The following is a 57,671-nucleotide window of genomic DNA, read 5'->3' as shown; positions in this document are numbered from 1 at the left end:
TTAGGCACGCCGTCGAGCTTGACGTCGTAGCCGCTGAGAATCGCCAGCTTGTCGCGGTAGGGTTCCAGCGGCGCCAGGTGCGCCGGCATCGCGTAGTCGCGGCCGGTCTCGCGCGGCACCCACAGCTCCGGGATGAAGCCGCAGCCCCAGATCCAGGTGCCGAAGCGCACCGGGATACGCTGCCCGGTGGCGGCGAAGGCGCGGCCGCTGTCGCCGAGCATGCTGTCGAGGATGGGCAGGCCCACGCCAATGGCGGCGCCGCGCAGGCTGCCGTGTAACGCGCTGCGCAGGAAACTGCGCCGGGAGGTTTTGTTCACGATTCGTTGCCTCCGTGTTGGGCCACGCTGGCCGTCGTGCCCGCTTCGGCGGACGGTGCGATGGCGAAGAAGTTGTCGCTGAGGGCGATGGTGCGCATCAGCGCCGGCACCCGGTAACCGCTGGCGGCAAACCGCTCGACCAGGTAGTCCATGTAGGCGCGCTCGTCCCAAACCGTGTCGCGGCCGACCGCGTAGCGGTAGAGGGTTTCCGCCAGGCACACGGGGGTCTCCCGGTGGTTGCGCAGCGCCTGCGCGAATTCGCCGGGGTCGCTGAACGGCACGCCGTCGAGCTCGCCGCTGGCGTCGATGGCCGCGCCGTTCTCGCGCTCGCGGTAGGTGCCCAGGCCGTCGAAGTTCTCCAGCCCCAGGCCCGGCGGGTCCATGATCTTGTGGCAGCCGGCGCAGGCCGGTTCGGTGCGGTGGGCCACCAGCCGGTCGCGGGCGGTGGGCATGGCCGCGTTGGCGTCGTCCTGCACCAGGCTGAAGTTAACGTTGGCCGGCGGGTCCGGCACGTCCTGGCAGAGGAAGATCTCGCGGATGGATTCTCCGCGGAGGGTGGGCGAGGAGCGCCCGGGGTGCGCGTGCAGGGCGAGGAAGGAGATATGGCTCTGGATGCCGGCACGGCCGCCCTCGGCCGGGAACTCGCCGAGCTCCCAACCGTGGCGCGTGGCCACCGGCAGGCGGTAGACCACGCCAAGCGGCCGGGTGAGCGCGGTCTCGCGCAGGGTGAACAGGTCGCGGTAATCGCCGTCGCGTTCGATCAACACGCGGGTGATATCGCGCAGGGTCTGCTCGCGGGCGTCGGCGATCACCTCGGAATCGAAGGCCGGGTAGATCTCCAGGTCCTTGACCACGTCGTCGAGTTCATCGAACTCCAGCATGTCGGCGAAGAAGGCGCGCACCGCACGCGCGAAGGCCGGCGACGCAATCAGCCGGTCCACCTGTCGCGCCAGCCCCTCGCGCGTCTCCAGTTCGCCGGCGCCGGCGGCGCGCAGCAGCTCGGCGTCCGGTGTCGAGTCGGTGAGGAAGTAACTGAGCCGCTCGGCGCGGGACCAGGCATCCAGTTGCCGCAGCCCCGGATGTTGCGGGTCCGGCCGGGTGCGCTCGATGCGCAGCAGGAATTCCGGCGCGGTGAGCATGCCGATCAGCGCGTATTTCAGCCCGGCGTAGAAGCCGCCCATCTGCGCGCTGCCCTCGCCGGCCGCTGTGACGAAGCGTTCGACCTGGGCCGGCGTGAGCGGCCGGCGCAGCAGCAGCGGGCCGTAGCGCTCGACGAAATGCGTGGCGCAGGCGGCATCGAACTCCTGCGCGGAGCGCGGTTCACAGGGCACCGTGGCCGCGCGCCGATCCTCCGCGAGTACCGCGTCGGCCACACCGATGGCTGCCGCCGCGTACTGCTCCACGCTGAACGGCGAGATGCCCGCCTCGCTGGTGCCCACCGCCACCAGCCCGTGGGAGCGGATGCCGCGCTCGAAACGCGCCAGCACCGGCGTCTCGGGGCCGAACACGTCGGCCAGCGTCGCCCGGTACTGGGATTCGGTGAGGCGGCGCACCAGCGGCGGGCCACCCACGGGTGGCGGTTCACCACGCACGCTATCGCCTTCGCCGCAGCCGCCCAGCGGCAGCGCCAGGCCCAGCGGCAACAGCAACAGCGCGAGGGCGCCGCCGCGCAACCGACGCGCTGTGCATCCTGTGTCACGGTGCATGGCTGCCTCCTTTGCCCGCGGCCAGTTCGGCGTTCGTACTGCGCGTTTCGATATCCACGAGGAAGGCCGGAATGGCCTCGAAGCGGTACTGGGTGGAGATGGCGGTGTAGTGACCGGTGACCGGGTCCGGCTCTGCGTCGGCATGGCGCTGTAGTGCCTGGTACACGCCGTGACAGGTATGGCCGAGCACGAAGGCCGCGCCATTGGCGGTGCCCGCGCGCCGCGCCTCGGGCGCGAGTTCGCCGTCGCCGCCGCGGCCGTTGCGGTAACCGAACTGGTAGTCGTACAGCTCCTCCACCGGCGTGAAACCCGCGAGGTAGCCGCTCAGCGTGCCGTCCTCCGCGAGCGTCGCCTGCAGCCGCGCCGCGTCCAGCGGCCGCTCCAGGCGCAGGCTGTTGACCACGGTATGGAAACGCACGTCCACCGGCTCGGTGGTGAGCACGCCGTCGCGGATGCGTCCGCTGGCGGTGGCGCGAAAGCGCGGGTCCTGGTCCATGGCGTAAGTGGCGTAGGCGAGTGCCTTGCGGTTGGCGTTGACGTCGATGGGGTCGGCGCTGGCGTACAGGCCCACGGTCACCGCGTCATCGTTGCGGATATCGTCCACGCCCGACAGGTCGATGAGAATCGCCCAGGCGCCGGAGAGCATCTCGATAGTGAACTCGTTGGACAGGCCGGAGGACTGGAAGGAGCGCGCGCAGCCGACCACCCGGTAGAACTGGTTGTCCACGCCGGCCGCGCCGTCGGGCGCAATGAAATCGCCGGTGGAAACCGCGCCGTCGAGATCGATGCCGGGCACCGGGATATCGTCGCGCTCCACCGTGCGAAAGTGGGTATCGGGCGCGGCGATCTCCGGGTACATGCACAGGTTGCGCCCGTCCGGCGCGGTGCCGAGTTGCCCCGCCGCTGCCTTCAGGCGATCGCCATAGGCGGTTTCGGATTCCCCATCCCGACGCTGGCCTGCAGGTGTACGCGCGTAGATTTCGGCCAGGTTCAGCGACATCCCGTCAGGGCAGGCGCCGGTGATTTCCGCATCCTCGGCCAGGGCATACTCGAGGTCGGCAACCACGAAGCCGGCGACGCCGTTTCGGACGAAGGGCGGTTCGGCGAACGCACCGAAGGCACCGCAGGCCAGCAGCAAAGCGCCAACCGCACGCACCCACTGCCCCGTCGACCTGTTCTTTTGGTGCATCACGACAGTGTCACCTCCATCTGTTGGGCGCCGGCCATCAGCGCTGCTGCCTCACCTGTTCCGGCGTCACGGCGCCGGCGCGGTTGCCGAAGCTCGCCCGCACGTAGCTCGCCACCAGGGCGATGTCCGTATCCGACAGGCGCTTGCCGAACATCTTCATGTTGCTGCGATCCACCGCGAAGGGTCGCTCGGGCAGGTGCGGCCCGTACAGGATCACGTTGATCAGCGAGGCAGGGTCCGGCGCCTGCACGACGGGGTTGCCCGCCAGCGGCACGCCCAGGCCGGCATCACCCAGCCCGGTGGGCAGGTGGCAGGAGCCGCAGTGCACGGTGTAGACGATCTCGCCTTCAGCCAGGTCACCTGCCGCAGCGGGCTCGCCAGCGGGCTGCGCGTTGGCCGGCAGGGACTTCAGGTAGGTCGCCATCGCCTGCAGGTCGCTGTCACCAAGGTGCCGCGTGGAGTGCATGACCACCTCGCGCATCGGCCCGTGCACCACGGCGCGCTCGCTGGCGCCGGTCTTCAGGTAGTCGACGATGTCCTGCTCGCTCCACGCGGCGAGGCCGGTGGCATGGGAGGTCAGGTTCACCGCGGACCACGGCCGCAGGCCGCCGAGCTTCACCTGGTCCAATTGCGTACCGCCGGTCATGGCCAGGTCGTCGAGTTCGGCGCCCAGGCGATTGCGCGGCGTATGGCAGGCGCCGCAGTGGCCCAGCACTTCGACCAGGTAGGCGCCGCGGTTCCACTCCCCAGACTGCGCAGTATCCGCGCTGAAGCCCTGCGGGCGATGGAACAGGCGCTTCCAGGGGCCGAGCAGGGGGCGCAGGTTGTAGGGGAACGCCAGCTGGTTGTCCGGCACCAGCGCCGCGACCGGCTCGAGGCTCTGTAAATAGAGGTACAGCGAGGCGATGTCCGCATCCGTCATCTGTGCGAAGTCGGTATAGGGAAAGGCGGGATACAGGTGCGAGCCGTTCGGGCGCACGCCGTGTCGCATGGCGCGATGGAAATCGGCGAAGTCCCAGGCGCCGATACCACTGGCCTGGTCCATGGTGATATTGGTGGAGTAGAGCACGCCGAAGGGCGTGTTGAACGCGACACCACCGGCATAGGGCGCGCCCTCGGCACGGGTGTGACAGGTGCCGCAGTTGGCGGCCCGCGCCAGGTACGCCCCCTGCTCGACGGAGGCATCCAGGGCGGCGATATCCGCCGGCGGGACTCCTGGGTCGAGGGGCAGCGCGACCAGCGCGGCGGCGCCGAGGGCCAACCCCAGGGCCAGGATCGCCAACACCCTGCCCGCATGTCGCAGCCTAGCCATGCGCCGCCAGCTCCTGCCTGCGCCCGGCGAGTGAACACCGCCTGCAGGGCACCGCGCGGGATTGCACCTGGGCGGGAAGGTGATTCGGGAGCGCGAGCACTTGTCTCTACCGCCGCCGGTCAGCGTTCGACGACGATGGCCGAGACAATCGGCTCACCCGCCCCGGCCACGAAATCCAGCACCAGCTGTCCGCCTTCGACGGTGACCGGGAACGACGCTGTCGCCGCGGCGAACACACCGCCGGCGGCGTCCGCCGGGCTGTAGTCGCGCAGCACCGCGGCGCCGTTGGCCAGCACGTCGAAGCGGCGGCTGGCCGCCTGGTCCGCGCTGGGCTCCAGCATGTGCAGGGTTACCGTCCATTGCCCGTCGGGCAGCGGCAGTTCGTAGCGGAACGGGCCCTCCCGGTAGGCCTGGTACAAGGCCTGCAGCGCTGTGCCGGCGACCACTTGCGGCTGGCGGTCGAAGATGAGGAAGGGCACCACCGGCGAGGACCGCCCGCCGACAAAGAAGTTGTCCGAGCCGAAACGCCGGCCGTCCTCGGCCACCGCGCCCTCCAGCGTGCCCGCCAGGATGCGCAGCCCGGCCCCGGCATCCGGCGCGTTCCAAGTCGCGGTATCGGAGAGTACCTGGCCGTCGATCGTCGCACTCACATCCACGCGGTTGGCCCCCGCATCGAGATGTACGCCGCGCCACAGGCACACGCCTTCAGCACAGGCGGCCTCCCCCAGTGCGCGGCCGTTCACCTCGAGGCTGGCTAGCCTTGCATTGCTGTAGGCGCGCACATCCACCACCGGGTAGGGGCGGTCCGTGTAGCTCGCGCTGGTGAGGTGCAGCACGGGCTCATCCGACCACACCGCCTTGTAGAAGTAGAAGGCATCCTTGCGCTGCTTGTGGTCGCGGTGTACCAGGCCCTTGTCGTTGATATTGACGGTGTCCCCTTCCGCGCGCTTCACCGACTCGCTGCCGGCGGCGAAGTCGAACATGTTCCAGATCCAGGTACCGAACAGGTAATCCCGCGAGCGCAGTTCTCGCCAGTTCTCCTCGTGGTACCAGCTCTGGTACTCCATCGGGTGCGGGCGGCCCTGCGGGTTAGGTGCCGCAGCGGCGGGGTTGTCGGTGTGCTGGGTGAAGGCACCACCGGCGCCGTACTCGCTGACCCCGACAGGCTGCTGCGGGTAGCGGGCGTGCATGGTGTCCAGGGCAGTACCCATGTCCTCCGGCGTGCCGTAGTACCAGCCGAAGTAGCGGTTGAAGGCGGTGATGTCGGTAGCCCCGACCAGATCCTGCATGCCGGGCACGCTGATTGCCGCGCCATCGCAACAATCCGCGTAGGCGGTCACCCGGCCGCTGGGGTCCTCGCTCTTCGCCAGCGCACTGAGGGATTCCAGCAGCGCGCGCGGCCGGGAAAGCTCGCCCTTGCCACGGTTGCGCCGCACCTGCACAAGGTTGCCGACATCCACCTCGTTGCCCATTGCCCAGATGGCGATGGACGGGTGGTTGTAGTTCTGGCGGATCAGTTCGACCAATTGCGCCTTCGCGTTTTCCTCCAGCTCAGTCGCCGGCAGCGCCGCGTGGCGCACCGAGGTCTCGTGAGTCCAGGGCAGTTCCGCCCACACCACCATGCCGCTGCGGTCGGCGGCTTCCGTCCACGCCTGGGCGTGCTGGTAGTGCGCCTGGCGCACGCTGTTCACGCCCATCTCCGCCATGGTGGCCATGTCCTCGGCGTGGTCCGCCGCGGACAGCGCCCAGCCCTTACCCTCGCGGTCCTGGTGGCGCGAGGCGCCGCGCAGGCGCAGCGGTTTGTCATTGAGGATAAAGCCGCGGTCCGGGTCGAAGGCAAAGGTCCGCACTCCCAGTGGCTGCTCTACGCGGTCGATCACCCGGCTGCCCTCGCGCAACTCGACCGCGACTCGGTACAGATAGGGGTCGGCGCGGCCATCCCACAGCCGCGGCTGTGCAATCGCCAGCATGCGCTGCACTTCCGTGGTGGCGGCCGCCGCGAGGTCTACGGGTGCAGTGTCTGTGGCCACCGCGGCGCCGCCGGCATCGTGAACGGTGGTCACCAGGGTCAGGTCGCGTGCGGACTCGCCGAAGTTGCGCAGGCGGGCCAGCACCGCGACCGAGGCGCGTTCGCGGCTCACCTGCGGCGTGTGGATGTAGATGCCGGGACCGCCGTGGTCGAGCAGGTCGATCTGCGCGCTGGCGGCGCTGACCAGCGAGACTTCGCGGTAGAGACCGCCGAACAGGAAGTAGTCGCCCCCCAGGGGCAGGACATGCTCGGTACTGCTGCCCGGCGCCGGCGCGCTGTTGTCCGCCTTCACCACCAGCAGGTTGTCCCCCGGGCGCAGGGCTTCGGTGACATCGAGGCGAAAGCGCGCGAACGCGCCGCGGTGCCCGCCCACGCGCACGCCGTTCAGCCAGACCTCGGCAATGGTCGCCACCGCATCGAACTGCAGGAAATGACGCTGCCCGGAGGCCGGCTGCGGCGCCGCAAAGTGCAGCCGGTACCAGCCGACACCCCGCCGGCCGTCGTTGCCAGGCGCCTCCTGCAGGCCATAGGTGCCCACACGGTTCCAGGTGTGCGGCACGCTGACCTGGCGCCACGCACTGTCATCAAAGACTTCCCGGGTCACCTCCTCCGGCGCGTCGCCGAAACGAAAGCGCCAGCCCTGGCGCAGATGCAAAGCAGTGCGTGGCCCATCAAACATGCTGGCGGCAGTCGCACCGCCCGGGTCACCGTGAGAGGCACAGGACGCCAGGACCGAGAACACGGCACACAGGGCGCAGGTGAGGAGCAGGGGTTTCAAGCGTGGGGTTTCCTTGTGGCCGGTCTAATAATTGGTCTTACCACTATCTGGTCTGGCCAAATAATGAGTAAATCCTGGGATGACGTCAAGTTAGCTGTCCATGCATGCGGCGGCGCCATGGCGGGACCTCCGAATACCGTGCTCCGCACCGCGCCCGGTGTTCTCCCATACTCTCAAAAACCTATAAATACAGGGCTTTCGCTATTTTCACGAGCTACCCGGCCAATCCGCCGCGGATCTACCTGTGACACGCGCTATATTGACAGCGCAAAGCAGTTGGGGATAGTCTGGCCTAGTGGCATGACCAATATCGAAAAAGAGCGGTTCTGGCCCGTTCTTGTGCCCGGCCCCGGAGCCCGGCCGCCTTCGATACTGCCAGCGGCCCCGAGCGGGTTGCATTGAAACCATAACAAACAGGCCGCTGACACAAAGGCGGTTGCCGGGAGTCGGTCTCGCGGAACGTTTCCGGACCACAGGAACCACGAAGCACCATCGCCCCGATTTTCACACTCGATAACAATAGGGTTTGAGCAATGACCAATCGCAAAACACTGTACAAGTCCGTACACCGCTATATCCAGGGGCTGGCGCTGGGCGCCGCGTCCGTAGCAATGACCTCCGGCGCGGCGCTCGCCCAGGCACCGGCCGGCGCCACAGATGACGGTTCAACCCTGGAACTCGAGGAGATCCTGGTCACCGGCACCCTGATCCGCGGTGTCGAGGCGGCCGGCTCGAAGATCATCGGCCTCGATGCCCAGGCCATCCTGGAAACCGGCGCGGTGACCACCAACGAATTACTGGCCACCATTCCCCAGGTCTCCAACTTCTTTAACCGGCGCCCGGAGCAGGACCCGCGCGGTGCCGGCGGCCTGCAGGTCAACCGCCCCAACCTGCGCAACCTGCCGGGTATCAATGCTGCGACCGGCGCCACCACCTTGCTGCTCATGGACGGCCACCGCATCACGCCGGTGGGCACCGACCAGGCCTCGCCGGACCCGGATGTCATCCCCACCGCTGTCATGCAGCGCGTGGAAGTGGTCACCGACGGCGGTTCCTCGCTGTACGGTGCCGATGCGGTGGGGGGCGTGATCAATTTCACCACCCTCGACGAGTTCGACGGTGTAAAGGTTGACCTGGGTTACGACATGGGCGACGACTACGATGGCTGGCAGGCTTCGGTGGTCGCCGGCACGTCCTGGACAGACGGCTCGGGCTATGTCGCCCTGGCTACCACGGACCGCGATTCCGTGCTGACCGAGGACCGCGACTGGGCAGCACAGGGCACCTGGAACGAGGATGGCAGCGTGCTCACCCCGGATGGCACCGAGTGCCTGCAACCGGTGGGCGCGGTGACCACCTGGTTCTGGTTCGGCGCCGGCTGGACCGACAACCCACTGGCCCCGGGCGCTGGCGTCACCCCGGTCGGCGAACCCTGCGACGTCAAGGGCAAGGCCGCCCTGCTGCCCGAGCAACAGCGCGACAACTTCTATGCGGGTATTACCCAGTCCCTGTCCGACAGCCTGACCCTGAAGGTCAAGGCGTACTACATGGATCGCTCCACCAACTATTCCCGCTACCCGACCGGAGACACCGTCGCGGAGCCGACGCCGACCGAACTGGGTCTGACCGGCGACAACATCGGCGACCTGGTGAGCACCTCGCAGGTCGGCTTTTCCTTCGGCACGCACCCGGACTACCGCAGTCGCGACCTGGAAATCGGCATCGAGACCTGGGGCATCACGCCGGAGCTGACCATCGACCTGCCCAACAGCTGGCAGATCAATACCCTGCTGCACTACGGCCAGTCCGACAACCGCGTGTCCGACCCGCAGACCGACCGCACCAAGCTGGTCGACTACGTTGCCAACGGCGACCTGGACCCGCTGAACGTGGCCGCGGCAGACACTGCGGTAGTCCAGGACATTCTCAACTGGCAGGTGCTGGACGAGGTCGAGCAGGAACTGCTGGACATCCGCGCCATCGCCGACGGCGACGTGTTCGAACTGCCCGCCGGCATGCTCAAGGCCGCGGTCGGCGTGGAATACGCCCGCGACGAGGCGAGCAAGCGCAGCGGCGAAACCACCTTCGGCGGCGCCGGCGCGCTGAACGAGGTCTCGGGTAACCGCGACGTGACCTCCGCCTTCGCCGAACTCTCCGTGCCCATCCTCGATTCGCTGGACCTGTCGCTGTCGATTCGCTACGACGACTACAGTGACTTCGGCGACACCACCAACCCGGGCATGGGCATCACCTACGAGCCCTTCGAGTGGATCACCCTGTTCGGCAAGTGGGGCGAGTCCTTCAACGCGCCGACCGTACTCGATAGCATCGTCACCGGCAACGGCCGCTATATCTTCAACGCCGCCGCCGGTGTGCCGGACCCGCTGGGCGAGCGCACCAACCCCTCGCGCGATGACGTGCTGGTACTGGAAGGCGCCAGCGGCACGCTGGAACCGCAGACCGCGGAGACCTGGGGCGTGGGCTTCGAACTGCGCCCGCTCGAGGGCCTGTCGGTGGAGACCTATTACTACGAGATCGAGTTCCGGCAGTTGCTCGGCGCGGTCAACCCGCAGCGTTCCGAGGCGGTATTGCTGAACCCGGACAAGTTCATCTTCGAGCCCACCCAGGCCGAGTGGGACGCCATTCTCGCCAGTATCGAAAACGGCAACCAGTACGCCGACATCGACGCCACCGAGGTCGGCGTGGTGGTCGACCGGCGTATCGCCAACACCGAGGAAGCGCTGCTCAAGGGCATAGACTTTGCGGTGCGCTACACCCACGACACCTCCTTCGGCGTCATGTCCTACGGGCTGTCCGGCAACTACCAGACCGACTTCGTGCTGACCCAGAGCGGTACCGAGGTCGACCAGTTGAATTACAACCCGGACCTGTTCGTGTCCGCGGATATTGGCTGGGCGCGGGATGCCCTGCAGGCGCGGCTGAACTTCCGCTACACCGACGAGTACGACGCGGACCCGACCCTCGCGGTAAACCAGAGCAAGGTCGACGACTTCCTCGTCACCAACCTGTTCGTGGGCTACCAGTTCCAGGCCGACTCCGGGTTCATGGACGGCCTGTCCCTGTCGCTGAACGTGGACAACCTGTTCGACGAGGACCCCTCGGCGTACCGGCAGCAGAGCAACCTCAGCTATTCCGAGTGGTCATGGACCCTCGGCCGCGTGTTCAAGTTCGGTATTTCCAAGCACTTCTAGACACCCGGCGCTCACGGGCGCCACACATAGGCTGTGGTGAGTGCATTGGGCAGCGTTGCTGCCCTTTTTTTTGCGTGCGATTCCTGGTGCGGCCGATGTCGACGCGAGCGCGTCCGACGGCGATGGATGACGGCGGGAGGGTCTTCATCCAGTGGGAGGGGAAGGCGGTGGGCGCCGGAGCGGGGTCGACGCGGGAGCGTCGCTACTCAGGTGTCTTTTTCTGCTTCGAGCAGCGCGATGTCAGTGTCTATCGCATTCGCGATATGCGCGCGCATGGCTTCGCGGGCGCGCAACGGGTCGCGGGCGCGCATCGCGTTGAAGATGCGGCGATGGTCGTCCAGCGAGGGGTGGACCCCCTTCTCGCGTACACGCTGGTGAAACAGGGTGCTGATCTGGGAGTTGTTGCGCAGGTCCCACAGCCACTCCACCACCGAGGCCAGGGCGCTGTTGCCCGAGGCAGCGGCGATGACGCAGTGGAAGCTGTGGTCGGCGCGCTCGGTTACCGAACCCTCGGCGTCCTCGCGCTCCATCTCGCGCAGCGCGGCCTCCAGTTCGTCGACCTGCTCGTCGCTGATGCGCGCGGCCGCCAGGGCGGCGATCTCAGCCTCGACCACCATGCGGCTCTCCAGCACCTCGAAAGGGCCCGGCCCCTCGTCGACCAGCCCCTTGTCCGGCTGGCCCTTGTCGATCACGTAGATGCCGGAGCCGGTGCGGATCTCCACCAGGCCGGCGATTTCCAGGGCGATCATCGCCTCGCGGATGGTGGGACGGCTGACCTTGAAGCTGGTCGCCAGGTTGCGTTCCGAGGGCAGGCGATCCCCAGGCTGGATCTCGCCGGAGCGAATCAATTTCTCGATCTGGCTGGCGACTTCCAGGTACAGGCGGCGGACTTTAACGGCTTCGATTTGCATAGCGAGGGGCGGGAGGCAGCGTCGAGATTGTCAATAAGTCAGGTGGTCAGGCCAACGAGAATTGCAGGATACGCCGGCACTGTCAATCGCCCGCCGCAGCCATGGCCTGCTGGAAATAGTCCCGCGGCACGACGCCACCGCGACGCTGGATCACCGCAGCAGCCGCACGATTGCCCTGTTGTACGGCAGACTCAGCCCTGGCACCGCGATAGCGAGCGGCGAGATAGCCGGCGTTGAACGCGTCGCCCGCGCCGGTGGTATCGACAATGCCGGCAACCGCGGGCACGGGGACCTGCTGCAGACGGTCATCGGCAAACAGCAGGACGGGCTCGCCGCCGCGCTTGATGACGATCTCGCCCGCCGCGCCCTCGCTATGGCGCTGGATGACAGCCCCGGCGTCGCCGTCGCCCCACAATAGTTGCTCGTCTTCCAGGGTGAGTAGCGCGATATCCGTCGCCGTATGCAGGAACTCGCCGATGGCGTGCCTCGCAGCCCCGGCGTCCGGCCACAGGCGCGGGCGGTAGTTGCTGTCGAAGGCGACGCTGCCGCCGTCGCGCCGGTAGTCTGCGAGGAAGGCCAGCAGGCGGGTGCGGGCGTCGGCGCGCAGGATGGCCAGCGTAATGCCCGACAGGTAGAGCATGGAATACGATCGCAGCTGCCGCTCCAGCCGCTCCCGCTGCGCGTCGTGTGCCCAGAGTTCGCGCGCCGGGGATTCGCTGCGCCAGTAGTGGAAACTGCGCTCGCCATCGGCGTCGTTGGTGATGGCGTACAGGCCGGGCTGGCGTCCTGGATACCGCTCCACCAGGGTCTGCTCGATGCCCTCGCCCAACAGCAGGTCGAGGATTCGCGCGCTGAACGGGTCATCGCCGAGCGCGGTCGCGTAGGCGGTGGGCACACCGAACCTGGCGAGTGTTATTGCGGTATTGAAACTGTCGCCGGCGAAGCCGAGCCGGTAGTTATCGGCTATCTCCGTCGGCGCGAGTTCGACCATCACCTCGCCGAGCGCTGCGATTCCCTGGCGTGTCACTCGCTCTACCCTGGATGGGTGGCGCGCGCCACCCTACCAGTTGAACATGGTGCCGTCCTGCAGGCGGTTGACCGGCAGGTAGGCGGGTTTGTAGGGGTATTTTGCCGCCAGTGCCTCGTCGATATCCACGCCGTGGCCGGGCACCTCGCCCGGGTACAGGTAGCCGTCGTCGAAGGTATAGACGTGGGGGAACACCGCATCGGTCTCCGGCGTGTGCCGCATGTATTCCTGAATACCGAAGTTGGGCACCCAGGTATCGAAGTGCAGGGCCGCGCCCATGCACACCGGGGACAGGTCGGTCGCGCCGTGGCAGCCGGTGCGCACGTGGTACAGGTCCGCCAGGTTCGCAATGCGCCGCAGGTGGGTGATACCGCCGGCGTGCACAACGGTGGCGCGAATGTAGTCGATCAGTTGCTCGGTGATCAGCTGCTGGCAGTCGAAGATCGAGCTGAACACCTCGCCCACCGCCAGCGGCGTGGTGGTGTGCTGGCGAATCAGGCGGAAGCTCTCCTGGTTCTCGGCGGTGACCGTGTCTTCCAGCCAGAATAGACGGAAGGGCTCAAGGTCCTTGCCCAGGCGCGCCGCCTCGATCGGGGTCAGGCGGTGATGGGAGTCGTGCAGCAGGTGGTGATCGAAGCCGTACTTGTCGCGCAGGGTCTGGAACAGCTTCGGCACGTGGTTGAGGTACTTCTCGGTGGACCACACGTTCTCGGTGGGCAGTTCCGCATCGGCGGGCTCGTAGTACATCTTTTCACTGGCCACGCCGTAGGTGGACGGCAGTCCCGGCACCCCGGTCTGTGCGCGGATGGCCTTGTAGCCCATGTCGATATAGCGGCCCACCTCGTCGACGGTCTCGGCGATATCGCCGCCATTGGCATGGCCGTAGACCATCACCCCGTCGCGGGACTTGCCGCCGAGCAACTGGTAAAGCGGCTGATTGGCGATCTTCGCCTTGATGTCCCACAGGGCGACATCCACCGCGGCGATCGCAGTCATGGTCACCGGGCCCCGGCGCCAGTACGCACCGCGGTACAGGTACTGCCAGATGTCCTCGACCTGCTGCGGGTCGCGGCCGATCAGGCAGGGCACGATGTGGTCCTCGAGGTATGAAACCACCGCCATCTCGCGGCCGTTCAGGGTGGCGTCGCCGATCCCGTACACGCCCTCGTCGGTGACCACCTTGAGGGTCACGAAATTGCGCCCCGGGCAGGTGACGATCACTTTCGCGTCAATAATCTTCATCGATATATCGTTCTTGTAGTTCGGGTCCGGGGACAGCGTAGCAGGACGGTATTACACTTGATCTTTGGCCAGGCGGCCATAATTGGCCTTACCACCTGTCCAGATACTACCACCATCCACCCCGGATTCAAACGAATGAAAAGAGGGGTCAGAGCCCTTTTTGGTCATGAAAGATGTCTGCGGAGAGCCGGCACATTATTCTGGTGAACGCTGGGAAATCATTTTCGCTCGAAAAGGGCTCTGACCCCGGAACGAAAAAGCCCCGGCGGGTGCCGGGGCTTTGGGATTTGGTAGGACTACCCAGATTCGAACTGGGGACCTCTACCATGTCAAGGTAGCGCTCTAACCAACTGAGCTATAGTCCTGAAGAGGGGCGGGATTATAGATGGATGAGGGTCATTGCTCAATACTTTCGTCAAGAGGTGGGCTTGACGGTTGATTTTGGCCCGAATTGCTCTTTCCGAGAGGTGTAGCTTGGATAACGCATTCTCAGGTGATGAACTTGATTTCGCATTTTTACTTTTTTAAATTCAAACACTTGGCTGATCATTGTCGCCGACCTGGATCCGCACACTAACATGCCAGCCGCAGCGCAAAACATTGATCATGCCTTGAACTCCCGAAACTGCGCGCGCCCACAATTGCCGGTATAGCTGCTCATGTAACTGCAGTTGATTCTACTCCGAGGTGATGCTTGGCTTGAATTTCGTGCTCTTGCTTCCTCCGCTGACGGTGGGTGGCCTGCCCCCAAATTTCGTCTATGCCTGGTTTGGGTGTCACGATGAATCTGGAGGCAGATTACGACAACACGTATACGGTTCCGCCGCAAATCCAAATTGGAGGTGGTGCGCCTCGTCAAAGAGCAAGGCATTTCCGTTGCCGAGGCAGACTGGGACGTCGATTTGCATAAAGACTTTCTGTGCTAATGGCTTCGGGCTCTCGCTGTAAATCGCACTCATACGTTTCCCGGCCCGGGTCAATTGGTTCTCCCCCGACACGACGGATACCCAGACTAACAATGGATAGTCACGACTTGAACAAGGTATCCCATGTCCTGGAGAAAACGATACTCGCCTGAGTGTAAACAAGAAGCTATACGCTTGGTGCAGCAGTCCGATACTCCCGTATCCGAAATTGCCCGAAACCCGGGTATCGATGGCAACATGCTCCGCCAGTGGGTGAAGCAAGCTTCGGAGCCACGCAAGCGGGTGTATTCCGGCCACGGCTATCCTAGAGATGAGGAAATCGCACGTGTCCAGCGAGGATCTCGGCAGGTGAAGAAGGAGCGTGATTTTTTGCGCGAAGGGGCTGATACCAAGTGGGGAACCGATACTGCCTATTTGCGAACTGGCGAAGGCTGGCCAGGTCTGGCTGTGGTCATCGACCTCTTCGGTGCCCAGCTAGTGGGATGGTCAATGAGCCACCACATGGTTCGAAAACTGCTAATTCAGGCTGTCCTCATGGCGTGGTGGTGGCGAAAGTCGAAGGCACCAGTGGTACTCCACTCGGATCGCAAGTTCCCAGTTTACCAGCCATGAGTACCAGCAATTCCTGACTGGCCACAAAATCACAAGTAGCAAGAGTGCTATTGGCAGCTATTACGACAATGCCGCCGCAGAGAGCTTCTTCAGTGTGTTGAAACGGGAACAGGTGAACCATCGCCGGCAAGTCACTCGGGCTGAAGCTCATGCCGACATCCTTGAATAAATCGAGCTGAAGTATAATCCGAGAAAGCGGCGGAAATTAGAGCAACTGAGCCAAACTGCTCTTGACTGAATGTCGGGCACGTCGGGGGATAACCACTTCCGCCGACGGCTGACTCGACCGATGAGTACGCCAAAGGCTTGACCACCCTGCACCGCTAGATATCCGATTTCGGCAGCATGGACGCCTCCGCCGCCAGCGCCCAACCTGCGAAATGGGTTGTCTGGACGCAATACACTGGCCACCCGCCCGGACCGTGCTGGTCAATGCCCCGGCGTTGACCAGCAAGACCATGCCCTTCTTCTCAAAACACACTTGGCTGGAGTTGCACTTCATCCAACCCCGCTAGCTGACTCAGAATGAGAACGCCCATAGTTGCCACGGCTAGTTCCGGGCCTACTCCTTGCAACCGCGCGAGTTCGCGAGCTTGCAGGATGCGACGGGTGGAATTGCAACATGCGTAACCACTGCAACTCCACTAGACCGATCCATCCTCCAGGAGAGAAGGTGCCCGCGGTGTTCGCCCGAGGGGCGGCGCGATATGCTCGAGCCCCGCATTCAGCCACGCTCGAAGAAATTGGCACGGCCAACCGATTCATCCATCAGGAGGCGTCACAACCTGTGATATGTGATAATCCTTGTTTAATGGAACAACTTGGGAATTGAGCGCGGGCGGGTGAAAACGCTCACTGAAAATTTCTTTGCTTGCTGTTCATAGCTGGTGCAGCCCTCAGCGCGATTACACTAAAATGCACACCCTGTCGGCTCGCTGTGCCCTTCAAATTCGGCTCTGTGCAGCTGATTTTAATGTGTAAGCTGTTGCGTATAGCAGGCCTCGAGAATTATTGACCGGAGAACTGACTCCGTGGGCTCCTTAGTCGGATTTTGGTATGAGTGGAAAAAAGCTAATTGTACATCCTGGAACACATAAAACTGGAACTTCTTCAATTCAGGATTATCTCTTCCACACAAGGGACGAAGCTGAACATACGTATTTGAACTCGGGAATTCCGAATTCGTCGATGTGGATAAATCAGGCCTTTGAGCCCGGCAAGAGCCCCCAAGTGAGAGATCACGCGAGAAACAAACTGCAAGAGGCTATTGAGAAAAGCAATACAGACATTGACATTATTTCCGCCGAATCCATATCGAAGCTGAACCGTGAAAACACGCTAGAGCTGTACAATTTTTTTAAACCGTACTACAGCAAGATAGTGGTTCATATATTCTTTCGCCCGATGAAATCAAGGATGGAAAGTGCGTTTCAAGAGCGACAAAAGCAGTCTTTTCGCCCACTCAACGAAAAATACAACTTTTCCTACGCGATTCGACTGAACATCCTGGATGATGTTTTTGAAAGTCAAAATGTCTTTGCACACAAGTACGATAAGAGTCTTTTCCCCAACGGAGATGTAGTGCGATATTTTATGGACAAAGCTGAACTGCCCTGGAGAGATGCCGATGTGCCTTCAAGCAACTTCAGCCTGTCCAAAGAGGCGATTCAACTACTGTATATTTACCGAAAGTTCCACCGGGATTTCAAACCGGAAGATAAAACGCTTCTCTCAGAGTTGCGCCAGCTTAAAGGGGAAAAGCTTCATTTTCACAGCGAACTTTATAGAGAGTTACTTATTTCAGGAGAGCATGCGGTCCAGAGGTTTGAAGATAGGGCTGGCTTTTCCATAGAAGAAGACATCACCGCTTACGACACAAACGCCCTTCGAAATGAGGAGGACATATTGAGAGTGAGCCCAAGCACGATTGATTGGCTTATGGAAAAACTCGCTCTGTCGCAAAGCGAGCACAACATTCAATGCGATGACCTTCAGTCAATAGCAGATGCTGTTGGACGGTTAAAAGGAGAACCTTCACCTACACAACTTGGCTCATTCTTCAAGAAGATTGTTGGGAAGTTAAAGATATAGAAAGCATATAATGTCCAGAATCAACCCGGTGCCTTCAATCGAGGAAGCCATCACCGCCGCCACCGGGCGCCCATTCAAGCCTACAAGCTCACGAAGAATAGGCGGTGGCGATATCAACGAGGCGATATGCCTGGAGGGCGATGGCCAACGCGTTTTCGTCAAGCGCAACCTGGCGGACCGCCTGCCCATGTTCGCGGCGGAGGTGGACGGACTCAACGCGCTGGGCGACACCGGCTGCATCCGCGTACCGCGCGCCATCGCCCACGGCGTCGATACCGACGGCGCCTGGCTGGCGCTGGAGTTCATCGAGATGCGCGGCAGCCCATCGGCGGCCGGCGCACGTTTCGGCGAACAACTGGCGGCACTGCATGCCATACCCGGTGCACACTTCGGCTGGCCGCGCGACAATTTCATCGGTACCACGCCGCAGCCGAACTTACTCGCGGATGAATGGATAAGCTTCCTGCGCGAACAGCGTTTGGGCTTCCAACTCCGCCTGGCGGCAAACAACGGCGCCCCGCACACTTTGATCCACCGCGGCGAGCAACTTCTGGAAGTGCTGCCTCAATTCTTCACCACCTATCACCCATTCCCGTCGTTGCTGCACGGTGACCTCTGGGGCGGCAACTGGGGCGTGGACGAGACCGGCATGCCGGTGCTATTCGACCCGGCGGTGTACCGCGGCGATCGTGAGGCGGATATCGCAATGAGCGAATTGTTCGGCGGCTTCGGCGCGGATTTCTACGCCGCCTACCGCGCGGCACTGCCCCTGGACCCGGGTTACGGCACGCGCCGCACGCTGTACAACCTCTACCACCTGCTCAACCACTTCAACCTGTTCGGCGGCGGCTACGCGAGCCAGGCCCTGCACGGCATCGACTCCCTGCTGGCCGAGCTGCGCTGAAGCTGATCAATTCAGCATGTCGGTGGGGAACCAGCCCCGGCACTCCTGCAAAACGTCAGCCGCCTCGCGCAGATGGTCCTGGAAACGCAGCATGTTCACCTGCAGCTGGCAGGCGGTCTTCTGCCACGGCACTGCCTCGCGCACACGCCGCGTGTACACCAGGGCGAGTTCCACCCGGTTCTCCCGCGCGGCGTTCATCGCCACCGTGAGGTCCCGCGCGGGCGAGCCTGGCGAGGCCTTGAGTTTTTCAGGTATCGGCACGCCGTTGCGCACCACGAGGAAGGACACTGCGTCCTGGTAGACCAGCCGCCAGCGCTTGCTGGCCAGCAGGCGCTCGAGCATCCGCGGCCCGTTGCGCGAGGCCGCGGGCCACAGTATGTATTGCGCCCCGGTGCCTTCGATAACGTCGATCCAGCCCGGCATGCCGCGCAGGACGCCGACATACAGGTTGTACTCGTCGGCGGAGTAAAGGGTGTCGGCGCGGCCATCGATATACACCTTCATCGCGCCGTCGGTGCGCAGGTGCAGGTAGCCGCCCCAGTTGTACAGCGCGAACACCTTGCCGTGCAGGTCGTTGGCCTGCATGAAGCTGACCATGTCCTCGGGGTAGGTGTACTCGGCGGTGAGGTAGTGGAACGCCGGCGCCGCCTGTAACGGGTAGTACCACAGGCGCGCCACACCGACACTGATGAATACCATCGCCACCAGGTACTGCAGCGCGCGGTGGCGCAGCACATCGAACACCAGCCCGGCAAGCGGCGCCAGGAGCAATGCCAGGGAGATGCCGAAAATCGGAATGAAGCGGCGGCTCGTCAATGCCATGGCGAGGGTCAGGCCGGTAAGCACCAGCCCTTCCCAGGGCACGTCGCCCAGGCGCTTTCTCACCGCGGGCACGGCATAGACCAGCGCCAACAGCGGCGCCCACATGAAATAGAAAAACAGCGGCGAGCGGATGCCGCCGGGTTTGAAGGGCGGCAGCCATTCGCCCAGCCCGCGGTACGGCGAGCTACTGTCGAAGGCGTAAACCAGCGGGTAGAGAAACGTCTCGAAGCCGGAGGGATTGATGGCCGCCGCGGCGAGACACAGCAGCCCCGTAAGAAACGCCGTGCGTAGACGCAGCAGGCTGAAATTGCGCCAGGGAAACAGCAGCACGCCCAGCGCCATCAGGCCGAAGAAAAACCCGCCGTGCAGGTTCACCCAGACCAGGAAGATCAGTGCCAGTAGCCAGCGCCTGGGTGTCTTGCCCAACAGCAGGCAGAGCAGCAGGCAGTAAAACAACAGGCTGTAAAGATGCGGGCGAATATCGATAAACGGCGCGGCGATAGCCGCCGCGAGCGCGGCGCAGACCAGCGCGGCGAAACCATTGCCGGTCTGGCGCTGCAATGTCCACTGCAACAGGCAGAAGGTGACGATCACCACCAGCCACTTCCAGTACACCAGGCTGGCCTGGCCGAAAGCCGACGCCCAGGACCAGAAGATGATATCGGCGAACCACTCGTGGTTCAGCCAGTCGTGGCCGAGGGCGGAGTAGGACCAGTCGTCCACCATCCAGGGCGTCCCGGTCTGGAACAACTCGCGCCCGGCGGCGAGGTGCCACCACAGGTCCGAGCCAGCCATCTCGGTATAGCCGAAGGACAGGTAGATAAGAATGCCGGCGAGGAACAGCAGAACCTGCAGCGGGTCGAGTCGCATCATCGCCGGCCGGGCAACGGGGGTGTCGGTAGTCATCAGGATTCGTCGCTGTGCTGGTCGGCAGAGGGGTGATAGCCCTTGATGAAGTACAGGGCCCGCTGCTTGCTCTCGTTGTAAGTGCGCGCGAGGTATTCGCCAATGATGCCAAGGCAGATCAACTGCACACCGCCCAGGAACAGGATAACGATGATCAGCGACGGGTAGCCGGGTACCGGGTTGCCGAAGAACAACGTGCGCAACAACATGTAGACACCATATATGAAGGCCACGGTGGACGTTACCAGCCCCAGGTACGTGGCCATCTTCAGGGGTGCTGCAGAGAAAGAGGTAATGCCTTCGAGGGCAAAATTCCAAAGGCGCCAGACATTCCAGCGCGACACACCGGCGACGCGCGCCTCGCGGTCGTAGGGGATGGCCTTTTGCGGGAAACCGATCCAGGCGAACAACCCCTTCATGTAGCGGTGCCGCTCCGGCAGCGATTTCAGGGCTTCCACCGCGCGCCGACTGAGCAACCGGAAATCGCCGACATCGCGGGGTATCTCGACGTCGCTCAACACGCCGAGCACACGGTAGAACGCGCGCGCGGAATTGCGCTTGAAGGGGGAGTCGCCGCGCCGGTCGCGGCGCTGGCCGTAGACCACGTCGTAGCCGGCCTGCCAGGCGTCGATGAATTGCGGGATCAGTTCCGGCGGGTCCTGCAGGTCGGCGTCCATGACGATCACCGCTTCACCGCCGGCGTGATCCAGCCCGGCGCTCAGCGCCACCTCCTTGCCGAAGTTGCGCGACAGCTCGATCACGCCGACGCGTGAATCCGTGCTGCGCAGGTCGTGCAGCAGGGCGAGGCTGTCGTCCTCGCTGCCATCGTCCACGTAGAGTATCGAGAACTCGCCGGCACAGGCATCCAGCACCCCGCACAGGCGCTCGTGGAACTGCGCGAGTACGTCGCTCTCGTTGTAGATAGGCACGACGACTGTAATGGTGTGCGACAAACCGCCCCCTCAGGCCCGGAAAACCCAGGCGTTGGCCAGTGTGAAGTTCCAGGCGACAACCACCACCAGCGCGGCAGCCTGGGCGAGCAGGTAGTGCCAGTGCAGGCCGTGCACGCCCAGATACATGACCAGTGCGTTGAGCACGAAACCGACGGCGACCATCGCCGCATAGCGACGCAGCGCTCGCCCGTGTGGGGCGGCTTCGACGCCATCGGCGAAAGTCCAGTAATAGTGCATCGCGTAATTAAAACTGACCGCCACGACAAAGCCAACACTGCTGGCCGCGGTGCTGCCCTGCCCCAGCCAAGCGACACCGAGGTAGAGGGTGCCGTAGTGCAATGCGGCGGTCACTACGCCGACCACGCCGAAGCGCAGGCCACGTGCCATCAGCCCGGCATTACTTGCGCACACGGAACACCTTGAGGTCGCCGACAAAGAGCTGGAAGTTGCCGTAGAGCGCACGATGCAGCAGCATCTCGGGCATGAAGTGCGACAGGTCGAAAGACGCCTCCGGCCGCAGCCAGGGCGACTCGCCGGCCAACACCTGGCGATAGAACAGCGTGTATTCCGGGCGGGTTTTCACCAGGCGGTCAAGGTTACCGACCAAGGGGCCGTTCAACTCGTTGGCGAACGCGGTGTCGTACCAGTTCTCGCTCATGATCACGTAATCCGCCTGGCGCAACGCGCTGGCGTCGCCCCGGGCGTACTCGGGACGCAACAGGGCAACCTGCGCCCCCGGCGGCGGGTTGACATAAAACGTGTAGAACACCCCCACGCCGGGATGTGCGGCAAACCAGGGACGCAGTTCCCTGCGCGGGTCGTCGTGGTAGTCGCCGACCATGTCCCAGGCCAGGGCCGCACTCCACGCCAGGACCGCGCCAAGCAGCAGCGGACGGTAGCGCCAGGGCCACGCCCAGGCGCCGGCGGCGATCAACAGCGCCGCGGCGGGTATCAATGGCAGGTAGTGCCGGTAGTAGGTGACCGGGGCGAGGAACGCCATGAACACCGCAAACGCCGCCAGCGGCAGCAGCGCCAGCCACGGCCGCCAGCGCGCATCCCCGGCGCGCGCGGCCCGCCACAGGCGCAGCACACCCACGGGTAGCAGCATGCAGGCGGGAATGCCGAGGCCGAGCAACAACACCGCGGGCACATTGACCAGGTTGCGCAACCACTTGTTGGCGCCGATGTCCGCGTAACCGGTGCCGAAGTTCGTGGCCTGCACACCTGCGGTGTACTTATAGATGAGGTCCACCTGGGTCAGCGCCCACAGCGCCAGTGGTGCCAACAGCCACAGCAACAACAGCGGGCGGCGCACACCTGTCCAGGGAATCACCAGCGCGTAACAGGCCAGCGGCAGCACCAGTAGTTGTTGCGGGAAGTCCGCGTTGGTCAGCGCCGCCAGCCAGGTCGCCAGGGCGATCGGCAACAGTGCGACGCGCCACGCCGACCAGCCCGCACTGAGGTAGCGCCAGGCACCGGCCGGCAGCCACGCGGCATAGGCGAACAGGGCGAAGACCCAGAACTTGGTCCACACGGCGGCGACCAGCAGCGGCACACTCAGCCATAATCCCAACGACCTGCCGCTGCGCAGCGACCAGGCGAGCGCGGCGATGAACGCATAGATGAAAAACGTGGAGGCCGCATCCACGGTGCCCGACTGCGACTGGCTGATGTGAAAGCCGGACACCGCCACCAGTGCCCCGGCGAACAGCGCCGCACCCGGGCTACCGGGTAGCAATTGCGCGGCGAGGACAACCACGGCGACCACCGTCAATGCACCGAGCAGCGCCGAGTAACTGCGCGCCACCAGCAGGTGTTCGGGACTGTGACAGTAGGCTTTGACACGGCGCTCGTCCCCGCGCACGTCGACCGGCGGCGGGTGCCCGAGTGCAGAGGCGATGGCGATGGTCTGGAAGCCGAGAAACGGGCTGTAGTTGAAGCCCTCGAGCGCGGCGCGGCAGGAACCAGCCTCGTCAAAATTCACCAGGGTGAAACTGCCGGGGCTATCCCAATCCCAGCCCAGGGTCTGTGCACTGTACCAGCGCGGCAGCAACGCCAGCAGGAATAGCACGGCCGCGGCGAGCAGGTGCCACGCGCTAAAAGACTGCTGTTCCCCCCGGTGCATGGCTTGCTTCCCGCCCCTCAGTGGCGCACAGTATCAGGGCAGGACGCGGAGAAATAAACCCCGCGCACCTCCCGTATCAACAGCCGGAGAACACGACATGCCTCGCGCCATTCGAATCCTGTCCGCCATCGGCCTGTCACTGGCCATCGGCCAGGCGGCATTCGCCGACACCCCGGCAGCGGACCCAACGCTGGAGGCGGTGGTGGCAGCGCGCGGGGAGGCCGATCGCGTACGCGATGCCGCCCGCCACCCGGTCGAGACACTGCGCTTTTTCCAGGTCGAGCCGGGCATGACAGTGGCCGAGGTATTGCCCGGCGGCGGCTGGTACACGCGGGTACTCGCCCCCTACCTCGGTGCGCAGGGCACCATCTACGGCGTGAATTACAACGACCGCATGTGGCCGCTGTTCGGCTTCAGCGATGACTGGGTCAAGGCGCGCATCGCCTCCACCGCCGGCTTCCCGGACACGGTCAAAAGCATCACCGACAACGGTATCAAAGCGCGCGGTTTCACGTTCAGCACGCTGCCCCCCAAGGCGGCCGGCAGCGTCGACCGCGTACTGATGTTCCGCGCGCTGCACAACCTGAACCGTTTCGAACCGGTGGCGGGTACTCGCAGCCAGGCGCTGGCCTCGGTGCGCGCCATGTTGAAGCCCGAGGGCATGGTCGGCGTGGTCCAGCACCGCCTGCCGGAATCCGCTCCCGCCGAGGGCAGCGATGGCAGTCGCGGTTACCTGAAGCAGTCGGAGGTCATCGCCATGTTCGAGGCCGCCGGCTTCGAACTGGTCGCGAGCAGCGAGATCAACGCCAACCCGAAAGACATTCCCGGGCCGGACGACAAGGTCTGGCGCCTGCCCCCCTCCCTCGACGGCAGCACCCTGAACCCCGAGCGCCGCGCGGCGATGGAAGCCATCGGCGAATCCGACCGCATGACGCTGCTGTTCCGCAAGGCCGACACCCCCTGACCGCGCCGCTCAATCGCGGGTTACGATAGTTATAATCCGCGGTTATCAAGTGACATAAAAAAAGATCATGGCGTAATTTCTTGCCCTGAAATCTCTCCTCCCTATACTGGAGTTGTTGGCAGCAAGTTGTGCTCTGTGCATGGGATGGATCACGACATTGGAACGCTGCCCGCACTCGGGGAAGCCAGTGGGCATTAGTCAGAGATGACCACGGCCAGAGGGACGTGATCCGGTAGCGGACCGGGAAGAGAACAACCTGGGCAGAACAATAAGGCTTTACCCCGACCAGCCGTCACAGCTGTACAGTGACGGCTTTTTTTTTGCCCGCAGCCGGCGAAATTGCCAGATTTTCGCACCGATGAGGTATGCTTGCGAAAACTCCTGGGAATCGGCATGGCCACGCTCGACGAACTTCTGCACTCCATCGAGAATTCACCTGAAGGACCGCAGGTCCTTGCAATTTTCGACTTCGACGGCACCCTCATTTCCGGTTACTCCGCCGTAGACCTCGTCCGCGAGCAGTTCCGCCGTGGCGATCTCTCGCCGGCACAGTTGTTCGAGCTGATCACCGCCATGGCCAGCTTCAGCCTGGGCAGCATGGGCTTCTCGGCGATGATGAACGTGGGCGCACAATTCCTGCAGGACATCGAGGAGACCACCTACCAGGGCGTCAGCCGCAAGCTCTACCGCGAGCATATCGCGCGCCGCGTCTACCCGGAGTCGCGGGCGCTGGTGCAGGCGCACCTGGCGCGCGGCCACACCGTCGCGGTGATCTCCTCGGCGACCCCCTACCAGGTACTGCCCGCGGCGCGCGACCTGGGTATCGAACACGTGCTGTGTACCGACCTCGAGGTCGAGGACGGGCGCTTCACCGGCTCGGTGGTGCGACCGACCTGCTTCGGCCAGGGCAAGGTGCGCGCCGCCGAGGGCCTGGCCAAGCGCTTCAAGGCGCGTCTGTCCGACGCGTTCTTTTATTCCGACAGCACCGACGACCTCGACCTGCTCGAAGTGGTCGGCAAGCCGGTGGCGCTGAACCCCAGCGACCGGCTGGCGCGCGTCGCCCAGGAGCAGCAATGGCCGGAGGCCCACTTCGGCAGCCGCGGACGTCCCAGTGTCAGCCAGATGGCGCGCTCCGTCGCCGCCACCAGTTCCATGGTCGGCAGTTTCATCGCAGGCCTGCCGATCTACGCGCTCACCGGCTCGCGCCGCGAGTCCATCAACTTTTCCGTGGCCACCTTCGGCGAACTGGCCAGCGCGCTGATCGGCATGCGCCTGCGCGTGAAGGGCGAGGAGCACCTGTGGTCCTCGCGGCCCTGCGTGTTCATCTTCAACCACCAGAGCAAGGCCGATGTCATCATCCTGGCGCGCCTGCTGCGCCGGGATTTCGCCAGTGTCGGCAAGCAGGAGATCAAGACCGAGTCGCCGCTGCTGGGCAAGGTGATGGAGTACACCGGCACCATCTTCATCGACCGCAGCGATGCGCGCTCGGCGATCAAGTCGGTCAACTCGCTGGTCGAGGTGATGCACGCGGAGAACAAGTCCGTGGTGATGGCGCCGGAGGGTACGCGCACCGTGTCGCCGACGCTGGCAACGTTCAAGAAAGGCGCCTTCCACATCGCCATGCAGGCGAAGGTGCCGATCGTGCCCATCGTCATCCGCAACGCCGGCGACGTCGCTCCGCGCGGCGAGTTCGTCTACCGCCCGGCCACTGTCGACGTGGAGATCCTGCCGCCGGTGGAAACCGCCGACTGGCGCCGCGCCGACCTCGACGAGCACATCCGCGAGGTGCGCAACATGTACCTGCGCTGCCTGGGCCAGCCGGAGGAAGCGGCGCCGGCAAGTGACAGCACAGCCGAAGCAGCGAAAGACCAGGCAGCCGTGAAGCCGGCCGCGAAGACAGCGGCGAAGAAGGCCGCGGCAAAAGCGGCACCGGCAAAAAAGGCGGCCCCGAAACGCAAGAGCGCGACGAAGAAAGCGCCGGCAAAAGCCGCGGGCAAAGCCAAAGCTAAGGCAAAAGCCAAAGCAAAGTCCAGGGCCAAAACCCCGGCCACCGACAGGCCGGCCAGCCAGGAAGCCGCTCGCAGCGCGCCCAAGGCACGCAGTACAGCCGGCCGCCCCAGCACGCGACCCAAGGCGCGCCCCAAGCGCAAGGCGGCTGAGAGCTAAGCGCCTTGCCACTGCAATCGATCTACTCGCACCTGGACCCCTGGCCGCTGGCGGCCGGGACGCGGCAGACGCTGTTCATCCTCGACGCGCGCAACGTCCTCGAAGAGGAAATCCTGCGCGGCTGGCTGGCCTACCACGACACCGGCAACGCACCCTCGCTACAGGTGACCCTGGACCTGCGCGACGAGCGCACCGGCTTTCATAGCGGCCACCTGGCGCTGGCCCTGGACCTGCCACCGAAGAGCCTGGTGGTGCCGCTGCGCGTCAACTGGCAGGCGCAGGAGGAGTCCACCAGCGGCTTTGGCCTGTTCCTGCAGCTGTTCCTCGGCGACCCCCGGCGGCCCAACGCGCGCCGCGCGCGGCGCATACTCGACCGCCACCCGGAACGCATCCGCCTGGTTGTCGGCCAGCCGGACAGCGTGGCCAACCTGCAGCAGCGATTCGCCTCGCACCGCGCCAGCGCCGGCACGGAAAGTACCAGCGCGTTCGCCGGGTTCGTCGCTCGCCAGGCCGCTGTGGTGCTGGATATCGCCGAGCGCAAGCTCAAGGGCAGCCGCTACAAGATCCCGCGCCACGTCGCCGCCACGCTGATGAGCAGCGGCGACTTCAACCGCGCGGTGGAAGCGCTCTCTGAACAGACCGGCACGCCGAAGCAGGCGCTGATGGAAGAGGCCGCCACCTACATGGACGAGATGGTGTCCCAACCCACCTCACTGTGGCTGGACGTCTACGCGCGCTTCAATTCCTTCTGCCTCAAGCTCGGCTACAGCGATATCGTGTTCGACCGCCAGGCCATGGAGGAACTGCGCCAGGTAGTGCGCAGCTACCCCTCCATGCTGCTGTGGACACACAAGACCTACCTCGACGGCATGGTCGTGCCCAAGGTGCTGTTCGACAACGACTTCCCCATGCCGCACATGTTCGGCGGCGCCAACCTCAACTTCCCGGGCTTCGGCCACCTGGTGCACCACTCCGGCGGCATCTTCATCAAGCGCAGCTTCCAAGACAACGAGCTGTACAAGGTCACCCTGCGCCACTACATCGGCTACCTGATGGAGAAGCGCTTCCCGCTCAACTGGGCCTTCGAGGGCACGCGCTCGCGCCTGGGCAAGCTGATGCCGCCGCGCTTCGGCCTGCTCAAATACGTACTCGAGGCCTGCCACCAGACCCAGGCCGAGAACATCCACATCGTGCCCATCTCGATCAGCTACGACATCATCCGCGACGTCGAGGAGTACGCGAAGGAGCAGACCGGCGAGGGCAAGGGCGCAGAATCCCTGAAGTGGTTTATCGGTTACGTGCGCAGCCTCAACCGGCCCATGGGCAAGGTGTACATGAACATCGGCCGGCCGGTGGTGCTGCAGCGCGCGCCCGAGCCGGGCGACCGCCTGGCGCTGTCCAAGATCGCCTTCGACGTCGCCGTACAGGCCAACAAGGTCACCCCGATCACCTTCCCCTCGCTGGTCACCATGAGCCTGCTGGGCGCGGCGCCACGCGCGCTCACCGAGGCGGAGGTGATCGAGGACCTCACCTTGCTGCTGCAGTGGGCGGAGGAGCGCAAGCTGCGCATCTCGAAGGATTTCGACCGCTGCTTCGCCGACCAGATGGAAGGCCTGCTGGGCATCATGATCGACGAGAACATGGTCACCCGCTACGACGAAGGGCCCGAGGTGATCTACGGCATCGGCCTCGAGCAGCACCCGGTGGCCAGCTACTACCGCAACACGGTCATCCACTTCTTCGTCAACAAGGCGCTCATCGAGCTGGCGCTGCTGAAGTCCATCGAGACCGCCGGGCGCGACCCGCTCGAGGTATTCTGGGAAGAGGTCGACCACCTGCGCGACCTGTTCAAGTTCGAGTTCTTCTACGCACCCACCGAGCAGTTCCACCAGGAAATCCGCGACGAGATGGCGCGCTACGATGCCGACTGGCAGACTATCCTGTCCCAGGGCGCCACCGGCTTCGGCGAACTGCTGCGCAAGATGCCGCCGCTGGTCGCCCACGTGACCCTGCTAACCTATACCGAGGCCTACATGGTGGCGGCCCAGGTGCTGGCGCGGCGCGAACCCTGGGAGGGCATGGAACAGGCGGAGTGTGTCGCGCAGGCCCTGGCCTACGGGCGCCAGGCCTACCTGCAGCGGCGTATCTCCAGCGAGTCGTCGATCGGCAAGCTGCTGTTCACCAATGCCTACATGATGCTGCACAGCCGCGGCCTGACCGAAGGCGGCACCGACAGCCTGCGCGAGGAGCGCGCGGCTATGGCGCGGGAGCTGCGTGAACTACTGCGCCGGATCGACGTCATCCGCGCACTGGGCGTCGCCAATCGCGGCGCCAGGGGGGACTGATATGCAAGTACAACGTGTCGCCGTGCTCGGCGGTGGCTCCTGGGGCACGACCATCGCCGCGGTAATGACGCGCAACGTCGAAGTGACGCTGTGGGCGCGTAACGCGGACACGGTGGAGGAGATCAACACGCGGCACACCAACCTCGGCTACCTGCCGGACGCCACGCTGCCGGAAAAACTCGTCGCCACCACCGACATCGGCGCGGCGGTGGGCAGCGCCGACGTGGTGGTGATGGCCATCCCCTCACAGCATTTTCGCAGCGTGCTGCGCACGGTGAAGGAACACATTCACGCCTGGGTACCGGTGATCAGCCTGACCAAGGGCCTGGAACTGGATACGCGTATGCGCATGACCCAGGTGATCGAGCAGGAGCTGCCCGGCCACCCCTTCGGCGTACTCACCGGCCCCAACCTCGCCCGCGAGATCATGGCCGGCTACGCCGCCGCCAGCGTCATCGCCATGGACGACGAGGTGATCGTGCGCGAGCTGCAGGAAGTGTTCGGCAGCGGCCTGTTCCGCGTCTACACCAACGACGACGTGATCGGCTGCGAGCTGGGCGGCGTGCTCAAGAACATCATCGCCATCGCCGCGGGCATGGGCGACGGCCAGGGCGCCGGCGACAACACCCGCGCCGCGATCATCACCCGCGGCCTGGCGGAGATCACCCGCCTCGGCGTGGCCATGGGCGGCCGCCCGGAAACCTTCGCCGGACTCGCCGGCATGGGCGACCTGATCGCCACCTGTACCAGCGGCCAGAGCCGCAACCGGCACGTGGGCATGGAACTGGCGCGCGGGCGCGACATGGAAGAGATCGTCGCCGAGATGCGCATGGTCGCCGAGGGCGCCAAGAGCGCACCGGCGGTGATGGCGCTGGCCAAAGAATACGGTGTGGAAATGCCCATCGCCTCGGACGTCTTCCGCGTACTGCGCGGCGACGCCACCGCCAGCCGCGCCTTCCGCGGCCTGCTGCGGGTGGAGGCCGGGGCGGAATCCGAACCCGGCTGACGACATCGCGGCGCTAGGCGACGGTCAGCAGGATAGGCCTGCCCCGAGTAATCACCATGGTGTGCTCGAACTGCGCGCTGAGGTTGCCCGCCGCGCCGACCAGCGTCCAGCCATCTGCCGCCTCGTGGGCCATGCGGCTCTTCGTCGACAAAAACGGTTCGATGGTAATTACCAGGCCCTCGTGCAGCCGGCGCCGGTCGCGCGGCTCGTAGTAACCCGGAATCTCCCCCGGCTCCTCGTGCAGGCTGCGACCCACGCCGTGGCTGCACAGGTTGCGCATCACGCGAAAACCCCGGTCCCGAGCCACCCGCGTGATAGCGCGGCCGATCCCGTTCAGCGGCTGGTCGTGACGCGCCGCGCGGCAGGCGGCACCCAGCGCCGAACGCGTGGCGCCGAGCAGGCGTTCCTTCAGCGGGTCCGTGGGCGGCAGCGCGAAACTGCCGCCGGTATCGGCGTAATAGCCGTCCAGTTCCGCCGAGACGTCGATATTCACCAGGTCACCGGCGCACAGCACGCGCGCGCCGGGTACGCCGTGGGCCGCCTCTTCATTGACGCTGATACAGGTGTACCCGGGAAAGCCATAGTCGCGCCGCGGCGCCGAGTTGGCGCCCTGGGCCGCGAGCAGGTCGCGGCCGATGGCGTCGAGCTCCGCGGTGGTCATGCCCGGCTCGGCGCGCTGCATCATGGTTTGCAGCGTGCTGGCGACAATGCGGCCGATGCGGCGCAGCGCGGCGAGGTCGCGATCTGTCTCGATGGTCATCTGTGGGTCGTCCCGGTGCCAGAACCTGCCCCTATTGTCGCAACGCGCAGCGGCGCTGCACACCTCCCTGGGGCACGGAAACTGCACAATTTCACAGCGCAGACTTGGCGCTGGCGGGGCTACTGAGGCAAAATTCCTGAAAAAAGCACGCGCGCTGACATCGCCCGCGCGAGACAAGACAACCCTGACGGGACGTGACTGACCATGAACTACGCAAAAGCCATGCTTTTCGCGCTGGCCTGCCTGGGCCTGCTGGCGAATACGGCCGCGGCCAGCGAATCGAAATTCGCCCACCTGACCGGCAACCCGGGGCTGCGCTCCGCCTCGGCCCTGGTGATGGATAGCGAGGGCAACGTGATTTACGGCAAGGACGTCGAAAGCGTGCGGCCGATCGCCTCGATCACCAAGCTGATGACCGCCATGGTGGTGCTGGACGCCGGCCTGCCGCTGGACGAGAAAATCACCATCACCAAAGACGACCGCGACCTGGTGCGCCTGACCGGCTCGCGCCTGGACTACGGCGCAACCCTGAGCCGCCGCGAGATGCTGCTGCTGGCGCTGATGTCCTCGGAGAACCGCGCCGCCTCCGCGCTCGGGCGTACCTACCCCGGCGGCATGGCCAGGTTCGTCGAGGCGATGAACGACAAGGCCACGGCGCTGGGCATGCAGCACAGCCATTTCGCCGACCCCGCGGGACTGCGCGTGGAGAACGTCTCCACCGCCCAGGACCTGATGCGCATGCTGCATGCGGCCGAGGACTACGCGCTGATCACCGAGGCGACCACCACCCAGCGCATGGATGTGTACCCCTACCGCAACCGCGGCTACCTCACCTATGCCAACACCAACCGCCTGCTGAAGAACGAGAAGTGGGACATCGAGCTGAGCAAGACCGGCTATATCAACGAGGCCGGCCGCTGCCTGGTGATGCACGCGGTGATCGACGGCGAGGAAGTCTCCATCGTACTGCTCAACTCCTTCGGCAAGCTCACGCCCTTCGGCGATTCCAATCGCCTGCGCAGCTGGATGCTCGCCGGCGGCTGATCCCGCTCAACCGCAGCGGTAGACGCGGAACGACTGCGAGCCATCGCGCGCCGGACCCTGGGCGACGATACTGTCGCCGCCCAGCGAGGCAGCCTTGTTGCGCGCCAGGTCGACCAGTTCCTGTGCCACCTTTTCCTCGCTGCGATTGACTATCCCCACACGATCTTTGGTGGTGGACGTGACCGAGCCCAGGGCCTGGCAATGGCTGACATGTACCGCCTCCACCAGGGTCACGGCGCTGCCCTGAACCGAGGGTTCCACCCAGGTACAGGCACACAGCGGCAATACCGCGAACAGCGGCAGACAATATTTCATGGGTTCAACTCCGGGAGTTTGGCAATCGCGCCACGTTAATGCCCGCGCCGGTAAAACGCACCTGCGAGAAAGCGGCAATTTTTCCTCTAGGCAGTCCAGTCTCGGAGATGAAATGATCGCTGGTCAACGGTTCCGGCGTGCCCACCGTCGGGTACGGGAGGGGCACCGCCTCGAGGTCGCAACATGGAATGGCAGGGCTGGTTCAGCCTCGGGCTCACCGCAATCACGCTGGCACTCCTGGTATGGGGGCGACTGGCCACGGAAATCGTGCTCTGCGGCGCCATGGCCATCCTCAGCCTGAGCGGCGTGCTCGCTACCGAGCAGGCCCTGGCCGGCTTCGCCAATCCGGGGCTGGTCACGGTCGCGCTGATGTTCGTCGTCGCCAGCGGTATCCAGTCGACCGGCGGCGTCGATCTCCTGGTCAGTCGCGTACTCGGCCTGCCGCGCAGCCTCGCCGGTGCGCGCCTGCGCCTGGTGCTGCCGGTGATCGCCTGCAGCGGTTTCCTCAACAACACTCCCATCGTCGCCGCGCTGATACCGGCCGTGCACAGCTGGGCCAGGCGCATTGGTCACTCGCCGTCGGCACTGCTGCTGCCACTGAGCTACGCCGCCATCCTCGGCGGCACGCTGACCATGATCGGCACCAGCACCAACCTGGTGATCAACGGCCTCTACTCGCAGATGACCGGCGACAGCTTTTCCCTGTTCGCGATCACCCCGTTGGGGCTGGCCGTGGCGCTGGCCGGCACCTGCTTCATGCTGCTGGCCTTCCCCAGCCTGTTGCCGCCGCGGCGCAGCGCAGAGGAAGCGTTCGCCGACCCGCGCGAGTACACCGTAGAGGTGGCCGTGGCCAGCGACGGTCCGCTGGTGGGGCGCAGCATTGCCGCCGCCGGGCTGCGCCACCTGGGTAGCATCTACCTGGTGGAAATCGAGCGCGACGGCCAGGTGCTCGGCGCCGTGGCGCCACAGGAGCAACTGCGCGGCGGCGACCGTCTGGTCTTCGCCGGCGACACCGACGCCATCGTCAACCTGCAACGCATCAACGGCCTGGTACCCTCCACTGGCGAGGCACCGGCGCTGGGACGGGCCAACCCGGAACGCTGCCTGGTCGAGGTAGTGGTCTCGCCGCATTGCGAATGCATCGGCCAGACAATTCGCAATTCGCGCTTCCGCGAGCGCTACGAGGCGGTGGTGCTGGCCGTGGCGCGCGGCGGCGAACGCATTCCCGGCAACCTGGGCTCGATCGAACTGCACGCCGCCGATACGCTGCTGCTCGAGGCGCGCCCCAACTTCGTCCGCCGGCAGGCCCAGGCGCGCGACTTCCTGTTGGTCAGCGGTATCGCCGCGGAGCGCCCCCGCCACGACCGCGCGCTGCTCGCCTGGCTCATCCTGCTGGCGGTGGTGACGAGCGCCGCGCTGGGACTGCTCAGCATGCTGAATGCGGCCTTCCTCGGCGCCGGCCTGATGTTACTCAGTCGCAGCTGCACCCCGACCCAGGCCCTGCGCAGCCTCGACCTGCCGGTGCTGCTCAGTATCGGGGCTTCCTTTGCCCTGGGCGCCGCGCTGGAACAAACCGGCGCCGCCACCCTGCTCGCCGGACAGGTCCTCCAGGCCACTGCGAACCCCCTTGCGATGTTGGCGCTCACTTACCTCACAACCTCCATACTTACAGAGATCATCACCAACAACGCGGCTGCCGTGATCATGCTGCCGATAGTCCTGGCTGGCTGCCACAGCGCCGGATTCAACCCCGAGCCCTTCGTGGTGGCCCTGATGTTCGGCGCCTCCGCGAGCTTTGCGACGCCGATCGGCTACCAGACCAACCTCATGGTCGCAGGTCCCGGCGGCTACCGCTTCGGCGACTTCCTGCGCGCGGGCATTCCCCTGAACCTGGTGTGCGGCGCGGTCACAGTGGCGGTCATCCCATACATCTGGCCGCTGAGAGCAGCACTGTGACGCGCTGCAAAAAAAGCGCTGTTCGCCCCTGCGCACGCTTCCAGCCCCGGGGCTATCTGGTATAAATTGGCATTCAATAACGCTGCGGATGAAGGGGATGGTCAGGGGATTCTGTTTCGCCATACTGGTGGCACTGAGTTGTGGCGCGGCAGCGGAGGATTTTCCGCGGCCGGCGTCACTGCAACCTGCAGTACAGTTCTGGACCCGCGTTTACAGCGAGGTCTCCACCGACCAGGGCTACATCCACGACGCCAGCAACCTCGCCGTCGTCTACCGGCAGGTCGACCTTCCCGCCATGGCCAGCAACAGCGTGCGCGAGCGCCGCGTGCGTGCCGCCAAGCAGGAAATCGTCAACGCACTGCAGACCCTCGCCAGCGGCAAGCGCGATGGGCTCAGCGCCACCGAGGCCCAGGTGCTCGGCGCCTGGCCCGCGGGCACCAGCAGCCAGCGCTTCGCCGCCGCCACCCGCGACGTGCGCTTCCAACTCGGCCAGTCCGACCGCTTCCGCGCGGGAATGGAGCGCTCCGGCCAATGGAAACCGTTCATTCGCGAGGTGCTCGCCGAACAGGGCCTGCCCCCGGAACTCGATGTGCTGCCGCACGTGGAATCCTCCTTCAACCCCGACGCCTGGTCGCGCGTCGCCGCCGCCGGCATGTGGCAGTTCATGCCCGCCACCGGCCGCCAGTTCATGCGCGTGGACCATGTGGTCGACGAGCGCATGGACCCGTTCACCGCCACCGAGGCCGCCGCGCGGCTGCTCAAGCGCAATTACGCTGTCACCGAGAGCTGGCCGCTGGCGGTCACCGGTTACAACCACGGCACCACCGGCGTTCTGCGCGCGGCGCGCGCGGTCGGCAGCAAAGACATCGGCGTCATTGTCGCCCGCTACAGCGGCCCCGCATTCGGTTTCGCCTCGCGCAATTTCTACGCCTCGTTCCTCGCCGCCCTGGACGTCGACCGCAACGCGGCGCGCTATTTCCCGGGGCTGCAGGTGCAACAGCCGGTCGACTATGCACTGCTGCCGCTGGACGCCTACGTGCCGGTCAAGGACGTCGCCCGCGCCCTGGGCCTGGACGTCGCCGAGTTGCAGCGCTACAACCCGGCGCTGCGCGAACCGATCTGGGACGGCGACAAGCACGTGCCGCGCGGCTACCCGGTGCGCGTGCCGCGCGATCGCCTGGCCGGTTTGCCGCAGAGCTATCTCGCGGCCATTCCGGCCAGCGCCCGCCACGGCCAGCAGAAGCCCGACCTGACCCACCGCATCGCCCCCGGCGATTCCCTGTGGACCATCGCCCGTCGCTACGGCACTACCGTGGCGCGCCTGAAAGCCCTCAACGGCATGCGCGGCAACAACATCCGCGCCGGCCGCACCCTGATCCTACCCGGCAACGTCATGCCCGAGCCGGCGCTGGCCGCGAGCCACGACAGCGCGCCGTCGCGCAGCGCGGCGAACGACGTCTACGTGATCCGCAAGGGCGACTCCCTGTGGAGCATCGCGCGCCGCTTCAACGTCTCCCAGCAGCAACTGGTGGCGTGGAATGCGCTGTCCGCGCAGGCCTACCTGCAACCGGGACAGAAGCTGAAAATCACCGCGCCCGCGCTGAGCCAGATCTGAACCCGCACCGCTGCGCCTGAGCTCTCCGGGCGGCGCCGTGCCCGGCCTGTACCTGACCTGTATTTGAGCTGCTCTTGACCTGTGTGAGCCCCACTGAAACACTGGGCGCTCGTCCACCTGCCGGAGAGTCACCATGCTGAACCGCAGGCACACGCTGCGCTGGGCCGCCTCGCTGCTGGCCACCGGCGCCCTGCCGCCACTGGTCCTGGGCCGCGACACCCCACTCCCCGCGGCGATTATCAACAAGACCATCCCCTCGACAGGAGAGGCCCTGCCGGTCATCGGCATGGGCACCTCGCGCACCTTCGATACCGCGGCCTCGCCCGAGACGCTGGCGCGCCTCGGCGAGGTACTGGCCGCGTTTTTTGCCGCCGGTGGCAAGGTCATCGATTCCTCGCCCATGTACGGCGAAGCGGAATCGCGGGTGGGCGACGTGCTGCGCGCGATGCCGGCGCGACCACCGCTGTTCACCGCCACCAAGGTGTGGACCCAGGGCCGCGACGCGGGGATCGCGCAAATGGAGGCTTCCGCGCGGCGCATGGGCGTGGAACGCCTGGACCTGATCGCCGTGCACAACCTGGTCGACTGGAAGACCCACCTGGACACCCTGCGCGCCTGGAAGCGCGAGGGCCGGGTGCGCTACGTCGGCATCACCACCTCCCACGGCCGCTACCACGCCGAGTTGCTGGACATCATGCGCACCCAGCCGCTGGACTTCGTGCAGTTCACCTACAACATTGGCAACCGCGAGGCGGAGGTCGCGCTGCTGCCCACGGCCCTCGAACGCGGTATCGCGACCATGATCAACCGTCCCTACGCGCGCGGCGACCTGTTCGGCGCGGTCAAGGGGCAGCCGCTGCCGGCACTGGCGGCGGAGCTGGGCTGCGCCAGCTGGGGGCAGTTCTTCCTCAAGTTCATCGCCGGCCACCCGGCGGTGACCTGTATCATCCCCGCCACCTCCAAACCGCACCATATGCTCGACAACATGGGCGCCAACACCGGCGCACTGCCCGACGAGACCCAGCGCGCCGAGATGCTGCGCAAATTCGAGTCGCTCGCCGGCTGATGCGCGGCGCGACCAGCCCGCAGCGGCTGCTGGCACGCGCCTGCGACGTGCGCCCGGGGGAGACTGCGGTCACCCTCGCCTCTTTCGTCCTGGTGCTGTTGCTGATGGCCTCCTACTACCTGCTGCGCCCGGTGCGCGACGCCATGGCCAGCGACTGGAGCGACGCCCAGGTCAGCATGTTGTGGACGGGCACGTTCTTCTTCAGCCTCGTCGCCGTCTCCGCCTACGGCGCGATCGCCTCGCGCATCGCCCTGCGCCACTTGGTCCCCGGCGTCTACGCGGTGTTCGCCGCCAGCTTCGGCCTGTTCTGGCTGGCCGCCGGCCGCCTCGCGCCCGGCGGCGTCGCCGACATGGGCTTTTACGTCTGGGTGAGCGTGTTCAGCCTGTTCCACATCTCCGTGTTCTGGAGCTTCATGGCCGACACTTTCACCCGCGCCCAGTCCAAGCGCCTGTTCGCGTTTATCGGCGCGGGCGCCAGCGTCGGCGGTCTGCTCGGCCCGGCGGCGGCGTCGGTGATGGCGCAGTGGTGGGGCAGCCACAGCGCCCTGCTGGCAGCCGCCTGCCTGCTGTTGCTCGCCCTGCCGTTGATTGCCTGGGTCCAGCGCCTGCATCACGCCGCTGCGGGTGACCCGCGCGGCGACAGCGATAGCTCCCCCCTCGGCGGCAACCCGCTGTCCGGCTTCGCCGACCTGCTGCGCAGCCGCTACCTGCTGGGCATCTGCCTGTTCATCTTCCTGTACACGGCGATCAGTTCCTTCGTCTACTTCGAGCTGAAAAACCTGCTGGAGGTCTACGACCGCGACCAGCGCACGCGCATCTGGGCGAACATGGACCTGGTGGTCAACTGCCTCACCCTGCTGGTCGCCCTGTTCGCCACAGGGCGCATCGCCAGCCGCCTCGGCCTGCCCTTCACCCTGGCCAGCGTGCCGGTGCTGGTGGGCGCCGGCCTGCTCAGCCTGGCCGCGGCACCCCAGGTGGCCATCGTGCTGGTACTGCAGGTGGCCCGGCGGGTCGGCAACTACGCCATCACCCGGCCCGCGCGGGAGATGCTGTTCACCGCCGTCGGCCGCCGCACGCGCTACAAGACCAAGCCGGTCATCGATATCGTGGTCTACCGCGGCGGCGACATGCTCAACGCCTGGGCCTTCACCGCGCTGACCCAGGGGTTCGGCCTGGGCATGGCGGCGGTGGCCGTGGTGGGGGCCGCCATCGCCGCATTGTGGGCGGTCGTCGGTATCGGCCTCGGCCGCGGCTTCGAGCGCCGCGACCCCGGCGAGGAAACCTGAGCGCCAACCTCCGGTCCAAGCACCCACGCGCTGCCGGAACCGGCGGCGTTTTCAGCTACAATGTTCCGCGTTCTCAAGACCCAGCCAGGAAAACACCATGCGTCGAGTACTTCTCATCCTGCTTGTCACCGCCCTGCTGCCAGCCTGCGCCACCAGCCCTACCGGGCGCTCGCAGTTCATGCTCATCTCGCCGCAGGCGGCCATCGTGGAATCCGAGAAGGCTTATCTCAGCACGGTGCAGGAGCTCGACAAGCAGAAGAAGCTGGTGAAGGACCCCAAGGTAGTCAACCGCGTGGCGCAGATCACTGGCCGCCTGGTCACCATCGCCGAGCGCGAATACCCGAATAGCGCTGACTGGAAGTGGAGCGTGGCGATCATCGACGACCCGGAAACCGTGAATGCCTGGTGCATGGCCGGTGGGCGCATGGCGGTGTACACCGGCCTGCTCGACAAACTCAAGCTCACCGACGACGAGTTCGCCCAGGTGATGGGTCACGAGATCTCCCACGCACTGGCCAACCACACGGCGGAGCGCATGTCGCGCGCCATGGCCACCACCCTGGGCGTGGTCGCGGTGGGCATTGCCGCGGACAACCACGGTGCGGCGATGGTGGGTGCGGCGGTCGCCGCCAAGCTGGCGCTGGAGTACCCCAACAGCCGTACCGCCGAGGCCGAGGCGGACGCCATCGGCATGCGCCTGGCAACGAAGGCCGGCTACGAGCCCGACGCAGCGGTCACCCTGTGGCAGAAGATGGGCGCCAAGGGCGGCGGCACCCCGCCGGAATTTCTCAGTACTCACCCCTCCCCGGCCAATCGCGAAGCGGCGCTCAAGGCGATGATCCCCGAGATGCGCAAGCTCAACACCGGTGGCGCCATGGCCGCGGTGACGCCGATTACGATTGAACAGTAAGCCGCGAGGCGTCAGCGCCGCACAATAAGCGGCGCAGACAAATCCGCAGGAGAAGATCGGCGGACGCTCGTCCGCCGGGCAACGTTCTACACAGCGCTCATCAGGGCGCAAACTCCTCCAGTACCGCCTCGCGCATCAGCCCCGGCGGCAGCAGTCCCTGCTGCAGGATGAAGTCGTGGAAGGCGCGCTGGTCGAACTCATCGCCGAGGATGATTTCCAGCTCCGTGCGCAGGCTCATCAGCTTGCGATAGCCGTAGAAATACGAGGTCGCCTGCCCCGGCAGGCGGAACGCGTAACGGTCCGCCTCGGAACTGGCCATCGGCTCGGAGAGCAGCATGTGCTCCATGAGGAAATCCCGCGCCCCGTCGCGGCTCAGCTGGCCGGTGTTGACCATCGGGTCGAGGAACATGCGCGCCGCGCGCCATGACAGCGAGTACAGGCAGAACAGCTGCCCCTCCGGCGGCAGGTAGGGGTACATCACCGATTCCGCGTACAGCGCCCAGCCCTCGACGTTGGCGCTGTTGAAGGCGAAGATTGCCCGCGCCAGTGACACACCGCCCTCGACCATACGCGTGAACTGCAACTCGTGACCCGGGCGCGCCTCGTGCACGGTGAGTGTCCAGGTAATCGCCGCGTGGCTGAAGTCATCCATGCGGCCCTTGTCGCCCAGCGCCGGGTTGCTCTGCACCAGCACGAACTCGCCGTACTGCCCGGTGTTGTTGATCAACTGCGGCGGGTTCATGAAGGACGCGGGAAATGCCGACTCCGCCTCGGTGGCCAGGCGAATCACCGCGTCGCGCTTGGGCAGGGTGACGATGTTCTTCTTGCGGATGATCTCCTCCAGCTGTGCCAGGCGCTGCTGGTACATGGGCAGCACCTCGTCCGGCGGCACCTGCTCCGCCTTGAGTGCGGCGATCACCGAACGCAGGTCTTTTTTCTCCCAGCCGCGCTGCTGCGCAATGTTCGCCGCCAGCGCCCGCATCTGACTGTTGAGCAACTGGTAGCTGTAGCGCGCCTGTTCGATCAACTCGGCGGGAGTCGATTCCACGCCCCACAGCTGCAGCGAGTTGGCATAAACTTCCGGCGGCAACTGGCTGCTCTCGCGCGCGTGCTGCATGAGTACACCGCCCACCCAGTCGGAATACGCCTGCAGCTGGGTTTGCAGCAGCGCGAAATCGTCCTCCCAGCCCTCGAGACCGCTGGCCTCCAGCGTGCCGCGGATACCGTCGACATAGGCGGGGGCGGTGTCCAGGAAGTTCTGCAGCTCGCCGCGGTAGGGACCGACCAGCCCCGGCACATCGAAACGCTCGCTGGTGCGCGCCTGTGCCAGCTTCACCAGTGGCTCATACCCTTCGGCACTGCCGGCGTACCTGGCCAGGCGCTCGAGCGCCGCCGGGTAGCGCGACTTGTCGTTGCGCGGGTCGAGCAGGCTGCGCACGCTCTGGTAGATGAACTCGTGGACGTTGATGAAAGGAATCAGCGTCGCGTGCTTGAGTTCGCGCCGCGCGACTTTCTCGTCCAGCGCCTCGATGAGGATCTGGATATCCTCGCGCAGGTGCTTGTCCTTTTCCTTGTCGAGCAATCCCTGCAGGCGCGCGACCTGCGCCCGTAGGACGGCGTTGTACTCGGCAAATGCCTGTGGCCCCAGGTCCAGCACCTGGTCGTCGAAGCCGGTGAGGCCGTTGCCACCGACATCCTCGGGCTCGAACTGCGCCTGTGCGCGCAGCACGTCGAGGGTGATGGCATCGGACTTCTCGATCCAGTTGGCGAAGGTCGTTGGCGCGACCAGGCACAAACCAAGTGCCATCGCTGAAAGCAGAATTCGCATGCGGAGATCTCCCTGGGAAAGCCGGCGATAATAGCAGTGATAGCGTTACAGCGTAGCAGATACGCGGCCGGTGGAGTTCTTACCGCGACGAGTTCCGGCTACCCCTTTGGAGTAATCCAATGCGCGCGATGAAGGCGTAACATACGCGCATTCGCAAACCCGTTACTGTGGAGGTGGCAGCGTGCTCGTCGGCGTACCGAAGGAAATCAAGAACATGGAATTCCGCGTGGGCCTGACCACCGGTTCTGTGGCGGAGCTGGTCCACCACGGCCACCGCGTGCTGGTCGAGACCGGCGCCGGCGACGGCGTGGGACTCAGCGACGACATGTACCGCGAAGCCGGGGCGGAGATCGCCGGCAACGCCGCAGATGTATTCGCCGCCGCGGACATGATCGTCAAGGTCAAGGAGCCGCAGCCCGAGGAATGCCGCATGCTGCGCGAAGGCCAGGTGCTGTTCACCTACCTGCACCTGGCGCCGGACCCGGAGCAGACCCGCCTGCTGCGCGACTCCGGCTGTATCGCCATCGCCTACGAAACCGTTACCGCCAACGATGGCACCCTGCCCCTGCTCTCGCCGATGAGCGAGGTGGCCGGGCGCATGTCCATCCAGGCCGGCGCCCACGCACTGGAAAAACACATGGGCGGCTCGGGCATGCTGCTGGGCGGTGTGCCCGGCGTGGAAGCCGCGCGCGTGGTGGTGATCGGCGGCGGCGTGGTCGGTACCAACGCCATCCGCATGGCGATGGGCATGGAGGCGCATGTCACTGTGCTCGACCGCTCGCTGAAACGCCTGAAAGAGCTGGATTTCCAGTTCGGCTGCATGCTCAACACCATCTACTCCACCCGCGAAGCCCTGTGGAAGCACGTCACTGGCGCGGACCTGGTGATCGGCGCAGTACTGGTACCGGGCGCCGCGGCTCCGAAGCTGGTGACCCGCGAGATGCTGCGCGCCATGCGCCCGGGATCGGTGGTGGTGGACGTGGCCATCGACCAGGGCGGCTGTTTCGAAACCAGCCGGCCGACCACCCACGAGAACCCGACCTACGTCGAGGAAGGCGTGGTGCACTACTGCGTAGCCAACATGCCCGGCGGCGTCGCGCGCACCTCGACCATGGCCCTGAACAACGCCACCCTACCCTTCACCCTGGCGCTGGCCGACAAGGGCTACCGGCAGGCGCTGCTCGACGATCGCCACCTGATGAACGGCTTGAATATCTTTGAAAGTGCAGTCACCTGTGAAGCGGTGGCCGAAGCGCTGGGCTACGAATACCACCCGCCGGAGCAGGTGTTGGCAAACGGCTGACAGTCATCGCGTCCGCCTGCGCCGCAGGCGGATCGCCCTTTCCGATTTCCCCAAATTTTTGATGCTGCCGCCCCGGCGTTCCCGGGGCGGCGCTGACACTCAGCGACAACAATCAGAACGCCGGAATATCCGTCTGCGTGCGCCCGAGGATCAGGGCGTGGATGTCGTGGGTGCCCTCGTAGGTGTTGACCACCTCGAGGTTGCACATGTGGCGCATCACCGGGTATTCGTCGGAGATGCCGTTGCCGCCGAGCATGTCGCGGGCGGTGCGCGCAATCTCCAGTGCCTTACCGCAAGAGTTGCGCTTGATCAGCGAGACCAGCTCCGGCGCCATCTCCCCGGCGCTCATCAACTGGCCGGCGCGGTAGCAGGCCTGCAGGGCGACAGAAATTTCGGTCTGCATGTCGGCGAGCTTCAACTGCACCAGCTGGGTTGCCGCCAGCGGCCGGCCGAACTGCTTGCGCTCCAGGGTGTAATCGCGGGCGGTGTGCCAGCAGGTCTGGGCCGCGCCAAGTGCGCCCCAGGCGATGCCGTAGCGCGCCTTGTTCAGGCAACCGAAAGGCCCCTTCAGCCCCTGCACATTGGGCAGCAGGTTTTCCGCCGGAACGAACACGTCGTCCATGACGATCTCGCCGGTGATCGAGGCGCGCAGCGCAAGCTTACCCTCGATCTTGGGCGCCGAGAGTCCTTCCATGCCTTTTTCCAGCACGAAACCGCGGATGACACCGTCGTCGGTCTTGGCCCAGACCACGAAGACATCGGCGATCGGGCTGTTGGTGATCCACATCTTGGCGCCGGACAGGCGATAGCCGCCGTCCACCGTGCGCGCGCGGGTGACCATGCCGCCGGGGTCGGAGCCGTGGTCCGGCTCGGTGAGGCCGAAGCAACCGATCCACTCGCCGCTGGCCAGTTTCGGCAGGTACTTCTCGCGCTGGGCCTCGTCGCCGTAGGCGTAGATCGGGTACATCACCAGCGAGGACTGCACGCTCATCATCGAGCGGTAGCCGGAGTCCACGGCCTCCACCTCGCGGGCAACCAGGCCATAGCAGATTTCGTCCACACCCGGGCAGCCGTAGCCCTCGATAGTGGAGCCGAGCAGGCCCAGTTCGCCCATCTCGCGGAAGATGGCCGGGTCGGTCTCTTCACGGCGGAACGCCTCGCGCACACGTGGCAGGAGCTTGTCCTGCGCGTACTGGCGCGCGCTGTCCTGCACCATGCGCTGCTCATCAGTCAGTTGCCGCTGCAGGCCGAAGGGGTCCTGCCAGTCGAATTTCTGCCACTGGGTGCCAGCCATCGCGCACACCTCCGTTACTGGTTCGAAAAGCGCGCCACGGTAACAGGGTAGCGCGGGGATACCCATTCCCTTCTGGGGGGAGGCCGGGCGCTTTCGACTTCGCGTGTGACTTTCGAAATCCTGATGCAAAAAACCACGGCCGACGGCGCGACGGTTTACACCGAGCCGGCTTCGGCCTAGCGTAGCTACTGCCCGGAACGGGCGGACAATAACCGATAACACCGCGGGAGAGACCATGCAATTCACCACAGCCACCGGCAGCACCGACAGCGCCGGGCCGCTCACCGAGATCGTGCTGCGCTACTGCGAGATGATCGAAAGCCGGGTTACCGGCGGCCAGCTCACCGAGGCCGACTGGGACCCGTTGAAGGAGGTCGTCGCGGTGGACGAGTTCAAGCGGGTGGGCGCCTACCTCGAGGAACTCGACTGGGCGCAGTACGCGCGCTTCCTCACCGAGTGGGCCGGCGGCACGCGCTTCGAGACCACGGTGTTCCATATCACCGAGGTCGGCCGCAGCGTGTTCCAGGAAATCGAGGAGCGCCACTACAAGGGCGAGGAGTTCATTCGCAAGAACGTGATCGCCGTGTACCGCTTCAACGATGACAACCGCATCAGCCACCTCGACATCTACGAGCAGGCGCAGAACTCCGGGCAGTGGATTGTGGACGCGGCCGCCGCCAGCACCGACTGACGCCGGCGCATACCGCGCCCTACTGGAAGGGCTCCTCGCCCTCCAGCTTGGTGCGGTGCATCATGCGCCCGCTGGCCGCGTCGTAAGGTGTGGCGCGGTGCATGGTGCCGGTGTTGTCCCAGATCACCATGTCGCCCGGCGACCACTGGTGGCGATAGAAGAACGCCTCGCCGGTGGCCCACTCGCGCAGGCCGTGCAGCAGGCGCGCGCTGCCCATGCTGTCCATACCGATCACGTATTGCGCGGTATTGCCGAGGACCAGCGACTTGCGCCCGGAGCGGTGTTTCCACACCAGCGGCAGCTCCTGGGTACCCAACGACATCCACTCCTCCAGTTTGGCCAGGGTCGGTTCCGGCTGGTGGTAGAGCTGGGAGTTCCAGAATGAATGCAGCACGCGCAGGTCTTCAATCTCCGCCTTGCGCGACTCGGGCAGCGCATCGTAGGCGGCGTAGGTGTTGCAGAACTCGGTATCACCGCCCTCGCTGGGCAGCACCCGCGCGGTGAGGATGGAGGCCAGGATCGGCACCTTGGACATGGTGCCGTCGATGTGCCAGAAAAATGCACCCTTGAGGTAATCGGCGCGGTCGTTCTCGCGGCTGTCCATGGTGATCTTGAAGATCTCGTCGCCCTGCACCTCGTAGGCAAATGTACCCAGGGTTTTGGTGAATGCCACCTGGTCGGCGTCGTCCAGGCCGATGCCGGGGAACACCAGCACGCCGCGCTGCTCCATCAGCTCGCGGATCTGTCCGGCATACTCTCCGCCGAGCAGGGTATCGCGATCGCTGAGGACCTCGCTGCCGATCGCGGGCTTGAGATCGCGCACCCGAAAGCGCGGTTGTATGTCACTGGTCATGGCTGCCAGCCTCCTGTTGTCATTTTAAATGTGTCGGCCCGGCGGCGTCAGGCCGGGCCCTGCGCGACCCAGCGGTCCAGCACTTCGTGGAACCAGGCCAGGCGCACTTCCTGGCGGGTCAGCGCCATGTGTTCGAGGCGCGTATTGCGCAGGCCCTTCTGCTGCCGCTGCATCTGTTCGTAGTCCTGCTGCAGGGCGAGGAAATACTCGAAACTGCCCGGTTCGCTCACCTCCACCAGCGGTGCGCGCGCCGCGGCGCGCTCCTCCGGCGGCAGCCACATGAAGCCGGTCACGTGCCAGATGCAGCGGTTGGGGTCGCCGTCCGGGTGCGGCACCGAGCTGATGAAGGTCGCCTCGCCGGCGCGGATAGTGAGGAAGAAATTCGGGAACAACAGGTAGAAATGGTTATCGCTCATCTGCGTATCGGTGAGGCCGCTGACATCCAGGCCCTTCGCGGTGAGCGTATCGCGGGTGGCCTGTTGCAACAGGCTGCGCGCGTTCACTGCCTCGGTGAACACCAGTTCGCCGTCCGTACCACGGCTGGCCTCGAGCAGTTCCTCGAAGCGCGGCAGTACCTCCGCCACGCCGGGGAAAGTTGCCGGCAGTTCGCGGATCGCCGCCACCTGGTCCGCGGGGCTGATGTCGGCAAGGTTGGAGGCACCGAAGGGCGCGGTGGCAACGCTGTGGTCGCCGTAGAAGCGGTAGCGCTCGCGGGATTCGTCCATCGCCGGGATCAGCTCCGGGTGTACACCCTGGATGTGGTAGCCCTCCTGGAAGGCATCCATGATCACCTTCCAGTTGCAGTCCAGCGCCTCGCGCACGTTGATGCCCACCGGCACCATCTCGTGCATGCGGTAGGGTGCCAGCAGGTCCACTACTTCGCCCAGGTAGTCCGCCAGCGGGGCCGCCTGCGGGTCCGGATTGATGAACATGAAGCCTGCGAAGCACTCGACAGGTACCCGCACCAGGCCCAGTGCCTCGCGCTCGCCGACGAAGACTTCCAGCGAGCCGTCGAAGTCCGGCCGCGGCACGCCAACCAGCTGGCCGTCGAGGTCGAAGGACCAGCGGTGGTAGGGGCAGGTGAAGCGCGCAGCGTGGCCGCTGCCCTCGCACAACTGATTGCCGCGATGGCGGCAGGCGTTGACGAAACCGCGCAGCTGTCCATCGCGGCCGCGGGCAATGACGAACGACTGGTCGAACAGCGTGTACACGGTCCAGTCGCCGGTATCCGGCAGCTCGTCCTCGCGCCCGGCCACCTGCCAGGTGCGCATCCACAGCAGTTCGCGCTCGCGCGCCAGGTACTCCGTGGAGTTGTAGCGGTCGGTGCTGACCTGCATGCGGAACGCGCTGAAATCCAGCTCGGAAAGATACGGCCCATTGTCGACCGCGGCCCCCGGCAGCTCCGGTTCCGAACGTGTCTGCTGCGGCATGTGCTGCCCTCCTTCGCGGTGCCCTTGTTATTGGTCGTGCACGCCTGGCAGGCACCTGCACAGGCCGAAATACCATAGCCCCGGCCGCGCCGCGCTGTAAACGCGCGGCCCTCGAAGCGCCGGGCGAAAATGTCAGGAATTCGATAGCCTGCCGGAAAACCGATAGCGCGGGTGGGTCCTGGGTTATCCCAGGCGTTTCGCCAGTTCAGTCGCTACGCCGGGCGTGGCAGCCAGCGCCTGACGGCGATACTCGGTAGGCGTGCGCCCGGTCATGCGCCGGAACACGGTGGAGAAATACGCGGGACTCTTGAAGCCCAGGCGCTGGGCGATCTCCTCGCAGCTGAGCGCGGGCTGGGCGAGCAGCACCTGGGCGCTGCGCAGGCGCTGCTCGGCGATGTACTTGTGGATCTGCCAGCCGGTGGAGGCCTTGAACGACCGCGCCAGGTGGCCCTGACTGATGCCGCACAGCTCGGCGAGTTCACCGAGGCCCGGGTAGCCCAGCTCCAGCGAGGCCTCGATACGATCCTGCACCCGGCGCAACTGCCAGGGCGCCATGCCCGGGCCCTCGCCCTGGCCGCCGGCCCTGGCCTCCAGTTCGCGGATGAAGCGCCCGAGTTCCACCACCAGCAGGCGCGCCGCGGCGGCGATCAACTGCTCGTGGCCGAAGCCGGGCTGCTCCATCTCGGCGTGGATATCCTGCATCAGCAGCTCCAGCCGCGGGTTGCGGATCAGCACCAGCGAGCCGATGTGGCGCTCCCAGTCGGCGAGGGCGTAGCCGGTGGCGTCCTCGAACCAGCGCTCGTCGAACACGCAGTAGACGATGCGCAGCGGTGCCTCCACCGGAAACATGCGGATCGAGCGCCCCGGTGGCAGCAGGCCGACGGAACGCACCCGCGGCAATACCTCGGGCACATCCGCGTTGCCGATGCGCAGGGGGGAATGGGTGTCGGACAGGCGCTGGGACAGGCGGTAGCCGGAATAGGCCGGCATCGACTCCACCCCCTCCCAGCGCAGGGTTTCCAGGTGGACGCTGACTTCGTCCAGCGCGAGTTGTTTCTCGACGATCTGCTGCATGGCCTGTTCCGGCGCCTTCGCACGCCGCGTGGTGACAGACCAGTCTAGCACCGCTGCCGGCGCGGGGACGAACCGGCCTGGGGCGCCGGCCCGCAGATTGGGTTATTATGCGTACAAATCCCCATACGCCCGACCATGTCCCAGCTCGCCACCTACAGCCAGCACCTCGCCGGCCTCATCGACAACGTCGACAGCGACGATTTCCCGCGCGAGCTGGTCGCCACCCTGCGCGAACTGGTACCGGTGGACGACGCCACGGTCATCCTCTACCCGGAGACCGAGCTGCCGGTCATCGAGTATTTCGAGGTGCCGGCCACCGCCGAGCGCTCCACGCTGGACAATTTCGTCAAGGGCGCCTTCCTGCTCGACCCCTACTACCTGGCCGGCTCCAGCGACGGTCTCAGCGGCGTGTTCCGCCTGCGCGACCTCTCGCCGCAGGGCTTCAAGGAAAGCGAGTACTACAAGACCTGGTACCGCAGCTGCGGCTACCAGGATGAGTGCGGATTTATCATTCCGGTGAGCGAGACGGGCTTCGTCAACGTGGCCCTGGGCAAGACCGCAGCGCGCGCCAGTTTCACCCGGCGCGAGTGCGAGCTGCTGCAGGACGTCTACCCGGCGGTGGCCGCGCTGGCGCGCAAGCACTGGGCGCTGCGCCCGGTGCAGGACGCCGGGGTCAACCTGCGCGCGCAACTGCACAGCGCGCTGGAGTCCTTCGGCCGCAGCCTACTCACCGAGCGCGAGACCCAGGTCATCAACCTTGTGCTGCACGGGCACAGCACCAAGACCGTGGCGGACAAGCTGTCGATTTCAATGGAGACGGTCAAGCTGCACCGCAAGCACGCCTATGCCAAGCTCGAGGTCTCCTCGCAGGCGGAGCTGTTCTACCTGTTCCTGGATTCACTGATGAGCGCGCAGGACTACAGCGGCGGCGACACCCTGATCGCCTACCTGCAGCCGCCGCCGCGCCCGGCAAAAAAAGGGGAGCGCTAGCTCCCCGTTCGTCGCGGCTGACCCTCAGTCCTGCGCAGCTTCGGCAGCGAAAACCTGCTCGCCGCCGAGGTAGGTGGCACTGACCCCCACCGCGTGGATCTCGTGACTGGGCACCTCGAACAGGTCGCGCTCCAGCACCACGAGGTCGGCCAGCTTGCCCACTTGCAGCGAACCCAGCTGGTCTTCCATGTGCAACTGGTAGGCCGCGTCCAGGGTGTAACCGCGAATCATCGCCGCCACGTCCATGCGCTCGCTCGGCAGCGGCTGCACCGGCGCCTGCGGGTCGCCCGCGTCCTGCCGGGTGATGCCGATCTCCATCTGCAGCAGGGGTGACATGCCCTGCAGGCCACCGCCGCTGGCCGGGTAGTCGCTGCCCCAGGTCAGGCGCACGCCGCGCTCGGCGAGGCTGTGGTAGCGCCAGTAGCGCTGGAACTGGTCGTCGCTGACAAACGCCTCGCCGGCGTAGTCGTAGGACGCCCACAGCGGGCTGGACTGGGCGATCACCCCCAGTTTGGCGAAGCGGTCGAGGTCCGCGTCGGCAATCACCTCGATATGGCAGATGGTGTAGCGCGAGCCGCTGTCCGGGTGCGCCTTGCGCGCCGCCTCCACGCCGTTCAGCGCCTGGTTCACCGCGCGGTCGCCGATGGCGTGCATGTGTACGTCCACCCCCGCCGCCGCCGCGGCGACCAGCGCCGCGGACACCTGGGGCTGGTCGAACACCAGGTCGCCGCGGTTGCCCGGTTCGCCCTGGTAGTCCTCGAACATGGCGGCGGTGCGGCCCTCCACCGTGCCGTCCAGCATCAGCTTGAGCACGTCGAACTGGTAGCGCTCGCCGCGCAGCTCGCGGCCCCAGGCCAGGGTTGTCTCGACCGCGTCGCCGATTTCCGCGGGACCGGCAGGCTTGTAGCTGCCGACGATGCGCACGGTCAACGCATCGCGCTCGGTCAGCTCGCCCAGCACCTGCGGCAGGCTGTCGGCGATATCCATCTCGTGGGCATCGAACAGCGCGGTGACGCCAAAGCTGTTGAGTGTGTCGATGATCACTTCGCTGCCGTCGATGATGCTCTCCGGGGAGATCGCCTCCAGCGCGTCCATGGCCATGCCGGCGGTTTCCTCCAGCAGGTAGCCGGTGGGCTCGCCGCTGGCATCGCGCTTGTAGTAGCTGAAGCCGGGCACCGGGTCCGGCGTATCGCGGGTAATGCCGAGCTGTTGCAGGGCCGCGCTGTTGGCCCAGGCGCCGTGGAAGCCCTCGTCCATGATCAGCACCGGGCGGTCGGCGACCACGGCGTCGATCATCTGCCGGGTCGGGCCGGCGGGTCCGAAGGTGGTAGCGAGGAAACCATAGCCGAAGATCAGGCCGTCGCCGGGGTTGTCCTTCGCGTACTCGGCGATGGCCGCCACCCATTCATCCACCGTGCCGCTGGTCACCAGCGACAGGGTTTGCGCATAGGCGCCGCCGGACAGGGGGTGAATATGGGTATCGATGAAGCCCGGCAGCAGCATTTTGCCGTCCAGGTTGACCAGGCGGGTGTCGGCATCGCCCAGTGCCGTTGCACCGGCGTTGTCGCCGACATAGCTGATGCGGCCATCCTCCACCGCCACGGCCTGTGCCCACGGCTGCTGCGGGTCCATGGTGTAGGCCCGGGCGTTGATGAACACGGTATCCGGCGCGGCCAGGGCGAAACTGCTGAAACCGGTGAGCACTGCGGCGAGCAGTCCCCCCGTTGAACGGACGTTGCGGCATTGCATGGGTGTTTCTCCTCCAAAAATAAAGCGGGAAGGTCAGTCCTGCGGCAGGACGCCGGCGGCGTCGAGAATGTCGATGGCCGGGGCCATCTGTCGTTCGTAGCGCCGCCAGCGCGCTACCGAGCGGGTATGGGCGGGCTGGCGCACCTGCACCGCGCTGGCGGTACTGACCGCGGCGGACTGCAGGTGAAAATCGCGGCAGGCATCCTCCCAGGGCAGCTCCAGGTAGTCGATGATACACCGCGCGCCGGCGTCCACATCGGCGACCACTTCCTCGTAGTGCACATCGAGGAAGCGCCCGGGAAAACGCTCGCGCCAGGTCTGCATCAGCTGGTGATAGCGCACGAAATGCCGCGCCATCTCGCCGAGGTCGTAGGAGTGCGGATAGGCGTCGGCGAACAGCTGCTTGAACACGGAAAAACACACGTCGCGCGGGTCGCGCACCAGGTGGATGATCTTCGCCCGCGGGAAGGCCGCCAGGATGTGCGGCAGGAACAAGTAGTTGTAGGGCAGTTTGTCGACGAAGCGCGGCAGGTCCCCGCGCAGCCGGGCGGTGCGCTGCAGGTAGTCGCGGCCCAGTGCCGCCGGGTCCAGCGCCAGCGCCCCCTCGAACAACTGCGGGCTGAAGCGCGCCTCGCCGTCGTACTGGGTGAGGCGGCGCACGCCGTTACCGAACTGCTGCAACTCGCCGGCCGAATGCACCGCGCTGTGGGCGGTGACGATGCGCTCGACCAGTGTCGTGCCGCTGCGCGGCTGGCCGACGATGAACACCGGGCTGTCGTCTTCCAGCCCCGGCGCGCAGCCGGACAGCCATTCGGCGGTGTAGTGTTCGGCCAGGCTGGCAAACGTGGCCGCTTCCTGTGCCTCGTCGTAATCCAGGGTGGCGCGCCGTGCTTTCGCCCCCTGCGTAAAGGCGTCGAAGGCCTCGTCCCAGGCCTCGAGGTCCTCCAGTTCCTTGCCGATGGCGTACCAGGCGAAGGCCTGTCCGCGCAGCGGCAGGGGACGGCGCTCGAGCAGCGGGCGCACCTCGTCGATATGGCTGCGGTCGCGGGCGCGCTCCAGCCCGGCCAGCAACCAGTGCGCCTGGGCGCTCCCCGGCCCCAGGCGCAGTGCGGCGTCGAGTTCCTCGCGGGCGGCGTCGTTCTTGCCCAGGTAGATGAGGTTGTTGGCGAGGTTGACGCGGTAGGCGGGGTTGTCCGGCTGCGCCTGGCTGGCGCGGCGGAACCAGGACTCGGCCTCGGCGTACTCGCCGAGCAGCGACAGCGCATGGCCGATCACGTCGAGAACATCGGGGATATCGTTGTTCTCACGCTGCATCGCATTGCGCAGGGCGACATCGGCGCGGTTCACCTGGCCTCCCTCGGCCAGCAGCCGGGCGAGGTGCGCCCAGGCGGCGGCCTGTTGCGGCTGCAGGCGGGTGACGGCAGAAAATGCGGCCAGGGCCGCGCGGCGGTCGCCGCTCTCCAGGCCGATCAGGCCCACCAGCAGGTGGGCCGGCGCCAGTTTCGGGTCGCGACCCAGTGCGATCTTGCAGCAGGTCGCCGCCTCGTTGAGGTTGCCTTCCGACAGGGCGCGAAAACCCCGGACCAGCAGCGCCCGGGGTTCGCGGGTATCAGTCGGTGCTGAAACCAACTTTCACGCCAAACGTACGCGGGCGACTGGGCCCGAAGAAATGCGCCGGGTACACCGAGTCGCCGTTGGACACGCCGTCGTAGTAGTACTCGTCGGTGACGTTGTCGACATAGGCCGCCAGGCTCCAGCGCTCGCCGCGGTAGCCGGCGGTGAACTGTAGTTCACCCCAGCCGTCGAGTTCCTGGCTGTTGGGTTCCCAGCCGCCGTACTGCTCGGTCTGGAAGTTGTAGGCGAGCAGGCCGAACAACTCACCGTCCATGAACTCCGTGTGCGCGTCGAGGGTGGCGAAGCCCGACCACTCCGGCGCCCAGGGAATCGCGGCGCCCTCACAGTCGTCGGTGTTGCCGCAGATCTTCTGCACGTCCTTGCCCTCGCTGTCGAACCAGGCGAGGCCGAGGTTGAGGTCCAGGTACTCGCCGAGATTCTGGGTCAGGGTGCCCTCGAAGCCCCAGCCATCCACCTGGCCGACGTTCTCGGCGTAGAACAGCGCCCCGTCGTAGTAGCTCGCCTGCAGGTCTTCGTACTCGTAATAGAAGGCGTTGGCTGTGATCCGCGTGCTGTCGCCGAGTACGCCCTTGTAGCCGATCTCGTAGGACAGGGAGTTCTCCGGGTCGAAGCCCGCGGGCCGGTATTCCGGCGAGACCGCCTCGGTGATGCCGAACTCCGCCGGTGGGGTCAGGCCGAAGGTGTTGAAGCCGCCGGACTTGTAACCCCAGGTGACGCTGGCGAACACCAGCGTGTCGTCACTCGGGTGGTAGTTGAGGATGGCGCGCGGAGTAATCTCATCCCAGTCGTCGGACGCCTTGACCGGTCCCTGCGGGGTGGTGAAGCCCAGCGCCGCGCGGGTGCCCAGCACCGGGCTGTTGGACGGCAGCACCAGGTTGCTGAAGTCCTTCTCGTCGTAGGTGTAGCGCACGCCGACGCTGGCGTCCCACTGCTCGTTGAAGTCGTAGCTGAGGTCGATGTACGCCGCGTAGCCCTTGTACTTGCCGTGGGCGCGGTTGCGGTCGATCATCGCGCCGTTGGCGCTGCCTTCCCAGTCGAAGGTGCCGAAGTAGTCGAGGAAGTACTGCACGTACTCGCCGTCCGGGTAGTAGGCGGCGTAGTCCTTGTAGTAGGCGAACAGGTCCTCACAGGTGGTCTCGTAGTAGGCGAAGTAGGCGGAGCAGAAGAAGTCCTCACTCATCGCCTGGGAGAAGGTCGCCTCGATGTCCTCCTGGTAGAAGGACGCGCCCGCGTACCAGTTGAGCGGGCCGTCACTGTTGGAGACCAGGCGGAATTCCTGCTCAAAGTAATCGCCGCTCTGCTCCTGGGCGTAGGCGTTGATGATCAGCGGCAGGCCGTCGAAGTCCTCGGCGTAGTCGAAGTCGTGGTCGCGGTAGCCGGTGATCGACGAGAAGGTGGCGAAGGGCATGTCGTAGTCGATACGCAGGCCGTAGCTGTAGATGTCGCCGCCGTCGCGGTTGCCCAGGAACATGTCCGAATCGAGGTCGTTGTCCTTCATCGGGAAGCCGAAATCGCCGTAGATTTCGGACAGGTAGTCGTAGCCCTCGCCGCTGCCGGTAGCCATGTAGATGGAGCCGGACTGGTCGCGGGTCTCGTATTCCGCCATGAAGTTGACAGTGAGGTCGCCGGATTCAAACAGTGCCGACAGGCGCAGCGCGTCCTTGTCGTGAGTAATGTACTTCTCGCCGTCGCGAACATTGCGCGAGTAGCCGTCTTCCTCGGAGTGGTAGGCGGCCACACGGAAGGCCAGGCTGTCGCTGACCGGCAGGTTGATGCCGCCCTCGGTCACCAGGTGGCCGCGCTCGCCGACGTCCACCTCGGCGTAGCCGTGCACGCCGTCGAAGTCCGGCTTAACCGTATAAATGCTCATGGCCCCGGAAATCGCGCCGCGGCCGAACAGGAAACCCTGCGGACCGCGCAGCACTTCCGCGCGCTCGATGTCGTAGAGGCTGGTGACGACGGCGCCGTTGCGGCCCTGGTACAGGTCGTTCTTGTAGATGCCCACCGAGGGGTCGCCGCCGATGCCGAAGTCGTTGGTCAGGATGCCGCGCACGCTGACGTAATCGATAAAGCTGTCTTTGGAGTTGCCGGTTATACCCGGGCTGTAGGCGATCAGGTCCTTGACGTCGTCGAGGTTGGCGTCGCGCATGGTGTTGCCGGAGATGGCGGTAATCGCCAGCGGCACGTCCATCACCGACTCGGCGCGTTTGGTGGCGGTGACTATGACTTCTTCGATGCCCTGGGCGCGGGCCGGCACGGACAGGGCACTCGCCAGGATGGCTGAGGTGACCGCTGTAGCAAGAATTTTTCTACCACAACGGGGCGAGCCCGCTATATCCAAGGTTGCTGACATGTTAGTTCCCCTAAACAAAAAACAGCAAAAATCGAAGATAGGCCACTCGGAAATGCAAAGTCAATTGGCACAATGATACGCCCCGGGTGAACCAACCCCAAAGGGGTAGCAGTGACTATTTTTCACGGTATTTACGCTAAAGGAGAGGTCCCGCAGCCGCCGCTGCCGACGCACGCGGGGCACGCCGGCAGTGCGTCGTAAACGGCATTGGGCAAGCGCCCGGGCCGAAAGCAAAGAGCGTACGCGGGCGACTGGTCAGCGCGCCGCGAGAGCGTCGCCGCTAGAGACCGGCGTCGTACTCCAGCGGCGTGACATGGTGGTCGAACTCGTCCATCTCCTGTTGCTTGAGGGCGCAGTAGACGTCCTGGAATTCGTGACCGAAGGTGTCGGTGATGAAGGCCGAGTCGCGGAAGCATTCGAAGGCCTCGGACCAGTGCTGGGGCAGACTGGGTTCGAGTTGCTCGTAGGCGTTGCCCGCCAGCGGTTCCGGCGGCTCCAGGCCGCGCTCGATACCGTGGACGATACCGGCCAGCAGGCCGGCAATGACCAGGTAGGGGTTGGCGTCGGCACCGGCGACGCGGTGTTCCAGGCGGGTCGCGGCGGGCGCGTCCGCCGGCACGCGCAGGGCCACCGTGCGATTCTCGTAGCCCCAGCAGGGCGTCAGCGGCGCGTGGGTACCGCGGGTGAAACGCCGGTAGGAATTCAGGCTCGGCGCCAGCAGCAGCATGCAGTCGGGCATTGTCTCGAGGCAGCCGGCCACCGCCTGGCGCAGCAGGGGAGTGCCCGCACCGGTACCGTCGTCAAAGGCGTTGTTGCCATCGGCGTCCAGCAGGCTGCAGTGCACGTGCATGCCGTTGCCGGCGATGTCGCCGAAGGGCTTGGCCATGAAAGTGGCCAGCAGGTCGTGGTTGCGCGCCACACCGCGGATCAGCCGCTGCAGCATCACAGCCTGGTCGGCGGCGACCAGGGCGTCGTCGTTGTGATAGAGGTTGATCTCGTACTGGGAGGGCGCCGCCTCCTTGGTCAGGGTGTCGATGGGCAGGCCCTGGGCGTCGCAGGCATCGCGGATCTCGTGCATCAGCTCGGCTACTTCCTGCATGCTCTCGATGCCGTAGGTGTGGCCGGCGCCGACGGAACCGCCCACGCTGTCCTCCTGGGAGTGGGCCGGCCGCCCCATGAAGTCGCGTTCGTCCTTGAGCAGGTTGAACTCCATCTCCGTGGCCATCACCGCGCGGTAACCGTGAGAGGCCAGACGCTGCATCAGCCGCTCCACTACCGCGCGCGGGTCGTAGCCGCAGGGGCCGCCGTCGACTTCGTGCATGGAGACCAGCACCTGGCCGCCGGGGCGCGCCATCCAGGGCACTGCCGCCAGGGTGCGCGGGTCGGGCACGCAATAACCGTCGCCATCGCCCTTGTCGAAGACCAGGTCCTCGATGTCGCGACCCCAGGCGTCCAGGGCCAGGGTGGTCAGGGGGAGTTTCATCTGCCCGGCCATGACTCCGGGCATCTTGTCCGGGGTAACCCACTTGCCGCGGAGGTTGCCGCCGAGATCGAGGAGCATTACCTCGAACATTTCTATATCGGGATTCTCCTCCAGAAAGGCCTGGAGAAGCTGTTCATTGTCTGCCATGGTTGGGGCTCACTTCAGTTGCCGGCGAAAACACCACCTTCGGGGTAATTTCCTGCACCGGCCTGTATGCCAGACTATTAAACATTCTAGCCTCCCGTCCAGCCATACCTCTTCCGGGTAGAAAACACTGCGGGCGGCGTCTTCCCGCCACGGAGAGCGAGCCGATGAACATGCAGGCCACCACGGACAACCTGAAAGCGCTGGACCAGGCCCACCACTTTCACCCGTTCACCGACTTTCACGACTACGCCGAGCGCGGTGGTCGCGTCTTCTCGCGCGCGGAACACATCTACATTTACACCTCGGACGGCCACCGCATGCTCGACGGCATGTCCGGGCTGTGGTGCTGCAACCTCGGCTACAGCCAGCAGGGCATCGTCGATGCGGTCACCGCGCAGCTGCAGAACCTGCCTTATTACAACAACTTCTTCCAGTGCTCCAACCAGCCGGCTATCGAGCTGGCCCGCGCCCTGGTGGAAGTCACCGAGGAGCGCTTCAATCACGTCTTCTTCACCAACTCCGGCTCCGAAGCCAACGACACCAACCTGCGCCTGGTCAACCGCTACTACCAGCTGCAGGGCCGTCCGGAGAAGAAGCTGATCATCAGCCGCAACAACGCCTACCACGGCTCGACCATCGCCGCGGCCTCCCTCGGCGGCATGAAAGGTATGCACGAGCAGACCAACGGCCTGGACTACGTCCACCACATCGACCAGCCGCACTGGTTCGAAGTGGCCGGCCTGGACGAGACCCCGGACGACTTCGGCCGCCGCGTCGCGCGCCAGCTGGAAGAGAAGATCGACGAGCTTGGCGAGGCCAACGTCGCCGCCTTCATCGCTGAGCCGGTGCAGGGCGCCGGCGGCGTGATCATCCCGCCGGACACCTACTGGCCGGAAATCCAGCGCATCTGCGACGAACGCGACATCCTGCTCATCGCCGACGAGGTGATCTGCGGTTTCGGCCGCACCGGCAGCTGGTTCGGCTCCCAGACCTTCGGCATCCGCCCGGACCTGATGACCTTCGCCAAGGCGGTCACCAACGGCTACCAGCCCCTGGGCGGCGTGATGATCAGCGACAAGGTCGCCGACGTACTGCTGGCCAGCCCGGGCGAGTTCACCCACGGCCTGACCTACTCCGGCCACCCCACCGCGGCCGCCGCGGGCCTCGCGACCCTGAAGGTCCTGCGCGAAACCGACATCATCAGCAGCGCCGCCGCCAACCTGGCCCCGCACCTGCAGTCCCGCCTGCGCGAACTGGAAGACCACCCGATCGTCGGCCAGGTGCGCGGTCGCGGCATGTTCGCCGCGGTCGAACTGGTGCGCGACAAATCCTCCCGCGAGCGCCTGGCGGACAAGAGTGCCGCCGCGGTGTTCTGCCGCAACACGGCCAACGAACTGGGCCTGATGGTGCGCCAGACGGGCGACGCGATGATCATGGCCCCGCCGCTGGTCAGCAGCGTCGCCGAGCTGGACGACCTGGTCGAGATGCTGCACAAGGCGCTGGACCTCACGGCCAAACAATTCGGCGCGTAAACGATCATGTTCCTTGCCCGGCCTTTCGTGCCGGGCTTTTTTTTGCGCGTGTATCCCTGCCCGAGTAGTCAGAGTCACGACTCTGACCCCGGCCTGCCTGCGCGAACCGAGGGGTCGGAGTCTCGACTCTGACCCCGGTCTACGGGTGGGAAATGCTGGCCGAGGTGATCAAGTGGTTCGGTTCGTCGCCGGAAGCGTCAGCCCTTCCAGGGTTCGAAAAGCGAACTCACCCTGGAAGGGCTGACGCTTCTGGCCGTTGAACACCGTGCTTTGCTACAAAAGTGCTACCAGTCCCATTCACCACTGACGGCCCGGCAGCGGGAGCGTTGGCCGCTCCAGTCTGGCGCCGCTCCGCGGTACCCTCGGTCGGTCGGGAGCCTTAAAGCGCTTCGCTGTCTCCCGCCTCTCCCTCGGCGTCAGACGTGATTTCCGCGGCCAACACCCCCGCTGCCGGTCCTCGCATTGCGCGAAACAGCGTGTTGGGAGGCTCGAGTTGCTGCTTTCCGCACACCGCCCCCCGCGAACTGCGGACCACCGACTACGAATCACGGCCCACCGAGTTTCGAGTTGCAAGTGCCGGGAGACGGGCGGGCGGAGCGCTCGCAAAAGACGCGCCGAGGGCGTGGAGGGAGACAGCGAAGCGCTTTAAGGCTCCCGACCAACCGAGGGCACCCCGGAGGGGCGCGATCTTGAGAGCGCTCCACCCGCGGGTCTCCCGGCAACCCTCGAAGCCCCCCGGAGCGCGCAGGCGATCACCGGTCAGGTATTCCCAGCAAGAGGCAGGTGCGAGCGTGGCAGGCCCCCACCGCGACTG

40 protein-coding genes, 1 tRNA gene and 1 pseudogene (1 of these 42 running past the window's edge) are annotated in these 57,671 nt (G+C 65.6%); 18 read left to right on the top strand and 24 right to left on the bottom strand.

Annotated features, from left to right (window positions below; translation table 11 throughout):
• From E4634_RS16585 to E4634_RS16570, 5 genes are all read right to left on the bottom strand, one after another.
• On the bottom strand, positions 1–317 hold the beginning of the coding sequence (locus E4634_RS16585; RefSeq protein ID WP_206046921.1) for a DUF1552 domain-containing protein. It extends 1,027 nt beyond the left edge of the window; the window shows 317 of its 1,344 coding nt (coding positions 1–317); it begins with the start codon at positions 315–317; its stop codon lies off the left edge, out of view.
• Entirely contained in the window at positions 314–2,023 is a 1,710-nt protein-coding gene (locus tag E4634_RS16580; RefSeq protein ID WP_167854950.1) for a DUF1592 domain-containing protein, read from the bottom strand. The genes E4634_RS16585 and E4634_RS16580 overlap by 4 nt, the downstream gene beginning before the upstream one ends.
• Positions 2,013–3,212, bottom strand: coding sequence for a hypothetical protein (locus tag E4634_RS21530; RefSeq protein ID WP_167854949.1), 1,200 nt, complete (start codon positions 3,210–3,212; stop codon positions 2,013–2,015). The genes E4634_RS16580 and E4634_RS21530 overlap by 11 nt, the downstream gene beginning before the upstream one ends.
• A gap of 37 nt (positions 3,213–3,249) precedes the next feature.
• Positions 3,250–4,524 (bottom strand): cytochrome c, encoded by a 1,275-nt coding sequence (locus E4634_RS16575; RefSeq protein ID WP_135445776.1) that lies wholly within the window; start codon positions 4,522–4,524, stop codon positions 3,250–3,252.
• A 119-nt stretch (positions 4,525–4,643) separates the two neighbouring features.
• Positions 4,644–7,331, bottom strand: coding sequence for a glycoside hydrolase family 2 TIM barrel-domain containing protein (locus E4634_RS16570; RefSeq protein WP_135445775.1), 2,688 nt, complete (start codon positions 7,329–7,331; stop codon positions 4,644–4,646).
• Between the two features lie 533 nt (positions 7,332–7,864).
• Between E4634_RS16570 and E4634_RS16565 the strand changes: the two genes are divergently transcribed.
• Positions 7,865–10,543, top strand: coding sequence for a TonB-dependent receptor domain-containing protein (locus tag E4634_RS16565; protein ID WP_135445774.1), 2,679 nt, complete (start codon positions 7,865–7,867; stop codon positions 10,541–10,543).
• A 206-nt stretch (positions 10,544–10,749) separates the two neighbouring features.
• Here E4634_RS16565 and E4634_RS16560 read toward each other — a convergent pair whose 3' ends face one another.
• The 4 genes from E4634_RS16560 to E4634_RS16545 form a co-directional block, all read right to left on the bottom strand.
• The gene (locus E4634_RS16560) at positions 10,750–11,454 is read right to left on the bottom strand and encodes a FadR/GntR family transcriptional regulator (RefSeq protein WP_135445773.1); all 705 of its coding nucleotides are present in this window, start codon (positions 11,452–11,454) and stop codon (positions 10,750–10,752) included.
• Between the two features lie 82 nt (positions 11,455–11,536).
• Positions 11,537–12,481 carry a sugar kinase gene (locus E4634_RS16555; RefSeq protein ID WP_240725226.1) on the bottom strand — a complete coding sequence of 315 codons (945 nt, stop codon included), beginning with the start codon at positions 12,479–12,481 and terminating at the stop codon, positions 11,537–11,539.
• Between the two features lie 33 nt (positions 12,482–12,514).
• The gene (manD, locus tag E4634_RS16550) at positions 12,515–13,723 is read right to left on the bottom strand and encodes a D-mannonate dehydratase ManD (protein WP_135445772.1); all 1,209 of its coding nucleotides are present in this window, start codon (positions 13,721–13,723) and stop codon (positions 12,515–12,517) included.
• Between the two features lie 288 nt (positions 13,724–14,011).
• Positions 14,012–14,088, bottom strand: a tRNA-Val gene (locus tag E4634_RS16545).
• A gap of 684 nt (positions 14,089–14,772) precedes the next feature.
• Between E4634_RS16545 and E4634_RS16540 the strand changes: the two are divergent.
• The 3 genes and pseudogenes from E4634_RS16540 to E4634_RS16530 form a co-directional block, all read left to right on the top strand.
• Positions 14,773–15,427, top strand: a pseudogene (locus tag E4634_RS16540) (transposase); the annotation flags it as partial.
• 890 nt (positions 15,428–16,317) lie between these two features.
• Complete coding sequence (locus E4634_RS16535; RefSeq protein WP_135445770.1) at positions 16,318–17,352, top strand: hypothetical protein; 1,035 nt, start codon at positions 16,318–16,320, stop codon at positions 17,350–17,352.
• 10 nt (positions 17,353–17,362) lie between these two features.
• Positions 17,363–18,256, top strand: a complete 894-nt coding sequence (locus E4634_RS16530) for a fructosamine kinase family protein (protein ID WP_135445769.1) — start codon at positions 17,363–17,365, stop codon at positions 18,254–18,256.
• 6 nt (positions 18,257–18,262) lie between these two features.
• Here E4634_RS16530 and E4634_RS16525 read toward each other — a convergent pair whose 3' ends face one another.
• Genes E4634_RS16525 through E4634_RS16510 form a run of 4 tightly spaced genes read right to left on the bottom strand, consistent with a single transcriptional unit; the run spans position 18,263 to position 23,062 of the window.
• A complete protein-coding gene (locus E4634_RS16525; RefSeq protein ID WP_135445768.1) occupies positions 18,263–19,984 on the bottom strand; it encodes a hypothetical protein in 1,722 nt (573 codons plus the stop codon).
• A complete protein-coding gene (locus tag E4634_RS16520) occupies positions 19,984–20,937 on the bottom strand; it encodes a glycosyltransferase family 2 protein (RefSeq protein WP_135445767.1) in 954 nt (317 codons plus the stop codon). The genes E4634_RS16525 and E4634_RS16520 overlap by 1 nt, the downstream gene beginning before the upstream one ends.
• Before the next feature lie 9 nt (positions 20,938–20,946).
• Positions 20,947–21,324, bottom strand: a complete 378-nt coding sequence (locus tag E4634_RS16515; RefSeq protein WP_135445766.1) for a GtrA family protein — start codon at positions 21,322–21,324, stop codon at positions 20,947–20,949.
• Positions 21,325–21,334: 10 nt separating this feature from the next.
• The gene (locus tag E4634_RS16510; RefSeq protein ID WP_135445765.1) at positions 21,335–23,062 is read right to left on the bottom strand and encodes a glycosyltransferase family protein; all 1,728 of its coding nucleotides are present in this window, start codon (positions 23,060–23,062) and stop codon (positions 21,335–21,337) included.
• Positions 23,063–23,159: 97 nt separating this feature from the next.
• Here E4634_RS16510 and E4634_RS16505 point away from each other — a divergent pair, with 97 nt between their 5' ends.
• The 4 genes from E4634_RS16505 (at position 23,160) to E4634_RS16490 (ending at position 29,543) form a co-directional block, all read left to right on the top strand.
• Entirely contained in the window at positions 23,160–24,026 is an 867-nt protein-coding gene (locus E4634_RS16505; RefSeq protein ID WP_135445764.1) for a class I SAM-dependent methyltransferase, read from the top strand.
• Between the two features lie 369 nt (positions 24,027–24,395).
• A complete protein-coding gene (locus E4634_RS16500) occupies positions 24,396–26,192 on the top strand; it encodes an HAD-IB family hydrolase (RefSeq protein ID WP_240725225.1) in 1,797 nt (598 codons plus the stop codon).
• Positions 26,193–26,197: 5 nt separating this feature from the next.
• Positions 26,198–28,537 (top strand): glycerol-3-phosphate 1-O-acyltransferase, encoded by a 2,340-nt coding sequence (locus E4634_RS16495; protein WP_135445763.1) that lies wholly within the window; start codon positions 26,198–26,200, stop codon positions 28,535–28,537.
• A 1-nt stretch (position 28,538) separates the two neighbouring features.
• Positions 28,539–29,543 carry an NAD(P)H-dependent glycerol-3-phosphate dehydrogenase gene (locus E4634_RS16490; RefSeq protein ID WP_135445762.1) on the top strand — a complete coding sequence of 335 codons (1,005 nt, stop codon included), beginning with the start codon at positions 28,539–28,541 and terminating at the stop codon, positions 29,541–29,543.
• A gap of 13 nt (positions 29,544–29,556) precedes the next feature.
• On the opposite strand, the gene map is transcribed toward E4634_RS16490, so the two are convergent.
• Complete coding sequence (gene map / locus E4634_RS16485; protein ID WP_135445761.1) at positions 29,557–30,303, bottom strand: type I methionyl aminopeptidase; 747 nt, start codon at positions 30,301–30,303, stop codon at positions 29,557–29,559.
• 204 nt (positions 30,304–30,507) lie between these two features.
• On the opposite strand from map, the gene pbpG reads away from it, so the two are divergent.
• Positions 30,508–31,347 (top strand): D-alanyl-D-alanine endopeptidase, encoded by an 840-nt coding sequence (pbpG, locus tag E4634_RS16480; RefSeq protein ID WP_240725224.1) that lies wholly within the window; start codon positions 30,508–30,510, stop codon positions 31,345–31,347.
• A 6-nt stretch (positions 31,348–31,353) separates the two neighbouring features.
• Here the strand turns inward: pbpG and E4634_RS16475 are convergent, their stop codons facing one another.
• Positions 31,354–31,662: a DUF4156 domain-containing protein gene (locus tag E4634_RS16475; protein WP_135445760.1), complete on the bottom strand. Its 309-nt coding sequence runs from the start codon at positions 31,660–31,662 to the stop codon at positions 31,354–31,356.
• A gap of 183 nt (positions 31,663–31,845) precedes the next feature.
• On the opposite strand from E4634_RS16475, the gene E4634_RS16470 reads away from it, so the two are divergent.
• From E4634_RS16470 to E4634_RS16450, 5 genes are all read left to right on the top strand, one after another.
• Positions 31,846–33,618, top strand: a complete 1,773-nt coding sequence (locus E4634_RS16470; RefSeq protein WP_135445759.1) for an SLC13 family permease — start codon at positions 31,846–31,848, stop codon at positions 33,616–33,618.
• 97 nt (positions 33,619–33,715) lie between these two features.
• The gene (locus E4634_RS16465) at positions 33,716–35,233 is read left to right on the top strand and encodes a lytic transglycosylase domain-containing protein (RefSeq protein ID WP_167854947.1); all 1,518 of its coding nucleotides are present in this window, start codon (positions 33,716–33,718) and stop codon (positions 35,231–35,233) included.
• Positions 35,234–35,366: 133 nt separating this feature from the next.
• Positions 35,367–36,299 (top strand): aldo/keto reductase, encoded by a 933-nt coding sequence (locus E4634_RS16460; RefSeq protein ID WP_206046920.1) that lies wholly within the window; start codon positions 35,367–35,369, stop codon positions 36,297–36,299.
• Entirely contained in the window at positions 36,299–37,585 is a 1,287-nt protein-coding gene (locus E4634_RS16455) for an NTP/NDP exchange transporter (protein WP_135445757.1), read from the top strand. The genes E4634_RS16460 and E4634_RS16455 overlap by 1 nt, the downstream gene beginning before the upstream one ends.
• A 97-nt stretch (positions 37,586–37,682) precedes the next feature.
• A complete protein-coding gene (locus E4634_RS16450; RefSeq protein WP_135445756.1) occupies positions 37,683–38,495 on the top strand; it encodes a M48 family metallopeptidase in 813 nt (270 codons plus the stop codon).
• A gap of 100 nt (positions 38,496–38,595) precedes the next feature.
• Here E4634_RS16450 and E4634_RS16445 read toward each other — a convergent pair whose 3' ends face one another.
• Positions 38,596–40,323 (bottom strand): DUF885 domain-containing protein, encoded by a 1,728-nt coding sequence (locus E4634_RS16445; RefSeq protein WP_135445755.1) that lies wholly within the window; start codon positions 40,321–40,323, stop codon positions 38,596–38,598.
• A gap of 181 nt (positions 40,324–40,504) precedes the next feature.
• On the opposite strand from E4634_RS16445, the gene ald reads away from it, so the two are divergent.
• Positions 40,505–41,626, top strand: coding sequence for an alanine dehydrogenase (gene ald, locus E4634_RS16440; protein WP_135445754.1), 1,122 nt, complete (start codon positions 40,505–40,507; stop codon positions 41,624–41,626).
• Positions 41,627–41,738: 112 nt separating this feature from the next.
• On the opposite strand, the gene E4634_RS16435 is transcribed toward ald, so the two are convergent.
• Positions 41,739–42,920 carry an acyl-CoA dehydrogenase gene (locus E4634_RS16435; RefSeq protein ID WP_135445753.1) on the bottom strand — a complete coding sequence of 394 codons (1,182 nt, stop codon included), beginning with the start codon at positions 42,918–42,920 and terminating at the stop codon, positions 41,739–41,741.
• A 235-nt stretch (positions 42,921–43,155) separates the two neighbouring features.
• On the opposite strand from E4634_RS16435, the gene E4634_RS16430 reads away from it, so the two are divergent.
• Positions 43,156–43,611 (top strand): hypothetical protein, encoded by a 456-nt coding sequence (locus E4634_RS16430; protein ID WP_135445752.1) that lies wholly within the window; start codon positions 43,156–43,158, stop codon positions 43,609–43,611.
• A gap of 19 nt (positions 43,612–43,630) precedes the next feature.
• Here the strand turns inward: E4634_RS16430 and E4634_RS16425 are convergent, their stop codons facing one another.
• The 3 genes from E4634_RS16425 to E4634_RS16415 form a co-directional block, all read right to left on the bottom strand.
• Positions 43,631–44,464, bottom strand: coding sequence for a TauD/TfdA dioxygenase family protein (locus tag E4634_RS16425; protein WP_135445751.1), 834 nt, complete (start codon positions 44,462–44,464; stop codon positions 43,631–43,633).
• A gap of 47 nt (positions 44,465–44,511) precedes the next feature.
• Positions 44,512–45,894, bottom strand: coding sequence for an aromatic ring-hydroxylating oxygenase subunit alpha (locus E4634_RS16420; protein WP_135445750.1), 1,383 nt, complete (start codon positions 45,892–45,894; stop codon positions 44,512–44,514).
• 183 nt (positions 45,895–46,077) lie between these two features.
• The gene (locus E4634_RS16415) at positions 46,078–46,968 is read right to left on the bottom strand and encodes a helix-turn-helix domain-containing protein (RefSeq protein WP_135445749.1); all 891 of its coding nucleotides are present in this window, start codon (positions 46,966–46,968) and stop codon (positions 46,078–46,080) included.
• 135 nt (positions 46,969–47,103) lie between these two features.
• On the opposite strand from E4634_RS16415, the gene E4634_RS16410 reads away from it, so the two are divergent.
• Positions 47,104–47,958 carry a response regulator transcription factor gene (locus E4634_RS16410; protein ID WP_135445748.1) on the top strand — a complete coding sequence of 285 codons (855 nt, stop codon included), beginning with the start codon at positions 47,104–47,106 and terminating at the stop codon, positions 47,956–47,958.
• 24 nt (positions 47,959–47,982) lie between these two features.
• Here E4634_RS16410 and E4634_RS16405 read toward each other — a convergent pair whose 3' ends face one another.
• The 4 genes from E4634_RS16405 to E4634_RS16390 all read right to left on the bottom strand — a co-directional run bounded on the left by E4634_RS16405 (position 47,983) and on the right by E4634_RS16390 (position 55,325).
• Positions 47,983–49,707 (bottom strand): amidohydrolase, encoded by a 1,725-nt coding sequence (locus E4634_RS16405; RefSeq protein WP_135445747.1) that lies wholly within the window; start codon positions 49,705–49,707, stop codon positions 47,983–47,985.
• A gap of 33 nt (positions 49,708–49,740) precedes the next feature.
• Positions 49,741–51,336: a tetratricopeptide repeat-containing sulfotransferase family protein gene (locus E4634_RS16400; RefSeq protein ID WP_135445746.1), complete on the bottom strand. Its 1,596-nt coding sequence runs from the start codon at positions 51,334–51,336 to the stop codon at positions 49,741–49,743.
• Positions 51,317–53,695 (bottom strand): TonB-dependent receptor, encoded by a 2,379-nt coding sequence (locus E4634_RS16395; RefSeq protein ID WP_135445745.1) that lies wholly within the window; start codon positions 53,693–53,695, stop codon positions 51,317–51,319. The genes E4634_RS16400 and E4634_RS16395 overlap by 20 nt, the downstream gene beginning before the upstream one ends.
• 280 nt (positions 53,696–53,975) lie before the next feature.
• Positions 53,976–55,325 (bottom strand): glutamine synthetase family protein, encoded by a 1,350-nt coding sequence (locus E4634_RS16390; protein WP_135445744.1) that lies wholly within the window; start codon positions 55,323–55,325, stop codon positions 53,976–53,978.
• A gap of 164 nt (positions 55,326–55,489) precedes the next feature.
• Here E4634_RS16390 and E4634_RS16385 point away from each other — a divergent pair, with 164 nt between their 5' ends.
• Positions 55,490–56,857, top strand: a complete 1,368-nt coding sequence (locus E4634_RS16385) for an aminotransferase (protein WP_135445743.1) — start codon at positions 55,490–55,492, stop codon at positions 56,855–56,857.
• Positions 56,858–57,671: the final 814 nt, after the last annotated feature.

It is taken from the genome of Mangrovimicrobium sediminis, from assembly GCF_004745945.1.
GTDB lineage: Bacteria > Pseudomonadota > Gammaproteobacteria > Pseudomonadales > Halieaceae > Mangrovimicrobium > Mangrovimicrobium sediminis.
Note: the sequence above shows the minus strand (reverse complement) of the source record. Positions and strands in the feature narration are given on the sequence as shown.

Excerpts from the sequence above, each read along its gene's own strand:
- E4634_RS16450 (WP_135445756.1), top strand. The coding sequence starts at position 37,683 with ATGCGTCGAGTACTTCTCATCCTGCTTGTCACCGCCCTGCTGCCAGCC.
- E4634_RS16490 (WP_135445762.1), top strand. The coding sequence starts at position 28,539 with ATGCAAGTACAACGTGTCGCCGTGCTCGGCGGTGGCTCCTGGGGCACG.
- E4634_RS16385 (WP_135445743.1), top strand. The coding sequence starts at position 55,490 with ATGAACATGCAGGCCACCACGGACAACCTGAAAGCGCTGGACCAGGCC.
- E4634_RS16455 (WP_135445757.1), top strand. The coding sequence starts at position 36,299 with ATGCGCGGCGCGACCAGCCCGCAGCGGCTGCTGGCACGCGCCTGCGAC.
- E4634_RS16465 (WP_167854947.1), top strand. The coding sequence starts at position 33,716 with ATGGTCAGGGGATTCTGTTTCGCCATACTGGTGGCACTGAGTTGTGGC.
- E4634_RS16560 (WP_135445773.1), bottom strand. The coding sequence starts at position 11,454 with ATGCAAATCGAAGCCGTTAAAGTCCGCCGCCTGTACCTGGAAGTCGCC.
- E4634_RS16425 (WP_135445751.1), bottom strand. The coding sequence starts at position 44,464 with ATGACCAGTGACATACAACCGCGCTTTCGGGTGCGCGATCTCAAGCCC.
- E4634_RS16445 (WP_135445755.1), bottom strand. The coding sequence starts at position 40,323 with ATGCGAATTCTGCTTTCAGCGATGGCACTTGGTTTGTGCCTGGTCGCG.
- E4634_RS16580 (WP_167854950.1), bottom strand. The coding sequence starts at position 2,023 with ATGCACCGTGACACAGGATGCACAGCGCGTCGGTTGCGCGGCGGCGCC.
- E4634_RS16415 (WP_135445749.1), bottom strand. The coding sequence starts at position 46,968 with ATGCAGCAGATCGTCGAGAAACAACTCGCGCTGGACGAAGTCAGCGTC.
- E4634_RS16505 (WP_135445764.1), top strand. The coding sequence starts at position 23,160 with ATGCCTCGCGCCATTCGAATCCTGTCCGCCATCGGCCTGTCACTGGCC.
- E4634_RS16460 (WP_206046920.1), top strand. The coding sequence starts at position 35,367 with ATGCTGAACCGCAGGCACACGCTGCGCTGGGCCGCCTCGCTGCTGGCC.
- E4634_RS16420 (WP_135445750.1), bottom strand. The coding sequence starts at position 45,894 with ATGCCGCAGCAGACACGTTCGGAACCGGAGCTGCCGGGGGCCGCGGTC.
- E4634_RS16470 (WP_135445759.1), top strand. The coding sequence starts at position 31,846 with ATGGAATGGCAGGGCTGGTTCAGCCTCGGGCTCACCGCAATCACGCTG.
- E4634_RS16435 (WP_135445753.1), bottom strand. The coding sequence starts at position 42,920 with ATGGCTGGCACCCAGTGGCAGAAATTCGACTGGCAGGACCCCTTCGGC.
- E4634_RS21530 (WP_167854949.1), bottom strand. The coding sequence starts at position 3,212 with ATGCACCAAAAGAACAGGTCGACGGGGCAGTGGGTGCGTGCGGTTGGC.
- E4634_RS16430 (WP_135445752.1), top strand. The coding sequence starts at position 43,156 with ATGCAATTCACCACAGCCACCGGCAGCACCGACAGCGCCGGGCCGCTC.
- E4634_RS16405 (WP_135445747.1), bottom strand. The coding sequence starts at position 49,707 with ATGCAATGCCGCAACGTCCGTTCAACGGGGGGACTGCTCGCCGCAGTG.
- E4634_RS16535 (WP_135445770.1), top strand. The coding sequence starts at position 16,318 with ATGAGTGGAAAAAAGCTAATTGTACATCCTGGAACACATAAAACTGGA.
- E4634_RS16530 (WP_135445769.1), top strand. The coding sequence starts at position 17,363 with ATGTCCAGAATCAACCCGGTGCCTTCAATCGAGGAAGCCATCACCGCC.
- map (WP_135445761.1), bottom strand. The coding sequence starts at position 30,303 with ATGACCATCGAGACAGATCGCGACCTCGCCGCGCTGCGCCGCATCGGC.
- E4634_RS16390 (WP_135445744.1), bottom strand. The coding sequence starts at position 55,325 with ATGGCAGACAATGAACAGCTTCTCCAGGCCTTTCTGGAGGAGAATCCC.
- E4634_RS16565 (WP_135445774.1), top strand. The coding sequence starts at position 7,865 with ATGACCAATCGCAAAACACTGTACAAGTCCGTACACCGCTATATCCAG.
- E4634_RS16525 (WP_135445768.1), bottom strand. The coding sequence starts at position 19,984 with ATGACTACCGACACCCCCGTTGCCCGGCCGGCGATGATGCGACTCGAC.
- E4634_RS16515 (WP_135445766.1), bottom strand. The coding sequence starts at position 21,324 with ATGGCACGTGGCCTGCGCTTCGGCGTGGTCGGCGTAGTGACCGCCGCA.
- E4634_RS16575 (WP_135445776.1), bottom strand. The coding sequence starts at position 4,524 with ATGGCTAGGCTGCGACATGCGGGCAGGGTGTTGGCGATCCTGGCCCTG.
- E4634_RS16410 (WP_135445748.1), top strand. The coding sequence starts at position 47,104 with ATGTCCCAGCTCGCCACCTACAGCCAGCACCTCGCCGGCCTCATCGAC.
- E4634_RS16395 (WP_135445745.1), bottom strand. The coding sequence starts at position 53,695 with ATGTCAGCAACCTTGGATATAGCGGGCTCGCCCCGTTGTGGTAGAAAA.
- manD (WP_135445772.1), bottom strand. The coding sequence starts at position 13,723 with ATGAAGATTATTGACGCGAAAGTGATCGTCACCTGCCCGGGGCGCAAT.
- pbpG (WP_240725224.1), top strand. The coding sequence starts at position 30,508 with ATGAACTACGCAAAAGCCATGCTTTTCGCGCTGGCCTGCCTGGGCCTG.
- E4634_RS16475 (WP_135445760.1), bottom strand. The coding sequence starts at position 31,662 with ATGAAATATTGTCTGCCGCTGTTCGCGGTATTGCCGCTGTGTGCCTGT.
- E4634_RS16510 (WP_135445765.1), bottom strand. The coding sequence starts at position 23,062 with ATGCACCGGGGGGAACAGCAGTCTTTTAGCGCGTGGCACCTGCTCGCC.